Origin of the sequence: Marinilabilia salmonicolor (assembly GCF_003003035.1) — a bacterium.
GTDB classification, from domain to species: Bacteria; Bacteroidota; Bacteroidia; order Bacteroidales; family Marinilabiliaceae; genus Marinilabilia; species Marinilabilia salmonicolor_A.
In genome coordinates, this window is record NZ_PVTS01000013.1 from 115,344 (window position 1) to 156,005 (window position 40,662).

Here is a 40,662-nt window from a genome sequence, read left to right on the forward strand (position 1 = left end):
ACACGCTTGATGCATATTCACTTTGGGATACTTCCCTGGGATATAAATTCAGAATTTCCGGAATCAGTGCAGACTTTTCTTTTAAAATAAAGAATGTGACAGATGCTGATTATCAGGTAGTGGCATGGTACGCTATGCCTCCACGAAATTATTTGCTTTCAATAGATTTAACCATTTAAAAATAGTTTGATGAAACGAGAATAATATTTTTAAAGCATAAATTTCGCAAGAGAACATGGTTAAAAAATATTTTGCGAGAGCGGAGCGGTACCATCCGTTCTTACATTTTTAAATAGGTTTTTATCAGATAATTATAAAATTTTAAACGAATGAGAAAAATGGATTTTTTAAAAAAGGGAGTTTTCAGTGCTGGTGTGTTAAAAGCACTTTCTTTAGCTTTGTTTATGGCTTTTGTTTCTTGTGAAAGCGATGACGATCCGGTGATTGTAAAGGATAAGGGTGACTTTGTTAATGGTGTGTTTGTGCTTAACCAGGGGGCAATGAATGCTGCCAATGCCTCTGTCTCTTTTATTGCTCAGGATACTGTTATGGGCAATTTGTTTGCTGAAAGGAACGGTGCCGTGTTGGGCGATGTATTGCAGGATATGGTTTCTGTGGATACACTCTCTTTTCTCGTGCTGAATAATTCGCACAGTCTGATGGTAGTCAATAATAAGAACTTCAATTATGTGGGACAGATTTCTGAAGGAATAAATAACCCTAGGTACGCCGCTGTTTATGATGGATTAATTTATGTGTCTCAATGGGGAAACGGCGGTGAAGTGGCTGTTGTTGATCCTGAACAGATGCAGGTGGTCAGCTCCATTAATGTGGGGGTCGGTCCCGAGGGGCTCGAAGTTGTTGGTGATGAGTTGTGGGTGGCCAACTGTGGAGGATATGCTACCGATAATATTATTTCAGTAATTGATCCTGTCAACGATGAGGTAATTAAGGAAATTACGGTCAATGACAATCCACAGGACCTGATCGTAGATGCCGACGGTGATGTTTGGGTGCTGGCAACCGGCCGTTCTGAGTATGATGCAGTATCTGGAAGCTTTGTTAGTGTTAGTCCTGCTGCAATTCACCATATCAATGCTTCTTCTTATGATGTTGAGCAAACCTTTCTTCCAGATGAGGTTATTTACGGAAAAGCCACAAAAATTGCGCTGGCTGCTGACGGACAAAGTTTTTACTTCGGAGGTGGATATGGTTTTCCCGGAATATGGGAAGTAGATATTACTGCATCAGAATTGCCGCAGGAAACATTTGCAGATGTTACTCCGTCGGGTTTGGGCGTAAATCCCGCCAATGGAGATTTGTATGTTGGTGTTGCGCCTAACTTTACTGCAGCGGGGCGTGTGGAGATTTATTCTGCCAACGGGACTGCCGTTGAGACCTATGAGGATAATATAGGCATTGGGCCCTGCAACTTTGTTTTCGTCTCTGAGTAATCAGATTAAAAGAATATTGCTCCGGAGCCATTTCCTTTACAATGACTGCAATGATTTGTTCTGCCATAAACAAGTTTAGCTGCTTAACTCGCCCAAAGTTAATCAGAGGGAAATGGTCCGGGGCTTTTTTTAAATCCCTTTCACACATTCTTCAATAACCTGATCGGCCATTTTGGCGATGTCAGAAGAGGTGTGAATTAATAAGTTTTGGGGCAGGAACTCACCTCCTTCGATCTTATCATACGTGGCAAACAGTACTCCCTCTTTCCCGATTCCTCTTATTTCTGCATCCTTCATAGCTTCGGACGTCATTTCCGGTGTTTCCAGAATGATGGCATTTGCCCCCTTCTCAATAAGTTGCAGGCAGGCTTCCTTGATTTCTTTTGGGTTAAATTCCTTTGACGGTAACTCTGCCATATTGGGCGGTATGTCGAAACGCTCACAATAATTTTCTTTGTAAGTCACCTTTTTTTGATGTTTCTCTTTCGTGTCCTCTTTTGCACAGAGCATTCCGATGGCTTTTTTGTTGTGCCGGTACAGGAGCTGAATCACTTCATTGGTTTGCTGATGGTAATCCGGGGCAATGAACTTAACTGTTTCGGGACCGGGGATGAAACCCGCACAAATAATTGGAAATTCAATTTTCTCCTGGTCAATCTTATCACCAACCAACTCATGCTCAATGATGATGCCTGCATCGAATGGAAGTGCATTTAACTTTTCTTTCAGACTTTGGAGACTCGCCACCTGAGGCAGGATTACGTAACCTTTCTTTTCCGCTGCTTTGATCAATTCCTGGAGCCATTGGCGATTGCTGTAATTAGTGTAATCAGATGCAAAGACGCCGATCATTCCACTTTTCCCGTTGAGTCGTCCCGGATTGAATTTTCCGGGTTGATAATTGAGCGATTTTGCGGTATCTAAGACTCTTCTCCGGGTGGACTGCGCTATGTTTACGCTGTCAGCTTTCCCGTTTAAAACCAGCGAAGCTGTTGTTTTGGATACACCTGCCTGCTGTGCAACCTGGTTTAATGTGAATCTGGCCATTGCTAAATTTGTTTAGGTAAGTGTAAAGATAAGAAATATTGTGAATTCCGAATATTAAAATTCTGAGATGTCTTGAAAGCAGGGTACTTTTTTGGTTGAAAGCAAGGACTGAATACACATAAGAGGCGGCAGATTTTGTTGTTTTAACCGGGAGGTTGCACTACTTTATCAAACAAAAAACGAAATTGGTCAAGGCTTTGTTAATGAACGGCAAAAAATATTATCAAAAATTAAGGTTGATGCGTACATGATGCGTAACCTAAATCAAAAGAAAAATGAATACCGAATTACGTATTGGCCCATTCAAAAAAACGAGTTTCTGTACTCGCCGACTGGCGGGAACTGCACTTTTGACAACCCTGATGCTGACTTCAGCAGGAAATTTTTCCTCTTCTGCTCAGGAACCTTTACAACACGAAAAGCGCTTTTATCAGTCAGAAGACGGAAAACTGTTTGTTAACAAAGATTTACCTTTGTATCTGCGCATATCATCCGATCCCGATGATGAAGCCGAATCATGGCTGCTAAAAAGCAATACTACCGCTCAGTATTCAAATCCCATGTACCTGGATACAGAAGGATGGAATACCCTCAGATCTCCTTCAGCCGTTGATACTGCTACCCGAAAGACGGTTTACCCCTTGCAGGATATAATATTTGATATTTATGCTGATGGATTACAACCCAAAAGCCGATTGCTATGGGGGGAATCTGTTAATGTCCGGACGGATGACAAGGTGTTCTTTGGTGAAAAGGTGCATCTTGCATTTGATGCTTCAGATGAAATGTCCGGAGTAACGGATGTTTATTATTCATTAAACGGATCTGGGTTCGTGGGGGAAAAACAATCTCCGTTGAGTGTTGATGAAGAAGGGGATTATTCTTTGAAGTTTTACTCGGTGGACAATGTGGGAAACGTGGAGGATATGCACTCTTTTGATTTTTCGGTAGATCATACTGCCCCTATATCAACGCATGAAATCAGCGGCATCAATAAAAATAATGTGTTAGCTCCTGATGCCACCATTTGTTTGTCTGCTGTTGATAGTCTGTCCGGGGTGAACAACGTTTTCTTTGCCATAGATGATGGTGAATTTGAGGAATACAAAAATCCTATTCCTGTTTCGCGACTGAAAGAAGGGGATGGCCAAATAACCTATTATGCTGGAGATCGTGTAGGCAATGCAGAGGCACATAAATATATTGGGACCCTCTCTTCCGGTGCCAGTAAGGCTGAAGGTGAAGGAGAGGTCTTTGATTATTACATCGACAGGGACGCGCCCGTGGTTTCATTCGAATTTGAGGGAGATTACTTTGAAGGCGACCGTGAGTATATATCCGGGAGAACCACCGTGGCTTTATCGGCAAAGGACGACAAGTCGGGAGTCCAATCTATTCTATATAGTAATAACTCATTTCTGACAAATGAGGTTTACGACAATTCCTTTCATCCTGAAGGAAACAGTCCGGTAGTGCTTAGTTATTCTGCTGTTGACTGGGTAGAAAACAGTGCTCCGGAGACCGATCGCCATTTTTATATTGACAGAACAGCCCCCGGGAGCAAAGTTTCTTTTGATGGTCCTGTGTTCAGAAACCGGGATACGCTGTTTCTTGCAGCTCAGACCAGAATCTCCCTGGATGCTAAAGATCAGGAAAGCGGTGTAAAGAGCATTTCATATTCCCTGAATGGAGTGGAGAAGGAATACGGAGAATCATTTTCAGGAGATCGTTCCGGGGAGAATCTTTTGGAATGGAGGTCAACCGATAATGTGAATAATCAGGAAGAACTGCAGTCTCTTGTGTTTGTGGTTGATAGGGAAGGACCTTCGATTCATCATCATTTTAGTGTGGAGCCTATTGGAGAGAAAACGATCCGGGAGGAGAACTACGTCATCTATCCATCCAATACCAAGATATACATTGGTGCCACAGATGATGTTGCCGGAGAGGAATCTTTGAAGTATTCGGTCAATGGCAGTAAGGTGTCGGAAAAAATTCCGCTTAGCGGTTTGCAACCCGGCAATTATACAATTGACATTGAGGCTGCCGATGCGCTGGAAAATAAGACAACAAAAACCATCCGATTTTCCATTGAAAAATAAAAAGGAGCTGTCATGAGGAAAATATTGATGATTGGAATATTGCTCCTTCTTTCTTTGAGTAGTCAGGCACAGGAGGAGAATTACATCTCTCTTTATCTGCTAAATTTTACCCGGCACATTGAATGGCCGGAAGAGACAAGGGAAGGGAATTTTGTAATTGAGGTCCTGGGCCATGTATCCGTTTATGAACGGCTTAAGGAGCTTGCGGAGGGCAAAAAAGCCGGTAGTCAGCCCATTGAAGTACGAAATTATATGTCGGCATCCAATGTGGGTAAGCCTCATATTATGTTTGTTGGTCATTGGCAAAGCCGCCAGATGCAGGAGGTTCTTCAAAAACTTGAAGGACACTGTACTTTATTGGTTACCGAGCAGGAAGGTATGATTGCACAAGGAGCTGCCATAAATTTCATTATCCGGGAAGGTAAAATACAATATGAATTTAATAAAGATAATGCCTTAAATCGAGGCTTGGTAGTCAGTTCACGCCTTTGGCAAATGGGGATTTCTCAAAATTAAATCTTTCTTTTTTGTAAGCGAGTGCAACCCTTACATTTTTTATTCGTCTTCTGAGAGGTAAGTTTAAACAATATCGTGGCAAGGGATGGTCGATTTACCCTTACCACGATATTTTTGTTTTCTGATCTGTTTTGAAAAATATTTTTAATCACAGAATAATTAGAGGAAACAAAAATGTTTTAATTCCGTAAGCAATAATTTACAAATATTAACAATATCTGTGAAAGAAGAATCCGGATTGCTGTTTGGGCAATCATTTTCTATTTGGCATGGAAATTGGAATATTCGGGATGTTTGAATAATTGATGGCTTATTGATTAAGAGGAAAAAGAAGTTGGCGTATTAGAGAAAAGAACGTTAGATTTTATTAAAGTGTTTTGAGTTGAACAAAAACACTATTACGTTTGTCTGCTTCGTAAGGGCAGGGGGCCGGCCCGAAATTCATTTTTTTTCCGATATTTTTCAAGAAAATATGGTGTGCTGCAGGTATGTTTTATCTGTAATACAATGTCTTGTTGCCAAGGACAATAAATATGCTCTGGATTTTTTGGAGCCTCTGTTGTGGAGATTGATTAGAAACAACATTATTATAATTTGAATTTTTAACACTAAAACCATTTTTGAAAATGAAAAAGTTAAAGTTTGTAAGCTTAATGATAGCAGCCCTTTTTATGGGCTTTGGATTTACTTCCTGTGAGGAAGATGAAAGTATTCTGACAACAGGAGAAGACGAAGAAGTGGAACTCAATATTGCCGAAGGCGATAATTCCGCAGTAACCACCATCTATGTGAGTGACCTCGAACCAGGAGCAACTAGTGCCGATGTAACTGTGAATTTCACATCTGCCGACTCTAAAATGAGACGTTTGTACATGACTCAGAATATTGCCGGTGCAGGATATGAGAAGTATGAATTGGAAATTGACGGATTGGATACAAAAGGTGATGGATCTATTGACCTGAGCAGTGGTGAAGGATATGATTTTACTTTTACCATTCCGTTTCCTGTTTTGTCGGGTATGACAGAGGGTACTGTTGAGTATCAGCTTTGGGCTACTTCCGGACGTGGTGACTATCGGGATGTTGAAAATAGTCTGGTTTCAGGTCCCGGGAAAGTAATTATTCATTATGGTGGAACCAATCCTGCAACCGGGGTAAAGGAGTATGAGGCTGTTTTATTGGCTGCTCCGACTGCTGATAAAATTTCTGAAACTTTTGTTTCTTTGATTGATGGTGAGGTTTATCCAATAGAAGATGGTGTAGAGTTTGCTGCATATTGGGACTTTGGATATTATTATGGCGCATCAAATGAGGCTTCGCTGGCATCTACATTTGACTATCCATCTAATATTATTGATGTTAAGGAGGTTGCAAATACCACAGCAGATGAACTGAACCACACTTATTTTGCTTCGTCTAATTTGACTGAAACTGAGTTTGGTGCTGTAGCTAATGCTTCCGATTTGGATTTTGTGACTGAATCAGCTATGGAAACAATTACAAACCTGAACGTTGATGATGTTATTGAATTTGTTGACAATTATGGAAACAAAGGATTAATTAGGGTAATAGAGATTGAACCTGGAAATGGAGTAGGGGATTACATTAAATTGCATATCAAGGTTCAACCATAACAAAAACTGAAATACCAAATAGCTCAAAAAGGGTGGTACTTCGGTGCTGCCCTTTTTTTATTGGTGTTTTTTGAATGAATTTATCGTTTACTTATCCCCACGGACGATGATTCCAAATCCACACGGACGGTTTTTGTTTACATTTAACCGCTTCTTGTGCAGAATTTACCTTTCCTTGTACAGTTTTAACCCGTCCTTGTGCCGTTTTTGTGGCTTCTTGTGCAATATTTACTGCTCCTTGTGTAATATTGACCTCTCCTTGCGCAGTTTTAGCTGCTTCTGGTGCAATATTGACCACTTCTTGCAATGTTGAAAGCCCTTCTTGTGTATTTTTCCTTTTTTGTGGCGTTTCATTTCCTTCGCTGTGACCTTTTTTTAGCTGGTGTGGAAATGATTCCTCGATTTGTGGAATTCCTGCGTCGATGTGAATCCATTTACCGAAAAGGCAGCATTAATGAATGGTGGGGTAGCTTTTGTTATTCAAAATTCATGAGTATTGCATGCAGTATCAGTATGATAATTAAGGATTTGGATTGCCAATTCAACACAGGCGAATATTGCCATTGTAATTTAATAATAAGAATAGCCCCATCGCTACCCCCTAACCCCCTTAAAGGGGAACTCCCTCGCGCGGCATTTTCAAACTGCAAGATTTTTCTGGTTGATTTGGTTTGCGGGCTGGGGTACTCCCTTTCAGGGGAGCCAGAGGGGTAGCGATGGTAGATTACCGCTCGATTATGCCGCTTTGCTTGGAACGAAATCCACACGGACGGGAGCAGAATAATCTGAAAATTATCGAAAGCTAAAATTTTGCAAGAATCTGTTTAAAATCAAATCCAAACTTTTTTGCCGAAGTTCCGTATCCGGCGATGAAGATTTGAAGTATATAGTCAAATTTTGCCAGTTAAAATGATACAGAAATCGATGTTAAAAAAATAAATTTCAAGACTATGAATTTAAAAAACTTGACACTATTCCTTTTTATTGCACTTTTTCCGATTACTGGATGTGATGATGAAAAAATGGATGCAGAAAGGCTTCCCAGCGTTTCAACAAATCAAGTGTCAGAAATAACCGGTGAAACAGCAGCGTGCGGAGGAATTATTGATGATGATGCCGGAAGTACTGTAATTGAAAGAGGTGTTTGTTGGGACATCAACCCAAACCCCACAATTGAGCAAAACAGATCAAAGGATGGTTCTGGAGGTGGTTTTTTTGAAAGCATAATGGAAGACCTAAATTCAGGTACCGAGTATTATGTTCGGGCTTATGCAACCAATGAGTTTGGAACAAATTATGGTATGACCCTCTCGTTTTCCACACTTGTGTATCCAGCGATTGGGCCGATTAGTATTTTTGATGTAACAAGCAATACGGTTGTTGTTGATGGTATCGTTTCAGAAGAAAGTTCTGCGGAGATAATTGAAATGGGAATTTGTTGGGGATTGGAGGAAGAACCTACAATTAATAGTAGTACAAAGAAAATTTATGAGCATGAATTTCATGAAAGTATTGAAAGTCTGGAACCTGCTACAGAGTATTATCTCAGAGTATATACTATAAGTGATGCGGGTGTGAATTATGGAGAATCTTTATCTTTTATTACCGAAGAAGAATTGGAAGATGAGCAACCAGTAATCCCTGAAATAATAATTTATGAAGGAGACAATACGGCTAATATCACTATTTATGCCAGTGATTTGGAAACAGGGGTCACGAGTGTTGACGTAACAGTGAAATTTTCTTCAATTGAGGAAACTATGCGACGTTTGTACATGACTCAGAATATTGCCGGTGCGGGTGATGAGGTTTATGAGCTGGATATTGAAGGTCTCGATAAAAAGGGGGATGGCTCTGTTGATCTACCAAGTGAGGACGGAAATGAATTTACTTACAAGATCCCTTTTCCTGTACATTCCATGAGCGAAGGAACAGTTGTGTACTCACTTTGGACAACATCAGGCCGAGGTGACTATCGCGACACTGATAAGAGGCTGGTTGCTGGTCCCGGAACCATTACTATCAATTATGGGGGGATGAATCCTGAAGTTGTAAAGGTGAAAGAATATACAGCTAAAATTTTGGCTGCTCCCTTATCAGATGGTTCTTCAGATAGTTTTTTTTCGCTAATGGATGGAAACGTATTTCAGATTAATGGAGGTGGTGAGTTTGCAGCTTTCTGGGATTTTGGATATTTCTATGGTGCAGCATATGGTGCTTCCTTGGTGTCAACATATAATTATCCTTCAGCAATTATCGATATTGAAACAAATGCTGGTATTACCCTGGAAGAATTGAACCATACTTATTTTGCACAATCAGAGTTAACCATCGAAGAGTTTGATGCCATTGCATCAGCTTCAGAATTGGATGGAATTTCTCAATCTTCAGAAGAAACAGTAACGAATCTTGCCGTTGGAGATGTGCTTGAATTTGTCGATAATTACGGCAAAAAAGGTTTGATAAAAGTGTTGGAGATTGAGCCTGGTTATAGCGTGGGAGATTATATAAGGTTAGATATCAAGGTTCAACCCTAAGCAAAAACTGAAATACCAAATAGATCAAAAAGGGTGGCACTTCGGTGTTGCCCTTTTTTATTGGTGTTTTTTGAATGAATTTTTTTGCGGGCCTCCGTCGGCCCTGTCGGCGTGGAATTTTTTGCAAGCAAAGCAGCATAGCCGGGCAGTAATCCACTTCAAACTATAGCCTTTGTAAATTATAATGAGTATAGCCCCCCGTCTTTAGGGGGGGTACTATTATAGTAGGTAATTCAGGAGAGCCGGCTTCAAGCCGGCTTTTTGAAAAATTTACAAAGGCATTGTTGTAATTAGGAAGCCGGCTTGAAGCCGGCTGCTGTGTGCGTTCTGTCTGACACACACCGGCCTGAAGACCGGTGCTAATCTCATCGATATTCATTTCCGGGTTAAAACCTTGCCCCATCGGTATGGATTAGCAATCCACACCTTTTTCCATCCAAGGATCTGCAACCCAGAAACGCTTTAATCAGTATTGTAATCAGGTACTTGTCTATTGTGCAATTTTTCTGATTATTGTGTATATTGGTTCTTGTTGCGATTTAACTGCTTCTTGTACAGTTTTTACCTTTCCTTGTGCCGTTTTTGTGGCTCCTTTTGCAATATCTACCGCTCCTTGTTTAATATTGACCTCTCCTTGCGAAGTTTTAGCTGCTTCTGGTGCAATATTGGCCACTTCTTGCAATGTTGAAAGCCCTGACGGGGGTTTGTCCAACAAGTTCAAAGCACAAAAAAATGTCATGTTGAGCATAGTCGAAACATCTGTCTTTTAAGCGAGCAGATTCTTCGACAAGCTACCAATGACAGATTTTTTACAACAATCGGAAAGTCAGGGTTGTAGTTGTTGGCCCCCATTCGGGGACCTGATTCCAATCGTTCAGCCTTACCCCGGGTTATCGACCCGGGGTTATTAAAATTTGCCCCTTTCAGGGACGAGCAAATCCTGTCATTTACACATTATTCCCCAAACTTTTTTGGGTAGGCACGCCGTTTTCCTTTTTCGGATTTGCAATCTAGAGAAATTAAATGATTTTTTAGTTTGGAAAAAGATTTTTGAGAAGCAGGTTTATATGGAGCGGATTACAAATCCACACGGACGGGAGTAGGCTAATATATTGTCTGATAATTAGTATATTGTGGTTTAATCTTAATGAAACGAGCATGGCTGTGATTGTCTCAAAAGAACATGTATAAATTCTTGCATGCGAGTTCCATCCGACCTTAATTAGTAAATTTTATACGGATGAAACGAGCATGATATTTTTTAAACATAAATCACAGGAGAACATGTTTAAAAAATATTATGCGAGAGCGAAGCGGTTACATTCGTTCTCAAATTTTTAATTAGGTTTTTATCAGATAATTACAAAATTTTAAGCGAATGAAAAGAATCATGGATATTGCACGTCGAATTAACCGTGAATTTTTTTTTCTACCATAACAGTCGTTAACTGGATTGATGTATTTACAAGGCCTGTGTACAAACACATTATAATGGATTCATTAGAGTATTGTCAGGCAGAGAAAGGGTTGGAGATTTATGCATGGGTGATAATGAGTAACCATATTCATTTAATTTCTGGTCTCACAGACGGCCATTTTCAAGCTAAAATCATTTTCTCAGTCCCCCTCCTTGGGAGGGGTTAGGGGAGGCCCTCATTTCCCCTCCCTGGGAGGGGTTAGGGGAGGCCCTCAGTTCCCCTCCTTGGGAGGGGTTAGGGGAGGCCCCTTATCCATTTTATGTTATCTCCTGAAGTTCCCTTTTTTACTGGGTATGTAATAGTGTGATGGGCTTTGGTTATTATAAGTGCTTACAGATTATCTCATTTTTTTGTGCAGGCAATATTGATTTTTATCATAAAAACAATTCTTATTTGGTTTAATATGTTGAAAAGCAGTGGTAAAGGTGTTGTTTTTGTGGATTTATAAAAACTTTCAATTTGTTACTGCGTATAAAAAATATCCTTATTTTTGATGTAATTAATAGACCAAATAAATCCAGGGATATGGAAAATAAATTTAAAGCATTTATGGACACCGTCAGGATGAAGAATCCCGGCGAAGATGAATTCTTACAAGCCGTACAGGAAGTTGTGGAAACTGTATGGGACTTTTACCTTGAGAATCCCCGATATCAAAAAGCTAAAATACTGGAGCGCATGACTGAACCCGAGCGTGTGGTGATGTTTCGTGTGCCCTGGGTGGACGATAAGGGAGAAGTTCAGGTAAACCGTGGGTACCGGGTTGAGTTTAATTCCGCTCTCGGACCTTATAAAGGAGGTTTGCGTTTTCACCCGAGTGTAACCCTGAGCGGACTAAAGTTTCTGGGTTTTGAACAGACTTTTAAAAACAGTCTGACTTCTCTTCCCATGGGGGGAGGAAAGGGAGGAAGCGATTTCAGCCCCAAAGGAAAATCGGACAATGAAATCATGCGATTCTGCCAGGCTTTCATGGCTGAACTTTTCCGTCATATAGGACCCAATACCGATGTGCCTGCAGGTGATATTGGCGTTGGCGGTCGTGAAATCGGTTACCTCTTCGGGATGTATAAAAAACTTAGGAATGAATTTACCGGAGTATTGACTGGTAAGGGACGTGAATACGGTGGAAGTCTGATTCGTCCTGAAGCTACCGGTTTTGGTGCCGTCTATTTTGTCCGGGAGATGTTGAAAGAGAAGAATGATACACTTAAGGGCAAAACGATTGCCATTTCCGGATTTGGTAATGTGGCATGGGGAGCTGCCCTGAAAGCTACCGAATTGGGCGCCAAAGTGGTGACCATTTCCGGACCCGACGGATATATTTATGATGCGGAGGGTATCTCCGGAAGTAAAATTGATTATATGCTGCAGTTGCGGGCTTCCAATATGGATGTGGTGGAGCCTTATGCAGAAAAGTACGGGGCTGAATTTTTCAGAGGCGAGAAACCCTGGCAGCAAAAAGTGGATATTGCCATTCCCTGTGCCATTCAGAATGAATTGAACGAAGAGGATGCCAAAACGCTGATTGATAACGGTTGCTATCTTATTGCTGAAGCTTCCAACATGGGATGTACAGCAGAGGCGGCAGCATTGGCCACAGAAAAGGTTATGTTTGCTCCGGGTAAGGCGGTTAATGCCGGCGGGGTTGCTGTTTCAGGACTGGAAATGAGCCAAAACAGCATGCGTATCAGCTGGACACGTGAGGAGGTTGATGAAAAACTGAACCAGATAATGAATAACATTCACCAATCCTGCGTACGTTACGGTAAATCGCCCGATGGCAAAATCAATTATGTGAAAGGTGCCAATATCGGTGGCTTTGTGAAAGTGGCCGAAGCTATGCTGGCGCAGGGAGTTGTTTGATAACGGATTGTACGTATATATTATAATGAGTCAGTAATCATAGGTTGATTTTTTAAGGGGATAGTTGTGTTTGATTTCTCATGTGTCAGTCAAACCGGCTGTCCCCTATTTATGTGTTTTGTGTATTCCGGAGCGCAAATACATCAGACCTTGTATCTCGATGAGGATCGAATACACGCAATCTGAAACCCAAAACAAATCTGCCTTGTGCACTACCTCCCTATGAAGAAAACTCCTTCACAGGGTTCACCCTGTAGAGGTAGTTCCTCACAGGGTAAACCTAAACCCCCTGAAAGGGGAATCCCCGCCCTCAATTGCTAACCCCCAACTCAAAACCCAAAACTCACAACTCAAAACCCAAAACTCACAACCCAAAACCCAAAACTCAGAACACCGAACCCAAAACTCAGAACACCGAACCCGGAAATCAAAACTCAGAACACCGAACACAAAAGATTATTTCATTACTTTTGAAGCATGATAGATACACATTCACACATTTATTTGCCTGAATTTGATCAGGATCGACACGAAGTAGTGGAAAAAGCCCGGTTGGCAGGAGTGGAAAAAATCCTGATGCCCAATATTGATGGTCAGAGTGTTCGTCCGATGCTCGCTGTTGAAGAGATGTATCCGGATTATTGTTATTCCATGATGGGATTGCATCCCACTTCGGTAAAAGGAGACTATGAAGAGCAATTGTCCAATGTGCAATACTGGCTTGGTCAGCGTGATTTTATAGCAATAGGTGAAATCGGGATTGATCTTTACTGGGATAAAACCTGGGAGCGGGAGCAGCGGGTCGTTTTCCGGAAACAGGCCGAATGGGCCAAAGAAAAGGGTATTCCCATTGTCATCCATGTTCGTGAAGCTTTTGAAGCCGTTTTTCAGGAATTGGATAAGGTTTGTGATGACCGGCTCAAAGGGGTTTTTCACAGTTTTTCCGGAAATAAAGAGCATTTGCATAAAGCGTTGGAATATCCCGGGTTTATGTTGGGAATCAACGGGATTGTAACTTTCAAAAATGCCAAACTTGATGAAGTACTGAAAGGAGCTCCTGCTGATAGAATTATGACCGAGACGGATGCCCCTTATCTGGCCCCGGTTCCCTATCGCGGAAAGCGCAATCAGCCTGCTTATATGAAAAATACGTTGGAAAAAATGGCTGAGGTTTACGGGATTACCCCTGATGAGATGGACCGCATCACCACCCGAAATGCCCGGCAGTTGTTTGCTATTGACCATTAACCTGCTGCTCACTGCCCCCTGAAAGGGGAACCCCTGCCCGAAGTTCCCAAACTCAAAACCCAAACTCAAAACCCAAAACTCGCAACTCAAAACTCAAAACGAAAAATGGATAAGCAGGTTCTCATTATTTACACCGGAGGTACCATTGGTATGGCGGTTGATCCGGATACCAATGCTTTGGTACCTTTCGATTTCGAAAATATATCTCGTAAAGTTCCGGAGCTCAGGAAGTTCGATTTTAAGGTAAACAGCATTTCCTTTGATCCGATTGTGGATTCTTCAGAGATGTCGCCTGAGATATGGGCGCGGCTAGTTGAAATTATTGAGGAGAATTATGCTGCCTACAATGGATTTGTGATTTTGCATGGTACCGACACCATGTCATACACGGCCAGTGCGTTGAGTTTTATGCTTCATAACCTGCAAAAGCCCGTGATACTTACGGGAAGTCAGTTGCCTTTGGGTGCCATCCGCACCGACGGCAAAGAAAATCTTCTCACCGCATTGGAAATTGCAGCCACTTATAAAAACAACCAGGCATTGGTGCCGGAAGTTTGCATCTATTTTCAGGATAAACTGTTCAGGGGAAACCGGACTACCAAATATAATGCGGAACATTTTCGGGCTTTTCGTTCCGATAATTATCCTCCTTTGGCCGAAGTGGGGTTGCACATCAAATACAATTATCCGTATATTCGCTACACAACATTAAACGGATCATTTTCAGTTTCAAAGAGAATGGACAGTAATGTGTCGTTGTTGAAGATATTTCCCGGAATTAATGAAAATGTAGTTCGATCGATACTGGAGGCTCCCGGATTAAGAGGCGTTGTGCTTGAAACCTACGGTTCGGGAAATGCTCCCACCAGTGAATGGTTTATGAAGGCACTTAAGGATGCCATAGAACGCGGGGTCATTATAATAAATGTCACGCAGTGTCTGGCCGGAAATGTGGAGATGTGGCGATATGAAACCGGCAGGCATCTGCTCAATTTGGGCGTTGTGAGTGGTCATGACATTACCACCGAGGCTGCCCTTGCCAAGTTGATGTTTTTGTTGGGCAACAGTGTCTCCATGGGAGAGATTAAAGATAAGTTGAATGATTCCTTGAAAGGAGAGATTAAGCCTGTTATGGCTTGATTGCGTGGGGTCTGTGTGTTTTTTTGACACTTACAAGACCTTCCCGAAAGAGGGATGGTTTGAAGTTTTTTAGGATGATTTTGGATCCTAAACTTGTAATTGACATTTTTTTTGTAATTTGCAACCCTGAAAAATGGGCAACTCAAATTTAATTTTGAGATTCTATTAATTGATTTTAAATTTGTTCTCCATTTTCAGAGAGTGAGAATGAATTATTTTTGAGTATTAACAAACCAATACAAATCAAAATTTTTTACAGATTATGAAAAAGCTATTTGCGTTTTTGGCAGTTTTTGGGATGCTTAGCATGGGTGCATCATCCATTTATGCTCAGGAAGAAGAGCAGTCGGTAGCTGAAGAGACTACAACTGAACAAGTTGCAGAAGAGGAAGTTGCAGTGGAAGAAGAAGTAGCTGCAGAACCGGCAGAAGGTGAAGAGCCCCAGGGAATTCACAAACAGATTAAAGCTAAATTTATTGAAGGTGGTGCAGTATTTATGAGTTTCGTATTGCTGGCTCTCGTTTTTGGTTTGGCTATTGTAATTGAAAGAATCATTTATCTGAACCTTTCAACCACCAATACCAAGAAACTTCTTCAGAAAATTGAAGATGCGCTTAACGAAGGTGGTGTGGAAGCTGCCAAAGAGGTATGTCGCAACACCCGCGGGCCTGTTGCTTCTATTTTCTATCAGGGGTTGGATCGTTTCGACGAAGGCATTGAAGTAGTAGAGAAGTCCGTTGTTTCTTATGGTTCTGTTCAGATGGGAATGTTGGAAAAAGGACTTACCTGGGTTTCATTGTTTATCGCTATTGCCCCTATGCTTGGTTTCATGGGTACAGTTATTGGTATGATCGACGCTTTCGATACCATCGCTGCTATGGGTGACGTTTCTGCTACTGCTGTTGCAAGTGGTATTAAAGTGGCCCTTATTACCACAGTGTCCGGTTTGATTGTTGCCATTATTCTTCAGATTTTTTACAACTACCTGGTTTCTAAGATCGATGGTATTGTAAACAATATGGAAGATGCTTCAATCTCTTTGATGGACATTCTGGTTAAGTATAACATGAAAAAATAATTGTCATTATGACTAAGCTTTCGAAATATTTGAGTTATGTACTATATCTTCTCCTGGCTGTAACGTTGGTGTTTGCAGGATTATTCTACTTCGGAGGTGAAGTGGAAGATGCCGGATACCCGTTATATACCGAGTCGTTCCTGAATTGGGGAAAGGTATTGTTGATGATAGCAGCTGCCGTAGCAATTCTTTTTGAGATTGCAAATTTGCTTTTGCATCCTCAGGCTGCTATCCGATCACTTATTTCAATTGCCCTTTTGGGGGTGATTGTAGTTATTGCTTACAGCATGGGAGACGGAACTCCTTTGCAGTTGGTTGGATATAAAGGACCAGACAACGTACCTAGTATGTTGATTTTGGGCGATACATTCTTGTATTCTACTTATATCCTTATTGGTGGTGCTTTGGTTGCAATATTGTTTACCGAAGTTTCCCGGATTTTTAAGTAAACATGACTGATGGCAGAGCTTTATTAAGCTCTGTCAACTAAAAATATTTTAAATTTATGGGAAAAAGAGATGTTCAGGAAGTGAATGCAGGATCGATGGCCGATATTGCTTTCCTTTTGCTTATTTTCTTCCTTGTGACAACCACGATGGACACAGATTCCGGTTTGTCACGCATGCTTCCTCCCCCGGTGCCTGAAGATCAGGAAACTCCACCGCCCATTAAAGACCGAAACGTGTTTGAGGTGTTGATAAACTCTCAAAACCGGTTGCTGGTCGAAAACGAGCCGATGGAGTTGAGAGAACTTCGTGACGCCGCCAAAGAGTTTATTCAAAACCCGTTGGATGAAGAGGGACTGCCAGAGAAAGAGGAAAAGCAAATTGAATATTTTGGCATTTATCCTGTGAGTAAAGGTGTGATTTCTTTGCAGAATGACCGGGGAACACAGTATCAGATGTATCTCTCGGTGCAAAACGAATTGGCTGCTGCTTACAATGAGCTCCGTAATGAGCTTTCACAATCCAAATTCGGCAAAAAATTTGACGAACTGGAGGAAGACAAACAGGATGCAATTCGTGATATCTATCCGCAAAAGATTTCCGAAGCTGAACCTAAAAACATAGGAGGGAAATAGCATGGCAAAATTCAGAAAGAAAAAAGGTAGTGGCCAGCAGGCCATTAATACCGCCTCTCTCCCCGATATCGTTTTTATGCTTTTGTTCTTCTTTATGGTGACAACCACCATGAAAGAGGTAGCACTGAAAGTTCAGTTGAAACAGCCGGAAGCTACTGAGTTGAGCAAGTTGGAGAAGAAATCATTGGTGACCTATATTTATGTGGGTGTTCCCCAGAAACAATATCAGGGAACTTTCGGTTCTGAACCGCGTTTGCAGCTCAATGACCAGTTTTCTACTGTAGATGATATTCGCAACTATATTGTGCAGGAGCGCGAATCGATGCGAGAGAGTGATCGTTCTAAAATGACGGTTTCAATCAAGGCCGACTTTGATACCCCAATGGGCATCATTACTGAGGTTAAGCAGGCTCTTAGAAAAGCCCAGGCACTTAAAATCAGTTATTCGGCACGTCAGGTAAATCAAGTACCGATGTAAAATCAGAAATTTGATTTTCAGATATAACGGGGTTGACTATGTCAATCCCGTTTTTTTGTGTCCTTCAATATTGGCATTTCCACAGGCTTTTGCTATTTTAAGGGCATTGAATCTCACATCTCCTTTAATAGATCTCTCATGGAATTAAATATTACGCACAGTCGCTTCTCCGAAACAGCTTTTGATCAGTTGATGCAAAACCGCATTCATAAAGTGCTGTTGATTTGCAGTTCTTATGATGCTTTTATGCTGGAGGAGGACGGGCGCATTGATGAACAGTTGTTTAATGAGTATGTCTCTTTAAGCCTGCGTTATCCCCCGCACTTCATTCAGGTCTCTTCAGCAGAGGAGGCTTTTGCTGTTCTGGAGGAGGAGCAGATAGATCTGGTGATTACCATGCTGAGTGTGGGAGGGATGGATCCATTCTCTTTGTCACGTAAAATTAAGGAATCCTTCTCGCAGGTGCCCATTGTTGTACTGACCCCGTTTTCAAGGGAGGTATCTCTTCAGCTTAGCAGAGAAGATACCAGTGCCATTGATTATGTTTTCTGCTGGCTTGGAAATTCCAATTTATTGTTGGCCATCATCAAACTAATTGAAGATGGCATGAATGCCGAACACGACATAGGTGAGGTGGGAGTCCAAAGCATTCTTTTGGTGGAAGATTCTGTGCGGTTTTATTCCAGCTACCTTCCATTGATTTACAAGATTGTTTTTAAGCAGTCTAAAAAGTTCATGCACGAAGGCCTCAATGAACATCAGATGATGATGCGAATGCGCGGAAGACCAAAGATTTTGCTTGCGCGGACCTATGAGGAGGCTGAAGCTTTTTATGACAAGTATCGCAACAATCTGTTGGGGATTATTTCTGATGTTTCCTTTAATCATGATGGCAGGAAGGAAGTTGGTGCCGGGGTAAATCTTGCCCGGAAAGTGAAGAAGGATAATCCTTATATGCCTTTTATGCTTCAGTCATCGGATGCTAAAGTCTCTGAAGTTGCCAAGGAGATGAAGGTGGGGTTCATTCATAAACACTCCAAATTCCTGCTGAAAGAGCTGAGGGATTTTCTGAATACCTATCTTGCTTTCGGGGATTTTGTGTTTATTGACCCAAAAACAGGAGCTGAAATCGACCGGGTGGGAAGCCTTCGTGAACTGCAGAATAAATTAATGGATCTTCCCGATGATTCACTTCATTACCATTTTAAGCGCGACCATGTGTCCAAGTGGCTTACTGCCCGGGCATTATTTCCGATAGCCGATGTGGTGCGACAGTTGAAGGTGGATGATGATGCCAATATGAAGGCGCATAAAGAACGTCTGGTCCGCTTGATTTCAGAATTCAGGAAGAGTAAGAGTAAAGGGATTATTGCTTCGTTTGATCGGATAAGATATGATGAATATATGACTTTTTCGCGTATCGGACAGGGATCGGTTGGCGGTAAAGCCCGCGGACTCGCATTTCTGAATACGATCATTAAGCGTCATTCAGAGTTGAACCAGCACCCTGAGGTCAACATCATGATTCCGCGTACCATTGTGCTGGGAATCGATGTATTCGAAACCTTTATGGAAGAAAACGATTTATACGCCGTGGGGCTTTCGGATATGTCGGATGAGGAGATTTTACAGCATTTCATTAAAGGAAAATTGCCGGCTCATTTGTATGCCGACCTGCTTCGTTTTGTGCAGGTCGTGAAACGCCCGGTTGCGGTGCGTTCGTCAAGTGTGCTGGAGGATAGCCATTATCAGCCCTTTGCAGGAATTTATACCACCTATATGATTGCACCATCCTGTGAGAAACAGATGGTGGAGCAGCTGCTCGATGCCATAAAATGTGTGTATGCTTCGGTTTATTACAAATCGAGTAAAGCTTATATGGATGGTACCATGAACCTGATTGATGAGGAACGTATGGGTATTGTCCTTCAGGAAGTTGTTGGTCAGGCACATGAAAACCGCTTTTATCCTACATTTTCCGGTGTCGCACGATCGGTCAACTTTTACCCTATTCCGCCCGAAAAGGCTGAGGATGGAGTGGTGAATGTGGCTTTGGGACTTGGTCGCCAGATTGTGGAGGGAGGTGCTTCCCTAAGGTTCTCGCCACGATACCCGGCCAAGGTGCTTCAACTCTCGTCTCCGGAAATGGTGGTACGGGAAACCCAGAAGTCTTTTTTTGCACTCAATCTGGATGCCACTAGTTTTGAAGCCTCGGTAAATGACGGGGTGAATATCCTGAAGCTGAATGTAGGGGATGCTGAGAAGGATGGTTCACTGAAGTGGCTGGCTTCTGTATTTGATATGCAGAATCACATGATCAAAGATGGGCTGATGGCTGATGGACCGAGGTTTATCACTTTTGCCAATATCCTGAAATATGATGCCTTTCCCCTTGCCGATATTGTAAATAAAGTGTTGCATATTGGCCAGGATGAGATGAAACAGCCTGTCGAGATCGAATTTGCGGTGGATCTACAGACGCCAGATGGCAAACCGGTGTTTTACCTGCTTCAAATCAGACCCATTGTGGACACCAAGGATCCTTCCGGACCTGATTTGTCTGATTTTGAGCCTGAAGATTGTCTTATCTATTCCAATTCAGCACTGGGCAATGGGGTGGTGAATGATGTGCAGGATATTGTATATGTGAAACCTGAAACATTTAAGCCATCGCTGAATCCGGAAATTGCACGACACATAGAAAAGATCAATGATAAGTTACAAAAGGCCGGGAGACCCTACCTTCTTGTTGGCCCCGGTCGCTGGGGGTCTCAGGATCCCTGGCTGGGAGTGCCGGTCCGTTGGGGACAAATTGCAGGTGCCAGAACCATTGTGGAAATGGGACTGGAAAATTATCATGTGGAGCCGAGTCAGGGAACACATTTTTTTCAAAACCTTACCTCATTGCGGGTAGGCTACCTTACAATCAATCCTCATATTGGAGAGGGAAACATCAATATGGAGATGCTGAACAGTCACGGCGCAGAAGAGGAAACAGATTATGTAAGACATGTGCATTGCTCCAAACCTTTCTCAACTATGATTGACGGGAAAAACAATAAGGGAGTAGTGGTTTTTAGTGAATAAAACGAGTCCCGATTATTCGGGATGCGTTCCCTTTACCAACATCTTCTATCTTACAGTAAAAAAGTCATCGCAAGTGCTCACCTCAATTAAATTTTGAGGCATAATGGGAATATGACAGATTTGGCTCGTCCCCGGAGGGGGCAAATTTGAATAACCCCGGGTCGATAACCCGGGGTGAAACTGAAGGAATGAGGGCAGGTCCCCGAATGGGGGCCAACTATTTTGCAAGTGACTACCTCAAAATTACAAATCAAAAATCTTATAGGCTACAGAGAATGTCAGGTTGTTGTTAACCCTTTTCAGTTCGGTGGAGGAATCTCCCAGCCCCCATGAATATCGGACATCCAGATTTAATTTTCCAAATTCAACACCGCCGCCTGCCTGGAAACTCCACTGGGCATTTTTCATATTTTCGGAAACGGAATCATAGTTGTTGATGTCTCCCCATTTGTTTTCTTCACTTGCCACAAAAGAGGCCATGGGGCCACCGACTCCGTAAATGTTCAGGACCTTCAGGTCAATTAGTCTTAGGTGAGCCAGCAAGGGAATATCCCAAGTGTGGTATTCAGTATTGACGGTGTTGTCAAACTCTCCGCTGAAGTTTGTTTCACCTCCTTTTTTCACATAAAGAAGTTCGGGCTGAAATGAGAGGTTTTTGATCAGTCTTATACGGGCGAAAGCTCCAAGCATAAGCCCGCCTTTAGCTTCATCTTTTGCATCCGAGAAGGTGTATTGCTGATCTCCTGCCATAATTTCACCTGCATTGTCAGTCCGGAACTTGGATGAGTTGTAACCGGCTTTGACACCAATTGCGAAATTACCCTGGGCCATGCTGTTGAACATCATGGATGTTGCTGCGAGCATGATACTCAAAAACAAAATTTTCTTTTTCATAACTTTCTTTTTTTGTTAGTGCTATTTTATCAGGTTATAATTAAACTAAGTTATTGGCCTGATGGAACTCACATGTCAGAATATTATACATGATCCTTTGTGGTTTCCTAGCCATACTCGTTTCAATAAGCAATTTGGATGCCATAATTGTTTCCTGCTTCCGAAGAATAATCCGGCTGTCGATTCTGGCAGGAAAGATTAAAAATGCTTATCTTCAGCACTTCCTGAAGGCGTTGGCTCCATGACTAATTTCAAGTTTTTTTTCATCTTTTTCCTCCTTTTTTTGCAATACCAGGCAACTGTGAAGGCTCGCCCGAATGTGGGAGAGGATGTATTTACGGTGAGTGGTTATGTGAAGGATGGAGCAACAGGAGAAATGCTGGTGGGTGCATCTGTGATTGTACGTGGCAGCGGTACCGGTACGGTAACCAATGTTTATGGTTTTTTTTCAATAGAACTTTCACCGGGAGAACAGATTTTGCAATTTGGCTTTTTAGGATATCAGCCGGTGGAGAGAATAGTTTCACAGACGACTCACCTGACTGTGGAGATGATTCCACAGCCTGAATTGCTGGAAGAGGTAACCATAGCGGGAGAGGAAGGAGCCGTTTCTGTACGTTCTTCACTGTTAGGGTTGGAACGTCTTGAGCCTTCATCCATTGGTCGGATGCCTGTGCTTATGGGGGAAACCGACCCATTGAAGGCCATTCAGATGTTGCCGGGAGTTTCTGCCACCAGTGAAGGCTCCAGCAATTTCACTGTCAGAGGAGGAAATCCTGATCAGAATCTTTTGTTGATGGATGAAGCCATTGTTTACAATGCCGGACATTTGCTGGGGTTCTTTTCGGTTTTTAATAATGATGCCATCAAATATGTAGAGTTGTACAAGGGCGATTTTCCTGCTTCGGAAGGCGGTCGGTTGTCTTCTGTGCTTGATGTGCACACCCGCGATGGGAATATGAAACAATTTCAGGGATCTGCGGGTATAGGTTTGATTTCCAGCCGACTCAATCTTGAAGGACCAATAAAAAAGAATAAAGCCTCCTTTCTTTTTACCGGACGACGCACCTACGCTGATCTGTTTTTGCCATTGGCCAGTGATGAGGAGTTGCACGACAATCAACTCTATTTCTACGATACCAACTTTAAAATGAACTGGATTGCCGATGAGAAAAACCGGTTTTTCCTGAGTGCTTACCTGGGGCGCGATGTTTTCAGGGACGAAATGGCCCGACTCAATTTTGGAAACCGTACTTTATCGCTTCGCTGGAATCGGGTGTTTTCTCCCTCTTTATTTGCCAATTTTACCTTTGTAAGGGGGCAGTACGACTACTTTCTGGGTACTTCCGAAACCGACATCGATGATATGGAGTGGGTTTCGGAATTTAATGACTATATGTTTGGGGCGGATTTTTCCTGGTTTCTTGCACCTGAGAAGACATTCCGGTTTGGAGCAAGATCCTTTTTTCATAGCATCGCTCCCGGAGATGTTACCGGCCCGGATGAGAATTCGTTTCTGAAGGAGGTGGAACTGCCGCAAAATAATTCGCTTGAGCATGGAGCCTATGTGAGTTACAGCAACCGGATTGCTTCCTGGTTGAAGCTCAGGGTGGGTCTCAGGTATTCCCTTTTTCAGAATGTTGGGCCCGGGAAAAGCTTCCGGTTTGATGATGCTTATGAAGTTACAGATACCATCAGCTATTCATCAGGAGATATTTTTAATTCTTACCACGGGCTTGAGCCACGTGCGGGAGCATCGGTGTTTCTGTCGCCCCGGCTCACAGCCAAAATAAGTTACAGCAGAACCCGTCAGTATATTCAATTGGCCAGTAATTCTACTTCTTCTACGCCGCTGGATGTGTGGTTTCCTGCATCACCAAATGTGAAACCGCAAACCTCTGATCAGGTCTCTTTAGGGCTTTTCGGTAAGTCACGCAATGGCGTGTTTGAGCACAGCATCGAATTTTTTAATAAATGGATGGAGAACACCATTGATTTTAAGGATCATCCCGACTTGCTGCTCAACGAAACCATTGAGGGAGAGGTGCGTTTTGGAAAAGCCTGGGCCAGAGGTTTTGAGCTGATGTCGAAGTGGAACACCGACCGTTTCTCCGGATGGGTGGGATATACATTTTTGAAATCGGAACGGGTGGCCGGGGGAATTAACAATGGGAAGCCCTTTTTGTCGCCTTATGACCATACCCATGATGTCTCTGTATTTGCCGATTATCGCCTGGCCTCGCGTGTGTCGCTGTCGGCCAACTGGGTTTACTACACCGGGTCTCCGGTGACTTTGCCTGTGGGCAGATTTGATGTTGGTGGAACGATGGTTCCGTTGTATTCCCAGCGCAATGGAGAGCGAATGCCTGATTATCACCGTCTGGACTTTTCCTGTATTATTCACAGTAAACGTGGAAAGGAAAAAGGGGGAGAGTGGGTGTTTTCTTTATACAATGCTTATGGACGAAAGAATGCATGGGCAATCAATTTTGTGAATGACGAGGAAGGAGATTCAGGTATAAGAGCGGAAAAAACATATCTTTTTTCGGTTGTGCCCTCTGTTTCCTATACGTTTAAATTTTAACGAATGAAGCAACTTGTTTTTATCATCAACATAGTTATGGCGGTTTTTCTAAGCTGGGGGTGTGCCGAGTACATCGATCTTGACCTGGAAACAAGTGATCAGAAACTGGTAGTGGATGGCATGATTACCAGTGAAAGACATATACAATATGTGCGTTTGTCCCGATCTGTGGCTTTTATGGATGATACAGTTTCTCCTCCGGTATCAGGGGCCAGAGTTTTACTGTCGGATGGTTACAATGTGGAAACTCTTCGTGAAGCGAATGAGATGGCCGGTTTTTATGTGGCAAAGAATGGTTTTGCTGCCACTCCCGGAAATTCTTACGAGCTGACTGTTTCGGAGGTGGATATAGATGGTGACGGGGTGGAGGAGTCGTATCAGGCAATTTCTTATATGCCACATGTAAACAAACCTGATTCTATCGATCTCTTGTTTGATGCATCCTGGGAGATGTGGAAAGTATTGCTGTGGTTTAACGATCCGCCCGACTCGGAAGATTATTATCTTTTTCGGGTATTGCTGAATGGGACGCTTATTTCAGAGCGGATTTCTGAGTTTACCGTGGTGAGCGACCGCTTTTTTGAGAATGGCAGAGCCGATGGTGTCTGGGTGCAGTCTATCAATGCCAATGAGGAGGCAGAACCATTACAGGAGGGGGATGTTGTAACGCTTCAGATGTGTGGAATTACTGAAGCATATTTTGATTTTGTGAAAAGTGTTCAGCGAGAAGGTCGCGGACAGTATCCTCTGTTCAGTGGGCCCCCGGCCAATGTGCCCGGTAATATCAGCAATGGGGCACTGGGGTTCTTTACAGCATTTTCGGTCTCTTATGCCAACCTGGTCGTTTCAGCCGGCTTACTGGAGGAAAAAAACAATTCCGATTAGGTCTGGATTATCCGTTAAAACAATGGGAGTAGTTGATTTTTTTATATTGCCTATAAAAAAATCAACTACTCCCATTTTATATTCTACTGACTATTCTCTACAAACTATTCCCTAACTCTAATGTAATGATGATCCAATAATGTTGAAAAACTCTTCACGTGTAGCCTGGTTCTTCAGAAAGGCACCTGTGAAATCAGAGGTGGTGGTGACCGAATGCTGCTTTTGTACTCCGCGCATTTGCATGCACATATGCTGGGCCTCGATTACTACAGCCACACCCAGGGGATTTAATGTGTTATGGATGCATTCTTTTATCTGAGTAGTCAGTCTTTCCTGAACCTGTAGGCGGCGGGCAAAAGCTTCTACCACGCGTGCAATTTTGCTCAATCCGGTGATGTGGTGGCGTGGGATATAAGCCACATGAGCTTTGCCGAAAAAAGGAAGCATGTGATGCTCACACATACTGTAAAGTTCGATGTCTTTAACGACCACCATTTGCTGATAATCTTCGCGGAACATGGCCGATTTCAGTATGTCTTCCGGATCCATATTGTACCCCTGCGTCAGGAATTGCATGGCTTTAGCCACTCTCAGTGGTGTTTTTTCCAAGCCCTCTCGGGTTTCATCTTCTCCGAGCAGCTTTAATACTTCTGTGTAGTGATCGCTGAGTGCTTCAGTGGTTTTATCGTCGTATGATTCAATTTTGGCGTATCCGTTGTCGCCATGGAGTGTATGTTCCATTTTATTTGTTTTTAATATGGCAAGCATCAGATGGGTTGCCGTTCTGGTTTGTAAGTAGTAAAGAGAAATAAAAATCAAAAATACAAAACCAATTGGAACTTGCGGGAAAAAGATCAGATAATTTCAGGTTCGCTTTAAGGCTTAACCTCAGCCTCAACCTCAGCTAACTCATCACCACCCTGTAAATCCCCCCCGGTTTACTCTTTACCAGTCCCTTAAATTCCAGGTCCAGCAGGGTTGCTGATAATTTACTGACGGGCAGGCCACATTTGAGGCTCAGCAGATTCAGATTCATCTCCTGTTCCTCAATCAGGCTTTCCATGATGGTTTGTTGTTCCTCTGTTTCGATAGTGGCAAACAGATTTCCCTGCACCGGTGGTTTTTTCTTCGTGTCCCAGCCCAGCGCATATTCCAGGTCTTCAACCGTTTCGATGAGGGCTGCAATGTTCGATTTGATAAGATAATTACAACCTGCAGAAAAGGTATCTCCCGGTCGGCCCGGGAATGCCAGTACGTCACGGTTGTAGTCTCTGGCCAGTTCGGCAGTAATCAGGGCCCCACCCTTGCGAGCCGATTGCACCACAACCAGGGCATCTGACAGCCCGGCAATGATGCGGTTGCGTTGCACGAAGTTGTATTTGTCAGGAACTGTTTCGCTGATAAATTCCGTCATCAGGGCTCCCTGTTCCAGCATTTCTCTGGCGGTATTGCGATGAATGGACGGATAGATGCGATCCAAACCATGAGCAAGCACCCCAATGGTTGGTAATCCGTTTTTCAAAGCTGCTTTGTGTGCGCAAATATCCACTCCGTAGGCCAGTCCGCTGACAATCACAGTCCCGGGATGTCTGGTCCCCAGGTCAGCCACCAGTTTTTCACACAGGTCTATACCTTCATCTGAAGGGGTGCGGGTGCCTACGATTCCAATCATTCGGGAGGCCGTCTGATGTTCCTGTCCATGAATATAAACCATCAGTGGCGCATCCTCACAGTAGGAGAGTCGGCTGGGATAATCGGTGTCAGAAAAGAAGAATGGTTTGATTTGATGTTTGTCGATGAATAGTACTTCTTTATCAGCACGTTTCATGAGCTCATTTCTGTCTATGTTCATGAGTAACTGACTGAGGGCTGGCCCTATTCCGGGGACTTTGGCCAGTGTGGGAATTTTTTCTTCAAAAAGAGCCGATTCGGACCCCAGATATGCAATAAGGTTTCGGGCCAGCTTGGGGCCTATGCCTTTGATGAGACTGAGCGCTATCCGGTGTTGTAGTTGTTTGTCAGACACAGTGTTGGGTTTTGGGTTTGCAGCTGTGAATTTATGGATTTTTTCGGTAAAAGTAAATTTTAGTCAGTATTCATTAGGGAAAGGAGAATGGTAGCTGTTTACTCAGAACCCGAAACTCAAAACCCGCAACCCGGAACTCAAAACTCATCCTCCCTGCGCACTACCCCCTAACCCCCTGAAGGGGGAACTACCACTCTCAGAACCAACACGGAACCAGAAACTCAAAACCCGGAACCCAGAACCCGGAACTCAAAACCCGGCCCCAACGTTCCAGCTAACCCCGGTGGTCACCATTCCCGGATTTCCCCGTCCCACTTCTATGAGCATGCTGAAGCGGTCGGTTAGAAAATACCGCAATCCGAAAATAGGGCGGATGCGAACCTTGACGTCCGATTCTTTATTGTTTTCAAAGGCTTCTGTTTCAGTATTCCAGACAGATTCCTCTGTGGATTTTTCAAAGGCCAGTTGAGCCACCCCGGAAACATAAAAGTCAAAATCGCCCAGGAACCATTTATATCCGCTCAAAGCTTCAATCCAGTGTGCGTAATGGATGGTGGCAACAGCCCCCGTGCTGAATGTGCTGTAGCGTAATTCATTGTTCGGGATGGTGTCGTTGTTGTATTTGTCGCGGTTGTAGCCGATAAAGCCCCCGGCACTGAAATAATCATTGATTCCCCGTTCCACAAAGAAGGAGGTAGGTGGAATTTTACTGATGGAATAGCCGTCATAGTTGTCAGAATCCGAATAATCGGCAAAGGATATTTTGGGGCTGATGAGCCAGGAGTCAGCATTGTATTGGGCGCGGATTGCGGATGCTGCGAGAATCAGTATAAGGATTAAATGTAATTTCTTTTCCATGTTCAAAAAAGATATAGTCAGTAGTTAGTAGTTGGGGGCTTCGGGCACTAAAACGCTGATTAAACCAATGGTGTTGTGTAAATTGTATATCCTAACGGTGTTTTGGTTTTAATAAGAAATGAGTTTACAGGTAAATTCATTTTTTTGGGTGGGAATTGAGCGTCACAAATGTACAATGAAACGGCATTTCTTCAAAAACGGGATGTGGTTATTTGGTTTTAGAAGATTGTTTTTTCTACGTGTCACCCCATCCGGGGCTACCATACTGCCGCCCCTGCCGGGGCTGTTTCAATTTGAACAGAAAAACCGAATGTGATTTGTCCTTTACCTGTGATAGGGGAATATTATTTGGGATATTCGAAATTATCAATGTATTTGCCTCAGCCCCCGGAGGGGGGCGACAGTTTGGTAGATAGATGACAATATACAAGATAAGCCCCGGCGGGGTGACAGATACGACCAAAACGCTTATTTACCATAATCATCACCCTCTTAACCGAGCTTGATAAAAAGCCTCTATTCTTCCACCAAAAACCTTAAATCTTCCATTAATACACATTGTCTTTCTTGCTGATGCCCTTGAAATTACCCATGGTTCAAATGTTAAAATTCAGTGATACTGATATTTTATGCCTTTCAGGGCCAACTTTTTTAATAGTTTTGCGTAAAAATATTACCTGAGATTTTTTGTTTTTTGCATAAATTAATGTTTTTTTATGTTTAAGAATGTGAGACCTTTATGTGGTGCCCGTCTATAAAGTCGGAAAAGTTTGTAAAAAGTCATGTGTCTGGTCAGAAAGTGCCAGTTGCAAGGCTTGCGAAGCTGCCAAAAACGGAGTTTACTTGGGTCAATGAGTGATTTGGCGGCAAGCGTAACGACGCAAATGCTATTTTATGGACAGACATTATGTAAAGGCAATAAATTCAGGGATTAACCTTATATACAACCCCGCCCAAAAGGAAAAAGAAAAGAAAACCCCGACTGCAAAAATGTTCTGACTTTTTTGTTTTTAAAAATTGGCAGAACGCTTAATGATGCAGTCTGAGCTTGTGACACCAAGGGCCATGGATGATCACCTTCTGACAAAATAGAATCCCGTTTATGGTTTTGGTGTATGGTAACCGTTGTAATTGATAGTTACCGGTTGCAGGTTTTAATGCTTCCCGCGTGGAGCAAAATTTGTATAAGCGGATGAATAAAGGTTTACAAGGAAAGAGGAATTCGATCATCAATAACTCGCTGAAAAGTTTGCTGCTTTTTGTCGGGCTTTTTGTGTTTGGGGGATTTGTTCATAATTTAAATGCACAAACTTACATTAATGTTTCCCTTACAACCTGTGGAGGTAGTTTTCTTACAGGTGATCAGTTGATGGATGCTGGTGGAGTTCCTGATGGACATAGGTCTGGTGGAACATGGATTGATGATGATGGATTGACTTTCTCGGATTATGGGGCTAATCCCCTTATTACAGGATTTGATGAAAGTGTAGGAAGTTATTCCATCCTTTGGCAAAGAACTCCTTCCAAAATTTATTCTTTTAATATTTCGGTTCCTTCAACAGCTGTTTCCTATTCACTTTTAAATGAATCCGGTAATTCCTCTGATGTAATTAGTTCAGGAGCTATCCAAGATTTTGAGGTAACTCCTACCAATGGTTCCTCCATTGTTTTTTACGAAACTGTAATGCCAGATGGTACTCCGTCAGTTGTTCAGAGTGGATCTTCCTCGACTTTTTCGTATAATGTTCCGGCAACCGGAGTTTATCAAATTCATGCGGTAATTACTGACCCGGGTGGCTGTGTTGTAATGACTGACCCGATTGAAATATCGCAGGGAACCTTACAACTTAGAGTCGAGGGAGGACAGTCAATTTGTGATGGGACCTATGGGTACAATCTTTTTGTCAGACCATATGACCCGGATCTCAACTATGCCTGGGAGTATGATGATGGTTCCGGGTGGACGGTAATTGCCCCTTCTTCTCCATATGATGCAACAACGGTTACCGGTCCTGGCGATTACAGGGCTTTTGTTTATACAGGTAATTATGGTAACAGACAGCATACCTCAGAAATTGTAACAGTTCAAAACTACTCATTACCTGAGGTTACCATTGATCCATCCGGATTTGCTGCTTTGTGTGATGCGACGGCAGGAGTAACCCTTGAAGGACGCATGGCTACGTCACATTCAGAGCCTGTCACTTATGAGTGGACCCGGAATGATATTCCTTATAGTACAGGGGATTTGAATGCTTCGCCCTATACGAATTCCAGTACGGTCTATTCAACTGCTTCGTATGACTTTCGGGTTTATGAAACCAATAATCCCTTGTGTTATCGTTCGGCAACAGAGGATGTTACCGTGGTTACACCCATGGCAACAATGGAAGCCGAGAATATGGGCGGCTGTGGCCCAGTGGAACCCTCATTTCTTGTTGAGATAATAGGACAGCCCGGAGATAGTTGGGATGTGACTATTTCTGATGGTAGTGGTGGGACTGCCACTGCATCTCTTAACGATCCGGATAATGATGGGGCAACTTCAGCATCTATCCCCTGGGGAGCTGTAATTAATACTTCTACGACATTCTCATTAAATGCTGTTTCAACTTCTGCCTGTAATATTACAGACTTTAGCAATCCTGTTCTTTTTGAGATTAATAATTATCCACTTATATATGATGTTTCCGGTATAGGATGTGCTGGTACCAATATTCAGATTGATTTGTCCGATAGTGAGGGAGATGTGGATTATGAGCTTTATGGACCTTCAGGTACCGTTATTGCTACTCAAAATGGAACTGGAAATCCCATTAGTTTTAATGTTTCAGCAGCTGCTGCGGGTGATTATGAAATAAGAGGGGTTCGTGGTACTTGTACAGAATGGATGAATGGGACGATCACTGTTGCCAATACACCTGTCGATAAAACAGTAAACCTTATCGGGTCACAATGTTCGGGCGATACTCACACAATAAGAGTATTGGCTTCAGAGGATGGAGTGTATTATTCTCTTTATCTTGACGATGGAACATTGGTGCAGTCGCCCCGTACCATTGCAGGAGGGGGTGATCTTGATTTTTCCGGTGTTGATATTGCCGGAACTTATGAAGTGCTTGCTGAAAGGGGATCGTGTTCACGTATAGTCGGTAGTCCGGTTAGAATTTTCAAAACCCCGGATATGCAAAACATTGTGGATACTGAGGGCTGTGAGGGTACCCCGTTAACAGTTGCGTTGGACGGGTCAGAAAATAATTTTGACTATCGTTTATTTGATAATATAAATGGAACCGGAACTAATATTCAGACCCGAACCGGAGATGGAAATCCAATAACATTTAGTAGTAGTATTTCTGCCGGAGGTACTTATTCTATAATTGCTTCAAATCCATTAAGTCCCGGAGGTGCATGTACAACTGATCTGGGGGATATTGTTATTTATGAAACCCCCGATTTAACTTATACGCTTTCAACTACTACAGTTGGACCTGTGTGCGAAGGGGGATCACATACCATTCAGCTTTCTGATTCGGAGGTAGGTGTTTTATACAGACTTTACCGAGACGATTTTACCGGATCTCCGGTTACTTCAGTATGGGGAGATGGTAATGATGTCAATTTTCCTGTTCCTCAATCGGTTGCCGGAACTTATCTGGTAGCGGCTGTTAATAATAATTGTGAATATCCTCTGACCGGTCAGCAGGTTGTGATAAGTGAAACACCTGACGATTTTGATGTTACGGGTGGCCCTTTTTGTGTAGGAGAGAATGTAACTATTAATGTTTCTAATTCCGAAACCGGTGTTTCTTATTTATTGTATAGAGATGGTTCCCCTTATGCCGGCTCTGAGCTGAGTGGGACAACAGGCTCCCCTATTCAGTTCTCAGCTGCCTATCCTGAAGGAAATTATACCGTTGTTGCCGAACTGAATGGCTGCATGACACCTATGAACGGAAGTGTAGATGTCAATCCAATACCGGTTGTTTCGATCGCTCCTTTTCCTGATCATTATTGTTCAGGGGCAGGAGATCAGACAATTTATGGAAATCCGACAGGGGCAAATACCGATAATAGCTGGTTGGTTCAGGGGCTGGGCAATCCATCATGGTTTACAAATCATGATGGAAGTTCTGCAACTTTTAATGTTGATGATGCCTTGTTAAACGTTAACGGATCCCAAACTTTTACCTTTGTATATACTTATACCAATCCAATTACCGGATGCTCTAATTCGGCATCAGAAAGTACAACTTTCCATGAAGATCTGACGGACAATATTGATTTCCGGTATCAGGATGCTACCGGTTGGCATACCTTTCCTGCTACAGGAAATCTGATTCTTTGTCAGGATGATGCCTCTATTAATCTTGAAGGATTCTTTATTGATACAGGAGTTGCCATTGGTGGCGGTGACTTTTCCGGTAATGGCGTGGATGATGCTACTGCTGATGATGGCCTGGCAATTTTTGATCCGGCAGTAGCCGGCAACGGGACTCATACCATTACGTTCGATTATACCGATATTAATGGATGTTCGGGAAGTGTAAGTTACAATATACAAATTGGAACAAATCTTCAATTTAGTAGTAATCTTGTTGATACTTATTGTATTAGTGATAATTCTACTTATACCATTTATGGAGAACCGGTAGATGGAACATTGCCTGATGGTGGAACTATTAATCTTTACCGGACAACTTTGCCGTTGGATGGCACAGAAACTGCTATAAGTACGGTAACCAGTACAACAGCCAACCCTGAAATGGATTTTGTTCCCTCGAACCTGGGAGCAACTGATGAAAACTATGTGTTTGAGTATAGTTATGATTACAATGGTTGTGAAAATATTATAACCCATGAAATTCTTATCCCGGCTGAACTGGATGCTTCATTTACCAGTCCTCAAACTGAATTTTGTATAAACGATTCCCCCGTTCTCTTTACACCCACGCAGCCAGGTGGTAACTATTCAGGAAATGGTGTGTCGGGTGACAGTTTTGATCCCTCTCTTGCCGGACAAGGGGTACATGATATTACCTATTCCATAAATACCGGTGGTTGTTATTCTGAATCAACTATTTCGTTAACGGTTTATGATCCTCCGATTGCTATTGTTTTGGCTGATAATGAATTTTGCCAGAATGATGCTACCCTTTATCCGCTACAGACCAACAATCTTGTATTGTCAAGTGGAGTTTATGATGCTGATGCCGGATTTGAAAGTGCAGAATATACTTTTTCTGCACCGAATGAGTGCCTGTTTACTGTGGACGGCGCTGGTAACCGTACTTATTTTCAAACAAATACTACTCCTGTAGGTGATGGAGATGCACCCATTTATTTTGATCCTACATTAGCACCTGTTGGTACATTTGATATTACTTTAGTTTTTGATAATACCGCTGCCGGACAATGTGAAAAGACTGAGACTTTTGAAGTAACAGTTATAGAGACTCCTTCAGTTAACTTCGGAACTACTGATCCTCTTGAATTCTGCCAAAACAGTTCTCCTGTTATTTTTGAAGGCCGATATGCTGGTGGTGGTGCGACTGGTTTAGGTTATTTCATGCTCGGAAGCCCGGGCAACCCTACTGCTCCTGGAATTGACAATGAAGTTGATGGTGCCGGAACTGATAACAACGGTCGTGCAGAGTTCGATCCATCACTGGTTGCTGCATCCTCGGCAGAACAGATTACTTATGTTTATGAGCAAAACGGATGTACTTCCACCCGTACCAAAGAATTTAACATACGTTCGGCACCAACTGTCTTTGACGTAACTCCGGCTACACCTAACGGAGGAATTTATTGTTTTGGAAGTGATGCAACTATAGGTTTGAGTTCTTCAGAAGAAGATGTGTTTTATGAATTGTTAAGAGATGGGACTGTTGTAGATGATTATACTGGTTTAGCGTCGGAAACTTCTTTTACTTTTCCGGCGGTAACCGAAGAAGGTACGTATACTGTGCGTGCTGAATTACCTGCTACTGCGGATGCCTGCACCTCCATGATGAACGGCTCCGTCGAAGTTCGCGAAAACAAAGTAACTGCAGTTGTTGACTATACCATTAACCCCACCTGCAATGGGGCACTTGACGGAGAAATCCATGTTTCCGCTTCCAGTCTTTCTTCTGATTTTACTTATACCCTTGCCGAGGATGATGGAACAGGAACTTTTACTGATATTGCTACCAGTAACACCGGTGAATTTACCGGTTTGGGAGGTGGTATTTATGAGATTACTATAGTTGATGGGTACGGATGTCCTCTTGCTGAAGCCTTAAGCACAGTTACGTTGACTGAACCTAATGCAATTGCATTAACGCCAAGTAATGTAAATGATGTCACCTGCTATGGTTGGAATGATGGTTCTTTTAGAATTGCTGCAACCGGCGGTAAATCAGGAAGCTATGAGTTTAGTTTGAATGGAACACCATGGGTAACCAACGGTTCCTCCCAATATACCTTTACCAATTTATATGCAGGTACCTACGATGTGCAGGTGCGTGATGCCGGTAACCCTTCATGTGTTCAGACACTTGCAGCTGGTAATGAGGTTGATATTGATGAACCGAATGGACCGGTTACTATAGCCAGCAGCAGTAGTGTGACTAACGTTGATTGTACCACTCCTGGCGAGATACAAGTCGAGGGTGACCAAGCAGGGTATTCTGGCGCCTTTAATTATGTTTTATACAGAGAGGCCTCCCCGGGTAACTGGGTGCAGGTAGATGATGATAATCAGCCGGATGGTACCCCTGCAGTGTTCCCCATAACCATTGGCGGAGATTATCGGGTAGATATCTTTGGTGAGAATAACTGCTCAACATCAGGCTATTACAATGTTAAGGCCCCGGCCAGTAAACCTGTCGTTAATTTGGAGGCTATTACCAATGAATCTACTCCGGGTGCAGGAGATGGTAGTATTGAAATCGGCATTACCGGTGGGGTTGCTCCTTTTATAATCGACTGGACAGGCACGGGTGTTACCGATGGAGTGACGCTTCAATCGAATTTATCAGCCGGAACTTACTCTGTTAGAGTAACTGATGCCAATGGTTGTTTTGACGAATTGCTCAATTTGGATGTTGATGACAATGATGCCCTTGGTTTAACTGTCTTATCCAAAAATCCTGGTCCATGCTTCGGCAACAACAATGGCGAAATCAGTCTGACTGCCACAGGTGGTGTACTGCCTTATGCACCTATTACACTGACCAACAGTAGTGGTGATGTGATTACTCCTTCTAGCTCCGGAGATACTTATGCCAACTACACCGGGTTGGTGGCTGGAAATTACACTGCCACAGTGGTTGATGGTCAGCCGCTTAGTTATTCTGAAAATATTACACTTTCCCAAGATCCTGAATTGATCCTCTCCTTTACCAAAAACTCAGATGCTGAGTGTTTTGGGGGTAATGGTGAGATAACTTTTAGTGCAACCGGTGGAACCGGAGTAGGTAGTTATGAGTTTACAGTTATACCTCAAACTGGAACACCTGATACTTATGCTGCTGGTCAAAGTAATCTTCCATTATCAGCCGATACTTACGAACTTCAGGTTCGCGACGCTGACGGTTGCTACGACAACCACTTCTTTGAAATCACTGAACCCAATGAGCTTACTGTCAATGTGGAAGATATTCAGCATGTGAAATGTAATGCTGGCAATGATGGAGAAATAACTGTTTCAGTAAATGGGCGACCTGGTGGGACAACCTTTGATTATGTCTGGGAGTATAATGATGGTGTTTCTGGTTGGAATCTGCATAGTAGTGTTACCGGAACTTCTTCCAATACCATAACTTCACTTTTTGCAGGAACCTATCGTGTTTCTGTGAGAGAATCCGGAACGACTTGTCCATTAAGTGTTTCTGGTAACATTGGTGTGGATGAACCTATGCAGCTTGACTTACAAGTTGAAAATACAACACATGTTACCACTTGTAACGGAGAAAGTACCGGAAGTGTGCGTCTGTCTGTCACTGGTGGCACCGGACTTTACATAATAAACTACGGCACAGTCTCAGATTCATGGGATGGTCTGAACGATTACACGGTTACAGGACTTTCAGCCGGTTCTTATACTTTTGAGGTGGTTGATGACAACGGATGCTCATCTACTGAAAGTGTGACCATTACAGAACCAGATCCATTTTCTGTAAGCGTTACCGATTACGGTATCGAATGTGAGGATCTGACCAGCGGTTACGTAAACTTCGATGTTTCAGGTGGTTTGGATGATGGCGCCGGTAATTATACCTACCATGTGCGTGTGGTTCGGCAGGAAAATAATCAGGTTTATATTAGCAATGATGTTACTGTGGCTGCACAGCCGGAAACAATTTCAAGTGATGCTCTCATTGCTGGAGCTGACAAATTAATCGAAGGCACTTACACCCTTCAGGTTTACGATGCCAATTCTTCTGATCCTTCAAACTGTATGTTTGAAACTCAGTTTTCATTAGAGAATATCACCATCGAAGATACATTAGTTCATCCTACGTGCAGTGGCCTGGACAATGGAAGTATCGATATCACTGTTAGCGGAGGATCAGGTGTATATAATTATACTTGGTACGACGGTTCGATTGCTCCTGGAAATGAATTGTCATCCATTACTAATGAAATAATAGACCTTTCACCGGGTACTTATTTTGTAGAGGTAGAAGATGATAATGAAGGTTGTGTTATTACCCGAGATTATACCATAGCTTATACCAATACGTTAGCTGTCGCTGTTTCTAAAACAGATGTCAGCTGTTTCAACAGCACTGATGGTAGTGTAACTGCTACTGCATCAGGAGGCGTTGCTCCTTATGATTATATCTGGGAAAAATACAATACTACAACAAGTGCATGGGAAACCCTGATGAACAGTCAGACACTTGATCCTGTAGGAATTGGTGATTACCGCGTGACTGTGACTGATGCTAATGGTTGTACCATAGCAGCTGATCCATCAACAACTGTAACAGTTGGTCGTCCAGATGATTTTACTATTGATAGTCATGCAGTTAATAATCATGTTTCCTGTAATGGTGGAAGTGATGCTAGTTTTACAATAATTCCTGATCCTGATCCTGTGGTTTCAGGAAGGAACTTTGAATATAGTATTGATGGCGGCACCACCTGGCAAATCAACGAAACTTTCTCCGGTTTATCTGCCGGCGGTTACCAGGTTTCTATGCGCGAACGTGATTCGGCTCAACCTTATTGTACCAAGTATGATATTGAAAGTGTTGTAATTACAGAGCCTTCGGCGTTGGTTGTTGATTTGGTAAATATTGTTCCTGTTGATTGTAAAGGAAACAGTACCGGTTCTATTGAAGTTGAAGTTCCGTCAGGAAGTGGCACATCACCCTATACTTATCAATGGTATCGGGTTACTGGTAGTGGTAATATAAGTATTTCTCCTTCGCTGCCTGCAACTCCGTATCTTGCTGAGGGTCTTAGCGCCGGCGATTACCGGGTTCGTGTGACTGATGACAATGGTTGTGTGGTATGGTCAATGATTTATGAAGTGACCGAGCCCTTGACTTCTCCAACCATCACTGTGGAAAGCGTGATCAATGTTTCTGCTGCTGCTGGTAACGATGGAAGTATCGAAGTCAGTGTAACCGGCGGAACAGGTGTTTACTCCTTCGATTGGGAAGAAGTGGATGGAACTGGTGCTCTGATTGATGATCTCAGTACACACCCTGATGATAATTCCAATGTTATTGATGGCTTATCAGCCGGAAATTATAGGGTGAATGTATTGGATGGCAATAGCTGTCCTGTTAGTCAAATCGTTACAATAACAGAGCCGGGTGCCTTATTGCAATTAAATGCATCAAGTGTTTCTCCTCAACCGTGTAATGACGCTGTAAATGGAGAAATTCAATTAGTCGCTACCGGAGGTCAGGCGCCTTATACCTTCACACTTACACGTCAGCCGGGTACAGCTATTGCTGCGTCCAGTATATCAGGAGGTTTTGCCTATTACGACAATCTCGAACCGGGTTATTACAACGCTCAGGTCGAGGACGACAACGGTGTGGTTGAAACAATTACCAATATTCATCTGACTGTTCCTGATCCTGTCGCGCTGACAGTGACCAAGGATAATGATGCTACTTGTTATGGAAACAGCGATGGACAGATCACTATTCAGGTTACGGGGGGAACGCCTTTTGCAGGAGATCCATTGGATGCTTCCATTCCTGATGTAGATTACTATTCTTATACCATCACTCCCCAAAACGGATCTGCAATAAACGGATTTGTTGAAGATGATGGCACAGGCAACTTTGTATTAGTGAATAATACTTTACCTGCTGATGATTATGAAATCGTAGTCGCTGATGCAAACTACTGTAGTGATTTAGATGCTTTTACGATTAATCAGCCGAACGAGTTGACCATTGATTTGACAGGAAAACAGGATGTTACCTGTTTTGATGGCAATGATGGTTCGCTTTCTGTGAAAATTAACGGTCGTCCTGCAGGTACTTCTTTTACTTATATTTGGGAAATTGACGCAGACAAAAATGGTACCTGGGCTGCTTACCCTGCAACTACAGGCACCTTAACCAATCTTGAGTCCGGGTATTACAGAGTTACTGCTGAAGAGGCATTAACCAATTGTCCGGTTCCTCCATTAACAATAGAAATAGATGAGCCCGCTGAAGTCGTGCTGACTCAGGTGGCTAAAAACAATGTGACCACTTGTAATGGAGATAACTCAGGAAGCGTACGTTTTTCTGTAGTCGGTGGTACTGCACCTTACACTATTAAGTATGGTACCGTTGAAACTTCATGGGATGGTACCGGAGATTTCACTGCCACAGGTCTTACCGCTGGTTTCTATGACTTTGAAGTCTTTGATGCCAATGGTTGCAGTGATGATATTCCGAATGTGGAAATTACAGAACCTGCTCCCTTACAAGTAACCAATTTTGATTACGGTATTCTGTGTGATCAGCTGACCAGTGGCTGGCTCATTTTTGATGTTGCCGGTGGTGTGGACGATGGAGGTTTCAGATATGATGTTCGTCTGATACGTCAGGAGAACAATCAGGAATATTACAACAATATTGAAACAACTTCCCCGGTAAATATTACCAACCTGATCGAAGGAACTTACACCCTGGAGGTTTTCGATGCCAACTCCACAGCTTCTGATGGTTGTTTGTTTACTTATGATTTTTCATTAGAAAATATTTCTATTGATGCGACTGTGATTCAGCCAACTTGCAGTGGTCAGGACAATGGAAGTATCGATATTACTGTCACTGGTGGCTCAGGAAGTTATACATACAATTGGTCTGATGGTTCAGGATCTTTTACTTCCACCGATGAAGATATTTCAAATCTGGCACCGGAGACTTATACCTTAGTGTTGACAGATGCCGTTCATGGATGTAGCGTACTTCCGGAACCAGAGTTTGATCTTAATTATACCAATACCCTTTCCGTTGATGCTTCAGCCTCTGATGCAAGTTGCTATAATGCAGCAGATGGCAGCGTTACTGCTACTGCAACAGGTGGTTTAGCTCCTTATGATTATATATGGGAGAAATACAATTCAACTTCAGGACTATGGGAGCCATTGGCGAATCGCCAAACCATTGATCCTGCAGGACTTGGAATCTACATGGTTACTGTTGTTGATGCTAATGGATGTGAAGTAGCTACGGAAAATGATCCAACCAGTGTTGATGTATTAACAGTTGGGCAGCCGGATGATTTTAGTTTTTCAATTGTCGATCCTGTTGCCGATATTACGAATGTCACCTGCAATGGAGGCAACGATGGTAGGTTTGAGGTAACTCCCAGTCGGGCAGACAACTTCGAGTACAGCATTGATGGTGGAGCCACCTGGCAAATCAGCCCGGTATTTGACAATCTCGCCGCCGGAGTGTATGCTGTTTCCATGCGCGACCTTGATACCAGTGCGCCTTATTGTACCAAGTTAGATATCGATAATGTTGAAATCACCCAGCCCGATCCGATGGTGATTGCTCTGGATAATCTTGAAGACGTTGATTGTCATGGAACAGCTACGGGATCTCTGATTGAGGTAAGTGTGGGCGGTGGAACTCCCAATATGACCAGTGGAACACCGGTTTATACTTATCAATGGTATCGTGTTGAAAGTGGTGTGAATGATATTTTGGTAGGAGAAAACACTAATGTTTTAGCTGATCGTCCCGCCGGAGATTACCGTGTGCGCATTTTCGATGATAATATTTGTGATCTTTGGTCGGATATTTATACTATTTCCGAACCGGCAACTGCTCCGGCCATTACCATTGAAAATGAAGTGCATCCAAGTGCACCGGGTGCTTCTGATGGTACCATTACCATCAGTATTTCAGGGGGCACCTCTCCATACAGCATTGCATGGGTAAATGCTGCAGGCGTTAGTTATGGAACAGATGCTTCCATCTCTGGCCTTGTGCAGGATAGTTATACAGTCACCGTTACAGACGCTAATAACTGTCAGGTAGATGAAACTATTACTTTGGCGGATCCAGGCACAGCGCTTAATCTGACGATTGAAGAACAAACTCCTCCTGGTCCTTGCAACGTATCCACCCCAGCAAAACCTTATTCCTGGAGTAATTTTTTATCAATAAATTGCGGCAAAAGTTCTTTGAAATTTTCGGCAGGTGTGATGTGGAT

23 protein-coding genes and 1 pseudogene (1 of these 24 cut by a window edge) are annotated in these 40,662 nt (G+C 42.9%); 17 read left to right on the forward strand and 7 right to left on the reverse strand.

Features of this window, described 5'->3' with window-relative positions; genetic code table 11:
- A protein-coding gene (locus tag BY457_RS13555; protein ID WP_106153861.1) for a TonB-dependent receptor plug domain-containing protein crosses the window boundary here: on the forward strand, positions 1 to 179 show its final stretch. It extends 1,726 nt beyond the left edge of the window; 179 of the gene's 1,905 nt are visible here — the last part of the coding sequence; its start codon lies beyond the left edge, outside the window; the stop codon is at positions 177 to 179.
- Between the two features lie 150 nt (positions 180 to 329).
- Positions 330 to 1,454 (forward strand): YncE family protein, encoded by a 1,125-nt coding sequence (locus BY457_RS13560; RefSeq protein WP_106153862.1) that lies wholly within the window; start codon positions 330 to 332, stop codon positions 1,452 to 1,454.
- 129 nt (positions 1,455 to 1,583) lie between these two features.
- On the opposite strand, the gene BY457_RS13565 is transcribed toward BY457_RS13560, so the two are convergent.
- Entirely contained in the window at positions 1,584 to 2,501 is a 918-nt protein-coding gene (locus tag BY457_RS13565; protein WP_106153863.1) for a LacI family DNA-binding transcriptional regulator, read from the reverse strand.
- A gap of 275 nt (positions 2,502 to 2,776) precedes the next feature.
- Here BY457_RS13565 and BY457_RS13570 point away from each other — a divergent pair, with 275 nt between their 5' ends.
- The 3 genes from BY457_RS13570 to BY457_RS13580 all read left to right on the forward strand — a co-directional run bounded on the left by BY457_RS13570 (position 2,777) and on the right by BY457_RS13580 (position 6,753).
- A complete protein-coding gene (locus BY457_RS13570) occupies positions 2,777 to 4,603 on the forward strand; it encodes an OmpL47-type beta-barrel domain-containing protein (RefSeq protein WP_106153864.1) in 1,827 nt (608 codons plus the stop codon).
- A 12-nt stretch (positions 4,604 to 4,615) separates the two neighbouring features.
- A complete protein-coding gene (locus tag BY457_RS13575) occupies positions 4,616 to 5,119 on the forward strand; it encodes a YfiR family protein (RefSeq protein WP_106153865.1) in 504 nt (167 codons plus the stop codon).
- 626 nt (positions 5,120 to 5,745) lie between these two features.
- A complete protein-coding gene (locus BY457_RS13580; RefSeq protein WP_106153866.1) occupies positions 5,746 to 6,753 on the forward strand; it encodes a hypothetical protein in 1,008 nt (335 codons plus the stop codon).
- A 91-nt stretch (positions 6,754 to 6,844) separates the two neighbouring features.
- On the opposite strand, the gene BY457_RS13585 is transcribed toward BY457_RS13580, so the two are convergent.
- Positions 6,845 to 7,051, reverse strand: coding sequence for a hypothetical protein (locus BY457_RS13585; protein ID WP_146130988.1), 207 nt, complete (start codon positions 7,049 to 7,051; stop codon positions 6,845 to 6,847).
- A 652-nt stretch (positions 7,052 to 7,703) separates the two neighbouring features.
- Between BY457_RS13585 and BY457_RS13590 the strand changes: the two genes are divergently transcribed.
- Entirely contained in the window at positions 7,704 to 9,290 is a 1,587-nt protein-coding gene (locus BY457_RS13590; RefSeq protein WP_106153868.1) for a hypothetical protein, read from the forward strand.
- Positions 9,291 to 9,780: 490 nt separating this feature from the next.
- Here BY457_RS13590 and BY457_RS13600 read toward each other — a convergent pair whose 3' ends face one another.
- Positions 9,781 to 10,038 (reverse strand): hypothetical protein, encoded by a 258-nt coding sequence (locus tag BY457_RS13600; protein ID WP_106153870.1) that lies wholly within the window; start codon positions 10,036 to 10,038, stop codon positions 9,781 to 9,783.
- A gap of 1,255 nt (positions 10,039 to 11,293) precedes the next feature.
- Here BY457_RS13600 and gdhA point away from each other — a divergent pair.
- From gdhA to BY457_RS13640, 8 genes are all read left to right on the forward strand, one after another.
- Positions 11,294 to 12,631, forward strand: coding sequence for an NADP-specific glutamate dehydrogenase (gene gdhA / locus BY457_RS13605; protein ID WP_106153893.1), 1,338 nt, complete (start codon positions 11,294 to 11,296; stop codon positions 12,629 to 12,631).
- Between the two features lie 477 nt (positions 12,632 to 13,108).
- Positions 13,109 to 13,879 (forward strand): TatD family hydrolase, encoded by a 771-nt coding sequence (locus BY457_RS13610; RefSeq protein WP_106153871.1) that lies wholly within the window; start codon positions 13,109 to 13,111, stop codon positions 13,877 to 13,879.
- A 105-nt stretch (positions 13,880 to 13,984) separates the two neighbouring features.
- Positions 13,985 to 15,019 (forward strand): asparaginase, encoded by a 1,035-nt coding sequence (locus tag BY457_RS13615; RefSeq protein WP_106153872.1) that lies wholly within the window; start codon positions 13,985 to 13,987, stop codon positions 15,017 to 15,019.
- 262 nt (positions 15,020 to 15,281) lie between these two features.
- Positions 15,282 to 16,097, forward strand: coding sequence for a MotA/TolQ/ExbB proton channel family protein (locus tag BY457_RS13620; protein WP_106153873.1), 816 nt, complete (start codon positions 15,282 to 15,284; stop codon positions 16,095 to 16,097).
- Between the two features lie 8 nt (positions 16,098 to 16,105).
- Positions 16,106 to 16,546: a hypothetical protein gene (locus tag BY457_RS13625; RefSeq protein ID WP_106153874.1), complete on the forward strand. Its 441-nt coding sequence runs from the start codon at positions 16,106 to 16,108 to the stop codon at positions 16,544 to 16,546.
- A gap of 56 nt (positions 16,547 to 16,602) precedes the next feature.
- A complete protein-coding gene (locus tag BY457_RS13630; RefSeq protein WP_106153875.1) occupies positions 16,603 to 17,178 on the forward strand; it encodes an ExbD/TolR family protein in 576 nt (191 codons plus the stop codon).
- A 1-nt stretch (position 17,179) separates the two neighbouring features.
- Positions 17,180 to 17,656: an ExbD/TolR family protein gene (locus tag BY457_RS13635; protein WP_010664571.1), complete on the forward strand. Its 477-nt coding sequence runs from the start codon at positions 17,180 to 17,182 to the stop codon at positions 17,654 to 17,656.
- Between the two features lie 138 nt (positions 17,657 to 17,794).
- The gene (locus BY457_RS13640) at positions 17,795 to 20,743 is read left to right on the forward strand and encodes a PEP/pyruvate-binding domain-containing protein (RefSeq protein ID WP_106153876.1); all 2,949 of its coding nucleotides are present in this window, start codon (positions 17,795 to 17,797) and stop codon (positions 20,741 to 20,743) included.
- A 243-nt stretch (positions 20,744 to 20,986) separates the two neighbouring features.
- On the opposite strand, the gene BY457_RS13645 is transcribed toward BY457_RS13640, so the two are convergent.
- Entirely contained in the window at positions 20,987 to 21,637 is a 651-nt protein-coding gene (locus BY457_RS13645; RefSeq protein ID WP_106153877.1) for a porin family protein, read from the reverse strand.
- 301 nt (positions 21,638 to 21,938) lie between these two features.
- On the opposite strand from BY457_RS13645, the gene BY457_RS13650 reads away from it, so the two are divergent.
- Together BY457_RS13650 and BY457_RS13655 are read left to right on the forward strand one after the other, a co-directional pair.
- Positions 21,939 to 24,221 carry a TonB-dependent receptor gene (locus BY457_RS13650; RefSeq protein ID WP_258176737.1) on the forward strand — a complete coding sequence of 761 codons (2,283 nt, stop codon included), beginning with the start codon at positions 21,939 to 21,941 and terminating at the stop codon, positions 24,219 to 24,221.
- A 3-nt stretch (positions 24,222 to 24,224) separates the two neighbouring features.
- A complete protein-coding gene (locus BY457_RS13655; RefSeq protein ID WP_106153879.1) occupies positions 24,225 to 25,106 on the forward strand; it encodes a DUF4249 domain-containing protein in 882 nt (293 codons plus the stop codon).
- 117 nt (positions 25,107 to 25,223) lie between these two features.
- On the opposite strand, the gene folE is transcribed toward BY457_RS13655, so the two are convergent.
- From folE to BY457_RS13670, 3 genes are all read right to left on the reverse strand, one after another.
- A complete protein-coding gene (gene folE, locus BY457_RS13660; protein ID WP_106153880.1) occupies positions 25,224 to 25,847 on the reverse strand; it encodes a GTP cyclohydrolase I FolE in 624 nt (207 codons plus the stop codon).
- Between the two features lie 163 nt (positions 25,848 to 26,010).
- The gene (gene dprA / locus BY457_RS13665; RefSeq protein WP_106153881.1) at positions 26,011 to 27,132 is read right to left on the reverse strand and encodes a DNA-processing protein DprA; all 1,122 of its coding nucleotides are present in this window, start codon (positions 27,130 to 27,132) and stop codon (positions 26,011 to 26,013) included.
- 249 nt (positions 27,133 to 27,381) lie between these two features.
- Complete coding sequence (locus tag BY457_RS13670) at positions 27,382 to 27,990, reverse strand: outer membrane beta-barrel protein (protein WP_106153882.1); 609 nt, start codon at positions 27,988 to 27,990, stop codon at positions 27,382 to 27,384.
- A gap of 1,192 nt (positions 27,991 to 29,182) precedes the next feature.
- On the opposite strand from BY457_RS13670, the pseudogene BY457_RS13680 reads away from it, so the two are divergent.
- Positions 29,183 to 40,662: pseudogene (locus tag BY457_RS13680) on the forward strand (hypothetical protein); the annotation flags it as partial.

Coding starts and splice junctions, on each gene's coding strand:
- BY457_RS13615 (WP_106153872.1), top strand. CDS start 13,985: ATGGATAAGCAGGTTCTCATTATTTACACCGGAGGTACCATTGGTATG.
- BY457_RS13635 (WP_010664571.1), top strand. CDS start 17,180: ATGGCAAAATTCAGAAAGAAAAAAGGTAGTGGCCAGCAGGCCATTAAT.
- BY457_RS13575 (WP_106153865.1), top strand. CDS start 4,616: ATGAGGAAAATATTGATGATTGGAATATTGCTCCTTCTTTCTTTGAGT.
- BY457_RS13640 (WP_106153876.1), top strand. CDS start 17,795: ATGGAATTAAATATTACGCACAGTCGCTTCTCCGAAACAGCTTTTGAT.
- gdhA (WP_106153893.1), top strand. CDS start 11,294: ATGGAAAATAAATTTAAAGCATTTATGGACACCGTCAGGATGAAGAAT.
- BY457_RS13565 (WP_106153863.1), bottom strand. CDS start 2,501: ATGGCCAGATTCACATTAAACCAGGTTGCACAGCAGGCAGGTGTATCC.
- BY457_RS13655 (WP_106153879.1), top strand. CDS start 24,225: ATGAAGCAACTTGTTTTTATCATCAACATAGTTATGGCGGTTTTTCTA.
- BY457_RS13610 (WP_106153871.1), top strand. CDS start 13,109: ATGATAGATACACATTCACACATTTATTTGCCTGAATTTGATCAGGAT.
- BY457_RS13600 (WP_106153870.1), bottom strand. CDS start 10,038: ATGCTCAACATGACATTTTTTTGTGCTTTGAACTTGTTGGACAAACCC.
- BY457_RS13580 (WP_106153866.1), top strand. CDS start 5,746: ATGAAAAAGTTAAAGTTTGTAAGCTTAATGATAGCAGCCCTTTTTATG.
- BY457_RS13590 (WP_106153868.1), top strand. CDS start 7,704: ATGAATTTAAAAAACTTGACACTATTCCTTTTTATTGCACTTTTTCCG.
- BY457_RS13620 (WP_106153873.1), top strand. CDS start 15,282: ATGAAAAAGCTATTTGCGTTTTTGGCAGTTTTTGGGATGCTTAGCATG.
- folE (WP_106153880.1), bottom strand. CDS start 25,847: ATGGAACATACACTCCATGGCGACAACGGATACGCCAAAATTGAATCA.
- BY457_RS13630 (WP_106153875.1), top strand. CDS start 16,603: ATGGGAAAAAGAGATGTTCAGGAAGTGAATGCAGGATCGATGGCCGAT.
- BY457_RS13560 (WP_106153862.1), top strand. CDS start 330: ATGAGAAAAATGGATTTTTTAAAAAAGGGAGTTTTCAGTGCTGGTGTG.
- BY457_RS13645 (WP_106153877.1), bottom strand. CDS start 21,637: ATGAAAAAGAAAATTTTGTTTTTGAGTATCATGCTCGCAGCAACATCC.
- BY457_RS13570 (WP_106153864.1), top strand. CDS start 2,777: ATGAATACCGAATTACGTATTGGCCCATTCAAAAAAACGAGTTTCTGT.
- BY457_RS13670 (WP_106153882.1), bottom strand. CDS start 27,990: ATGGAAAAGAAATTACATTTAATCCTTATACTGATTCTCGCAGCATCC.
- BY457_RS13625 (WP_106153874.1), top strand. CDS start 16,106: ATGACTAAGCTTTCGAAATATTTGAGTTATGTACTATATCTTCTCCTG.